Here is a 42,167-nt window from a genome sequence, read left to right on the forward strand (position 1 = left end):
GAAAAACTGAAGAAGAAATTGCTAGTATTACAACTCCTAAGACAACGTATTCTTTTGTAGCAGAAGGTGTTTTGATAAAAGAATAATGCAAGAAGAAATAGAGCGTAAAATTATTACCACTGCAGATGGTTCAAAAACCATTCACTTGCCAGAATTGAATGAACATTACCATTCTAAACATGGAGCAATTAATGAGGCTAAACATGTATTTATTAAAAGTGGATTCGATTATATTCTAAGCAAAAACAAGCTTAGTGCGTTGGATATTATGGAGATAGGTTTTGGGACCGGTCTAAATGCTTTTATAACATTTCTTGAAGCCGAAAAAATTAATTTACCAATTCACTATGTTGGAGTAGAAGCATATCCCGTTGCTTTATCAGAGGCCAAACTCATGAATTATCCAGAGGTACTTGCTGTAAAAGAAAAACAACAGGTTTTTGATACAATGCACCAATCTTTGTGGGAGTTACCAGTAGAAATCACTTCGAATTTTAAACTCTTTAAGCGTAAACAGTTTTTTGCCGATATACAGGATAAAAGCCGTTTTGATTTGATCTATTTTGATGCTTTTGGAGCAAGAGTACAGCCCGAACTTTGGACAATAGAAATTTTTAGGAAGATGTATGAGGCACTTCGGTTCAAAGGAGTTTTGGTTACTTATGCGGCCAAAGGAAGCGTAAGGCGTGCTATGCAAGAGGTAGGTTTTGTAGTAGAAAGACTTCCCGGCCCACCGGGAAAACGAGAAATGCTTAGAGCCACAAAAGTAGAATCATAAATACACTATTTGTTAGGAAGTTAGAAGAATACTAAACGTATGTTAAAGCTATAATAAAGAGATAGGTTTTATTATAAGGTGGTAGTATTTTGCAATAGATTATAGTGAAATGAAACAAACATTAAGAAGTTTTAAAAATATTTTCACAAAAGCAAATGTTTAAAAATTTTTAATGAGAGAACGTAGTGACTATACACGTTTTTGGTTTTTTAATTAATTTATAATCATATAATTACTAAAATTTAAACATGTGAAAGTTTTAATTACTGGTGCAACAGGTTTGGTAGGTCAGGAAATAGTTAACCTGTGCCATCAATCTGGAATTGAAGTAAACTACCTCACCACAAGTAAAGATAAACTTAGTTCTAAAGCGAACTATACAGGCTACTTTTGGGATCCCAAAAGAGGCGAAATCGATACCGATTGTTTTAATGATGTCGAAGTGATTGTTAATCTTGTTGGCGCTACGGTTGCAAAACGATGGACATCTTCCTACAGAAAAGAAATACTAGAAAGCAGAACACGTACTGCTTCTCTTATTTTAGAATCATTAAGAAATATCAAACATTCGGTTCGTCATATTGTTTCAGCAAGTGCTATTGGTATATATCCGGATTCTTTTCAGAATTATTATATGGAAGATGCTCCCGAGCGTGATACCGGATTTTTAGGAGAAGTAGTCACTCAATGGGAGAATGCTGTCTTACAGTTCAAAACATTAGATATCGAAGTCAGTTTACTTCGTATTGGATTAGTTTTATCCGAGAAAGGAGGAGCTTTTCCTAAAATGGTAAAACCTATTCGATTTGGTATGGGAGCTTTTTTCGGAAACGGGAAACAATGGCAAAGCTGGATACATGTTCAAGATCTGGCTCGCATATTTATGTTTGTAATAGAAGAAGAGTTAACAGGAGTTTTTAATGCAGTAGCACCTAATCCTGTTTCTAATAAAAAGCTAATGAATACAATAGCAGAGAAATTAAATAAAAAAATAGTTTTGCCTAATGTGCCAAGACTAACGATGAAGTTGTTTCTAGGAGAAATGCATAGCCTTTTATTTTCTAGCCAGCGTGTTTGTAGTAGTAGGATTTCTACCACAGGGTTTAATTTTAATTTTGACAATATTGCTTCGGCAGTAGATGTGCTTATTGATGAGGAATCTAGATAAAAAAACCGATACTTTCATAAGTACCGGTTTGTAATTACTTCAAAAGATAAAAAGCTATTCTAAGACTTATTTGCTTTTATACTTATCTTTATTTCAATTTCATCATTAATAAATTTATCTCCCAGATCTCCAAAAACTGATTTAGAAGCATAATTTACACTCCAATCGGTACGGTTAATGGTAAAAATTTCAGTGTTTAATGTCATTACATCACCTTCAACAGAGGTTGTGGCAGGAAATGAAATGTTTTTCTTGATATCTTTTAAGGTTAGGTTACCTTCGATATAAGTTTTTCCTTCTTTTTCACTAATTCCAGTAACTTCAAAAACTCCTTTCGGGAATTTAGCAACATTAAAAAAGTGATCTTCTGTTCCTTCTTTCTCTCCTTTAAGATGCCCTTCTAAGTCAGTTTTATCATCACCTTCAAGATCGGTGACATTAATAGAAGTCATATCGATAATAAAAGAGCCACTCATAACGGTTCCCTCTTTAGCCTCAAAAGTACCACTAGCCAAACTTAATGTCCCTGAGTGTTTTCCTGTTAGTTTTGATCCAGTCCAGTTTATGGAGCTTGATGCTACATCAACATTGTACATGATAGCTTCTACAGGAGCTTCTTTTACTTCTTCTGCAGAACTTGCTTCGGTTTCGTTCTGTTTTTCTCCTTTACAGGAATAGGCGGTTATTAAAAGCGCAGTAATAATTAATGTGCTGGCAAATCTAATTTTCATAAGTATTAGTTTTTAGTTAAAAATGATGTCAAAATTATTTTTTTATAGAAAGATAACTCTTAAATATATACTAAAAAATTCCTGTGACATTATGACATTAATTCAAAAATGGCAGTACTTTTGCTAGTTCAAAATGAAAACGTATAAAAGGTACGAGTTACATGAGTAAGAAAAATAAAAACACTGAAGATGTAAAAGATCAAGTAGAGGAAGTGCTTGATACTCCTGTTGGAGAAACAGAGACAGAAGAAGTAGTAGATGCAGAAGCAGTACTAAAAGAAGAGCTTGGAAAGGAAAAAGATAAGTTTTTAAGACTTTTTGCCGAGTTTGAAAATTATAAAAAAAGAACCTCTAAAGAGCGTTTAGAATTGTTTAAAACTGCAAGTCAGGATGTTATACAATCTATGTTGCCTGTATTAGATGATTTTGATCGAGCAATAAAAGAAATTGAGAAATCAGAAGATACTGGAGTTATTGAAGGTGTAGAGCTAATTCATAACAAATTGAAGGAAACTTTAAAAAGTAAAGGTTTGTCTGAAGTAGAAGTGTCTGCGGGAGATGTTTTTAATGCTGATGATCATGAAGCGATTACCCAAATACCTGCTCCAAATGATGATCTAAAAGGAAAGATTGTAGACGTAATAGAAAAAGGTTATAAGTTGGGAGATAAAGTGATTCGTTTTCCAAAAGTTGTGACTGGTCAATAAGAAATTATGAAGGAAGATTTTTACGACATATTAGGCATTAGCAAAAATGCTACAGGAGCCGAAATAAAAAAAGCGTATCGAAAAAAAGCTATAGAATATCACCCCGATAAAAACCCCGGTGATAAAACTGCTGAAGAAAAATTTAAAAAAGCAGCAGAGGCATATGAGATTTTGAGCGATCCTGATAAAAAGGCACGTTATGATCAGTATGGACATCAGGCTTTTGAAGGTGGCGGATTTGGCGGTGGCGGAATGAATATGGATGACATATTCAGTCAGTTTGGTGATATTTTTGGCGGTGGATTTGGAGGCTTTAGTGGTTTTGGCGGCGGAGGCGGAAGACAACGAAGAGCTAAAGGAAGCAATCTTCGTATTCGTGTTAAACTTACATTAGAGGAGATTGCCAATGGTGTTGAAAAGAAAATTAAGGTAAAACGAAAAATTCAAGCACCAGGAACCACTTATAAAACATGTAGTACATGTAACGGTGCAGGACAAGTAACAAGAATCACTAATACTATATTAGGAAGAATGCAAACATCTTCCCCTTGCCCTGCTTGTGGGGGAGCTGGTCAGACAATAGACCATAGGCCTAACGACGCAGATGCTCAGGGTTTAAAAGCTATAGAAGAAACAGTTAGTATAAAAATACCTGCTGGAGTAGAAGATGGGATGCAACTTAAAGTTACAGGAAAAGGTAATGAAGCTCCTGGTAATGGGGTTGCAGGAGATCTTTTGGTAGCTATAGAAGAACAGGAACATTTAGAATTGCAAAGAGAAGGAAATAATTTGCATTATGACTTATATATTAGTTTCTCTGAAGCCGTTTTAGGAGCATCCAGAGAAATTGATACTGTATCTGGCAAAGTGAGAATTAAGATAGAAGATGGAGTCCAAAGTGGTAAGATTTTGAGATTGAGAGGAAAAGGAATTCCAAGTCTTAATGGGTACGGGAAAGGCGATCTTTTGGTACATGTTAATGTGTGGACACCAAAAGCCTTGAGTAAAGAACAACGAGAATTTTTTGAAAAAATGGCTAAGGATGATCACTTTAAACCCAGCCCTGATAGTGGGGATAAGTCATTTTTTGAAAAAGTAAAAGATATGTTTTCGTAGTTAAATTAGATGATTTGAACGACTTCTAATCATTATAATTCTATTAACGTTTGATTAAGAAAAATTCGTATATTTGAGACATCACTAGCGCATTTAGTGATAATTTTTCTTTTTCATAGCAATTTTTTTCCCATCCTTAATACTTGTATTTAGGGTGGGTTTTGTTTTTATGATTAGACGACTTTTATAATCCGGGCTAAAAGAAGAGAAACCATTTTATATGCTATTTTATCACATTAATCATTAACATAATTAGCATAAGTTTTTAAGTTTTCGTATCATTCGGCTTTCATATTAAACTACAATTATATTTTACTATCTATGGCTAATCTTTTAGAGGTACAACAAGCCACAAAACAATTTGGAAACTTTACTGCATTGCAAGATGTATCAATTCAGGTACCTAAAGGAAGTATATTTGGATTACTTGGCCCTAACGGAGCTGGTAAAACCACACTAATTAGAATCATTAATCAAATTACCTTGCCTGATAAAGGAAGTGTATATCTGGATAATGAACTGCTAAAACCGCAACATATTAGAGATATTGGTTATCTGCCGGAAGAAAGAGGACTGTATAAATCTATGAAGGTAGGCGAACAAGCATTGTATCTGGCGCAACTTAAAGGCCTTAGTAAAACAGAAGCCAAAGAACGCTTAAAGTATTGGTTTGATAAATTTGACATCTCACATTGGTGGAACAAAAAAATACAAGAACTCTCTAAAGGAATGGCACAAAAAGTACAGTTTATTGTAACTGTACTTCATAAACCTAAACTTTTGATTTTTGATGAGCCATTTAGTGGTTTTGACCCCATAAATGCAAATGTCATTAAAGATGAAATTCTACAACTACGGGATGAAGGAGCAACGGTTATATTTTCTACTCACCGAATGGAAAGTGTAGAAGAATTATGTGATCATATTGCTCTAATTAATAAGTCTAAAAAAATACTCGAAGGTAAACTTACCGATATAAAGAGAGCTTATAAATCTAATACTTTTGAAGTAGGTCTTTTAACCGAAAATAATACTGATTTGTATACTACATTACAAGATAAATTTAATGTAGCCCCTGCAGATTTTAAAACAATTGATGATCAATTGAAAATGAAAATAACTTTGGATAATAATACATCCTCAAATGAGCTACTACAGTACTTATCAGATAAAGGGCAAGTAATGAGATTTAATGAAGTGATCCCAGGAGTTAACGAGATATTTATTAAAACCATTACAGAGAATGAGTAATCTAAAATTAATTATTAAAAGAGAATTTATAGCTCGAGTTCGTAATAGGACCTTTGTAGTGATGACTTTTTTAAGTCCTTTGATCATGGTAGGTATGATTTCTTTAATTGCCTGGCTCGCAACTTTGAACAATGATGAAATTCGTAAAGTAGCATTCTATGATGAAACGGGATTGTTTAGTACAGACTTTAAAGATTCTAGTGATATAGACTACATAGATTATAGTGATTTACCCTTAAACGATGCAAAAGACTCTGTGGTTATCAAAAAACTCGATGGGCTATTGTATGTACCAAAGAAAAGTAGCAACAGTGAACTTGCTAAATCAATACAATTTTATGCAGATGAAGCACCAAGTATTTCAATACTTAATAGAATTGAAGAAATTATAGCAAGTAAATTAACTAACCAAAACTTTAAAGAAAAAGGATTGGATCTGGATGTTATAGAGAACTCAAAAGCTAAAGTAAATATTTTGATAGAAAACTTTTCTGGAGAAAAAACATCAAAGATGTCTAGTTATATAAAGATGATTTTTGGTGGTGTAGCAGGATATTTCTTGATGATGTTTATTATCATTTATGGTAATATGGTAATGCGATCTGTTATCGAAGAAAAATCTAATCGAATTATAGAGATTATTATTTCTTCTGTAAAACCATTACAGCTTATGATGGGTAAAATTCTGGGAACTTCTTTTGCAGGGATTCTTCAGTTTCTTATCTGGGTGATTTTAGGAGGAGTGTTACTTGCCGTGGTATCTTCAGTTTTTGGTATAGATCCGCAACCAGCGGGTATAGATCAATCGCTGATTATGCAAGAAGATGGTCAGCAAGAAATACAATTAATACTTCAGGATATCATGAAGCTTCCGCTAGGAACTCTAGTATTGTCTTTTTTCATTTATTTTATAGGAGGATACTTTTTATACAGTTCAATTTATGCTGCTATAGGCGCTGCTGTGGATAGCGAAACCGATTCGCAACAATTTATGTTACCCATTATTTTGCCGTTAATGTTGGGGATTTATGTTGGATTCTTTTCAGTAATAGAAAATCCTCACGGCACGGTATCTACAGTGTTTTCTATGATTCCTTTAACTTCTCCAATAGTTATGCTAATGCGTATACCTTTTGGGGTGCCTTGGTGGGAAGTATTAATCTCTATGCTTCTATTGGTAGGAAGTATTATCTTTATCACATGGATGGCAGGAAAAATATACAGGGTAGGAATACTTATGTATGGTAAAAAACCAAGTTATAAAGAGCTATTTAAGTGGATGAAATATTAACATTATGATGCAGGAAGAAATTACAGAACAAGTAAAAGAAGTTATTCCTAAAAATATTTGGGATACCATGCAAGACTTTTTTAGTTATGAAATTTTTTATTTTGGAGAGGAACATCAGATTAAATTGACTGTTGGATTGTTGTTTTTTGTACTTCTTATTCTTGTTATTACTTCTGTTTTTCTTAAGTTTTTTAAGAGAATTGTTACCAGAAAATTAAATAGAGGAGACAAACAAAAATTCGAATCAGTATTCTCGTTTTCAAAATATTTTGTTTATCTCATAGTCATCTTTTTTACATTAGATAGTATTGGGTTTAATATCACAGCAATATTTGCTGCTTCTGCGGCACTATTAGTTGGGGTTGGTCTTGCGTTGCAAACTTTTTTTCAAGATATTTTATCAGGCATTTTTATTTTTATTGATCAAACAGTACATGTGGGTGATATTATAGAATTAGATGGTAAAGTAGGAAGAGTAGAAGAAATTAAATTAAGAACTACAAGAGCAGTAACTATAGATAATAAAGTATTGATTATTCCTAATCATAAATATTTAACATCCATACTATATAACTGGACTCAAAATGGAAAAGTTACGAGAGAATCTATAACAGTGGGTGTTGCGTATGGTAGCGATACAGAGTTGATTAAAGAATTGCTAACCAAAGCAGCACTATCTAATACATATGTCTTAAAAGAACCAGCTCCATTAGTTTTATTTACCGACTTTGCAGATAGTTCATTAAATTTTAAATTAATATTTAGTATTAACGATAGTTTTCAAGCGGTAGTACCACAGAGTGAGATACGATTTGAAATAGATCGTTTGTTTAGAGAACATAATATTAGTATTCCTTTCCCGCAACGTGTGGTTACCATGGTAAAAGAATGAAGAAAAACAGATAGGAAAGCATAACATACGCCCCCAAAAATGAGAAAGAGCCTGATTTTTATATGTATACTATTATATAGCTTAAACGGCGTACGTTGTCAGAGTACTGATTTAGCAAGAATCGAATATACATACATCCCACAAGCCGATAGTGATAATATTTATAGTCGTTTTAGAGTTTCGGCTAATTATCCTATTAAAATGGATGATAAAGGAACTTACTTGGTAATCGGTGCACAATATAGATTTAATAACATACAGATAGATGATGAGTTGGGATTTGATGATCAGGGAGACCTAAATAGTTTTCATACTGCAGCTATAGAGTTAGGGTATACATTTAAGATGAAAAATAATTGGAGATTTGGCACTAAATTCGGAGTTGGAATTTCATCTAATTTTGAAGGATCTGGTGTAGAAAGAGATGATTTTAGATATAGAGTGTCTTTGTATTTTGTAAAGACGTATAAAAATGTACAAGAACCAAAAACGGCTCGTTTAATTGTAGGAGTACAGTATACTAATCCCGCTAGTCTTAATTTTCCGCTTCCTATCATTAATTATTATAAAAGATTTCATCAAAGTTGGTCGTACGCTATTGGGACTCCTAAAACAAATATTAAATATTTTTTTAATGAAAAAAGTACACTCCAGGCTTTTGTGGGGTTAGATCGTTTTTATGGTAATTTGCAAAATAACAAAGCATATGTAAATGAGAACGGAGAGACAAAAGTAATAGAAAATGTATCAATGTTTAATGTTATGGGAGCATTGGGGTATGAATATTATTTTACGGAACACTTATTGTTCTACACATATGCGGGATATACATTAAGTAATGAAATTCGTTTGCGAGATGGTAATCAAGAAAATGTATTGGCAATCAATGATAAAAATACATTCTATTTTCGTAGCGGAATAAAATTTAAAATATAATGGCAAAAATATTAGTAATTGAGGACGAAGCAGCAATTCGTAGGGTTCTTGTAAAAATTTTATCTGAAGAAAATAGTAAATATGAAGTTTTCGAAGCCGAAGACGGACTTTCTGGTATAGAAAAAATCAAAGCAGATGATTATGATCTTGTACTCTGTGATATCAAAATGCCAAAAATGGATGGAGTAGAAGTGCTAGAAGCTATAAAAAAGATAAAACCCGAAATTCCTATTGTCATGATTTCTGGTCATGGGGATCTGGACACTGCTGTAAACACAATGAGGTTAGGTGCTTTTGATTATATTTCTAAACCACCAGATCTTAACCGTTTGCTCAATACAGTACGCAATGCTTTGGACCGTAAAGAACTGGTCGTGGAGAACAAAATGCTAAAGAAAAAGGTCTCCAAAAATTATGAGATGATTGGAGAGTCAAAGGCTATTTCTGATATCAAGAACATAATCGAAAAAGTTTCAGCAACAGATGCAAGAGTTTTAATTACGGGCCCCAATGGTACGGGTAAAGAATTAGTTGCACATTGGATTCATCAAAAAAGTGATCGTTCCAAAGGACCAATGATAGAGGTAAACTGTGCAGCAATACCTGGAGAGTTAATAGAAAGTGAACTTTTTGGGCATGTAAAAGGAGCTTTTACGTCAGCCAATAAAGACCGCGCCGGTAAGTTTGAAGCTGCTAATGGAGGAACGATATTTCTTGATGAAATTGGAGATATGAGCCTTTCTGCACAAGCCAAAGTACTTAGAGCACTACAAGAAAATAAAATACAAAGAGTTGGTAGTGATAGAGATATCAAAGTAGATGTTCGTGTAGTTGCTGCAACAAATAAAGACCTAAAAAAAGAAATAGCAGAAAATAAATTTAGAGAGGATCTATATCATAGATTGGCAGTGATTTTGGTAAAAGTCCCGGCACTAAATGATAGAAGAGATGATATTCCTTTATTGGTAGAGTATTTTACCAAAAAAATATCAGGAGAACAAGGATCACCTACTAAATCATTTTCAGCCAAAGCTATAAAACAATTACAGCAATATGATTGGACAGGTAATATCAGAGAGCTACGCAATGTAGTTGAGCGTCTAATTATTCTTGGTGGTAACGAAGTAAGTGAAGAAGATGTAAAACTTTTTGCAACTAAATAAGTATTAATATTTATTCCAGTTCATAGTCTATAGTGATTGATTGTGTTTTTTAGTAAAAAGATTATTGTAATTAATGCTTCTTGTATTACGACCAATTATTGCATATGCCCTAAATAATGAGAAGAGTTTTATTTTTGATTTTGTTGTTGTGTATACCATATATGTCTTCTGCTCAATATGATCCAGGAGCAACCAATTATGGATTTGCAGCTGCAAAAAGTTTCGGACTCGAAAATGAATTAGCATTAGGGGTCAGAATAGAATATGCTTTTAATTGTTACACTACTTTTTTGGGAGAATACAATCGTTCATTTGCTATAGGTGCCGATGAAGAGTATGAAGGATATAATGAATTGGCAATTGGAGTAAATTTGATTTTATTTAATTGGTATCCTACTACAATAACAGCTGGTATAGGGTATGTAGGTAATGATTCGGTTGAATTTGAGGCAATTGAAGATGATGCTTTTCTGGGGTTTAGAACAGGAAGCTTTAACCATGGAGCACAAATTAAAATAAGAGCATTACATCAAATTTCTATACCTGTACATATTTTTGCAGAACTTAATGTTAAGAGTCTAGGACGAAGGTATGATACTTTTATGATTGGATTTAGTTATGATTTCTATGCTAGATAAATCTTTTTACCTTTTTCAAATGTTCTGATTGGCCCTTTTTTTTGTTAAAAAATATATTAAAAAGAGTGTATTGGTAAACTATTTTCCTACAAACCCAAAACTTTAGTATCTTTCGGGTGATAACACAAATCATAGTATGAAGAAGATAAACCACGAAGATTTTATGGTGTCTAATACCATAGAATTATCCAAAATCCCAACCACTTTTGATCTTAATGAAAGCGAAAAAAAAATCGAGAAAGAACTCGAAGAAACACGTGAGAAATTAGGAGAGCTTCAGGATACTTTATATGCACATGGTAAATATGCTGTGCTGGTTTGTCTTCAGGGTATGGATACCTCTGGTAAGGATAGTTTGATCAGAGAAGTATTTAAAGATTTCAATACTCGTGGTATTATCGTTCATAGTTTTAAGGTCCCTACAGCATTAGAATTAGGTCATGATTATTTATGGAGACACTATATCGCTTTGCCACAACGAGGAAAGTTTGGAGTCTTCAATAGAACACATTATGAAAATGTTTTGGTAACACGAGTGCATCCAGAATATATAATGGGAGAACATATTCCTCATATCAATACAGTTGAGGATATTAACGATGCTTTTTGGGATAAACGTTTTGAACAAATTCGAAATTTTGAAAAACACATTGCCGAAAACGGTACTTTGATTTATAAATTCTATTTGCATTTATCAAAAGAAGAGCAAAAGAATAGATTACTTCGCAGGCTAGAGAAAAAAGAAAAAAACTGGAAGTTTTCTGCAGGAGATTTAAAAGAGCGCAAACTTTGGGACCAATATCAGAATTGTTATCAGGATGCCATAAATAGAACTTCTTTGCCTCATGCCCCATGGTATGTAATTCCTGCAGATAATAAGCCCGTAGCAAGATATATTGTAGCAAAAACTTTATATACTACATTAAAAGAATATGACGATATACAAGAGCCAGAATTAGACAACAAAACAAAAGCCAATCTGGATTTGTATAAACAAGAATTAGAGAACGAATAAAAAGGTTTAAGATAAAACTATGGTAAGAACTATAATCCCCATCATTTTTGCAATGTTATCAATTAGTAGTTTTGCGCAAAATGAAGCAAAAGAAGATGTTACTACATTAAAAAAAATATACGATACCTCACTCCTTAATGGAAAAAGTTATGCATGGCTCGATTATCTTTCCAACCAGATTGGAGGAAGGCTTTCGGGTTCTGTAAATGCACAACTAGCTGTAGAGTGGGGTGAAAAAGAGTTAAAAGAGTTAGGCTTGGATAAAGTATGGTTACAACCAGTAATGGTACCAAAATGGACTCGCGGTGTAACAGAATTTGCTTATATCGAAACAGAACCAGGCGTAACGACTAATGTGCCAATTTGTGCATTAGGAGGTTCTGTACCAACACCAATAGGTGGTATTAAAGCCCGTATTATAGAAGTTAAGGGGTTAGAAGAACTTAAAGAAATGGGTACTGCTCAGATTGAAGGAAAAATAGTGTTTTTTAACAGGCCTATGCAAGCAGATCTTATAGAAACATTTAGAGCATATGGTGGATGTGTAGATCAACGATATTCTGGAGCAGCAGAAGCTGCTAAATTTGGTGCTGTAGGAGTAATTGTACGTTCTATGAATCTTAGATTAGACGATTTCCCACATACAGGAGCAATGAGCTACGGCAAACTTGGAGATATGGATAAGATTCCTGCCGCCGCAATAAGTACTAATGGAGCAGACTTGTTAAGCTCTATGTTAACATTAAACCCAAAAATTAAATTTCATGTTAATATGAACTGCCGTACATGGAAAGATGTACAATCATATAATGTAATTGGCGAAATTACAGGAAGCGAATTTCCTAAAGAATATATGGTAGTCGGTGGACATTTAGATTCTTGGGATCTGGGAGACGGTTCTCATGATGATGGAGCAGGAATAGTACAATCTATGGAAGTACTTCGACTATTTAAAGAAATAGGATATAAACCTAAACGATCTATTCGAGTAGTATTATTTATGAATGAAGAGAATGGATTACGCGGAGGTAGAAAATATGCAGAGGTAGCTAAAAATAAAGGAGAAAACCATGTCTTTGCTCTGGAAAGCGATTCAGGAGGATTTACTCCCAGAGGTTTTTCATTTGACTGCAATGATGCTAATTTTGCCCAGGTACAAGGCTGGAAACCCCTTTTTGAGCCTTATCTTATACATTCTTTCACTCAAGGTGGAAGCGGTGCCGATATAGGTCCACTTAAAAAAGAAGGAATCGTACTCGCTGGATTACGACCAGATTCACAACGCTACTTTGATTATCACCACGCTAAGAACGATACTTTTGATGCCGTTAATAGGAGAGAACTCGAACTAGGCGCTGCCACAATGACTAGCTTAATGTATCTTTTTGATAAGTATGGCATAAAGTAGTTTTTACAATACATCAAAAGAACTTATGTTGTAGATAGTATATAGAGGTGATCAGTATGTTGCATGATTTAGGTTTTTAACAATTTCTCTTTGTGTTTTAAGAAAGAAGACTTGACATGATATTTCACTAAAAACAGCGCGCCCAGCCCATTGTGTATTGATTCACATTTGCATTCAAACAGAAAGAATAAAATGAAGGATATAGTATGTAGAGTAATGTTTTTAGTGTTCCTTGTTGGTGTATGTTGTACTTGTACTTCAGAAACTGAAAAACAAGTAGATAAGACAAATAAATTATTAGGCAATGGTAAACGTTTAGTTGTTGAAAAAACAAATAAAACAACCCATAAGACTGGATATTTTACAAAACACTATTATGGAGCAACTCACAGTTATGCTTATGAATTTGAAGTAGATGGAGGAGATGTTAATTGGGGTGGAGGCAGCGGAGAACCAAAACATATTCTTTTTTGTGAGAATGCAGTTTATGTTCATTATCTTAAAAATAAATATGTACCTATCCAACATAATGATACTACCACTTCTAAAATAGAGAATAGTGGTTATTATAGTGTACAAGATGTATTTGAGTTATATATAGATAATCGGTATTTCTTTAATCTCTTTGGAGATGATTATTGGGTAGAAATCACACCCGAATCATATGCAAATAAAAAGATAACCTGTGATGAATATAGCATACCAAATGATAATGAGTTGTCATTAATTAGGGAAGATTAATGTGCTCTCGTTTTAGAATAAAATTGATATAACAACTGTATTAAAAATACAAGAGATAAATCTATATGAGTTCTTATGTAATGCCATAAATTATCTTTATAAAGATAGTTATCTACCCAAAATTTAATAAGAAAATGACACAGGTGATAATAACGTAAATTCTAAATAACGTTAAATAAACAATAAGAATTGCTTAGTTCATTTCGGTTCTAATACCTTTGCGTCTTCAAAATTGTAAAATGCTACAACAGTACACCAAAGAATTTCGATATAATCTAAAGTTGGCCACACCCGTAATGCTGGGTATGCTGGGGCATACTTTTGTAGGATTAGTCGATAATATTATGGTGGGACAGCTGGGTACGGCAGAATTAGCAGCAGTATCTCTGGGAAATAGTTTTATGTTTATTGCCATGTCTTTGGGGATTGGGTTTTCTACAGCAATTACACCATTGGTAGCAGAAGCAGATGGAGAAAACAATTTTGAAAATGGTAAATCAGCGTTTAAACATGGATTATTTTTATGTACCACTTTAGGAATAGTACTGTTTTTAATGATATTGGCTGCAAAACCATTAATGTATCTAATGAAACAACCTCCCGAAGTGGTTGAACTGGCAATACCATATCTGGATCTGGTCGCTTTTTCTTTGATTCCATTAGTGAGTTTTCAGGCATTAAAGCAATTCTCAGATGGATTGTCTATGACCAAATACCCAATGTATGCAACTTTAGTTGCGAATCTGGTTAATATAGTTCTGAATTACGTATTGATTTTTGGAAAATTTGGTTTTCCGCAAATGGGAATAGTTGGCGCAGCTGTCGGGACACTAGCTTCAAGATTTGTGATGGTTATCTTTTTATGGATTTTTCTTAAGAATAAGCAAAAATCTAGACCTTATGTTACCCATATCAAATTTTTTACTTTAGAACGCAGAATGATAAATAAGATAGTGGCATTAGGGTTTCCTTCTTCATTACAAATGTTTTTTGAAGTAGCCATTTTTACCGCTGCTATATGGCTATCTGGGATTTTAGGTAAAAATCCACAAGCAGCAAATCAAATAGCATTGAATCTGGCTTCTATGACCTTTATGGTAGCTATGGGGTTAAGTGTCGCTGCTATGGTACGTGTTGGTAATCAAAAAGGGCTTCAGCATTTTAGAGATTTAAGAAGAATTGCGATTTCGATATTTTTACTAACATTTTTAATAGAAGCTGTTTTTGCCTTGTTTTTTATTCTCTTTAATGAGTTGTTACCACAAATATATCTGGATGTAAATGATGTTGAAAATATAGCAGATAATACCGAGGTGATTTCTATTGCAGCAAAACTATTGATTATCGCAGCATTATTTCAGATTTCTGATGGAATACAAGTTACAGTACTTGGCGCTTTAAGAGGCTTGCAGGATGTTAAGATCCCTACTTTAATTACATTTATTGCATATTGGGTAGTAGGATTTCCTGTTAGTTATTACTTAGGATTATATACCGAATATAAAAGCTCTGGAATATGGATTGGATTGCTAGCAGGTCTTTCTGTTTCTGCATTACTATTATATCTTAGATTTAATGCTTTGACCAAAGGTTTAATTCAGAAAAATTAAAATTATTCTCTCTTTTTTGTCTTGCAAATCAGGGGCTTAGAGCTGGTTTTTTAAATAAAAATAAAGATCAAATACCATTTTTATACTTATTACGTTTATTTGGTATTAACGAATAATTAACTATCTTTCCAAAAAAAGAGAATACAAAATATGAGAGTCCCAAATTCTAGATTTTGTCTACTGCTTGTAGTTCTTGCCATAATGGTTACCCAAAGTAGTATAAGTCAAAACTTTATCCATAGTAAAAATCAAAACCTTATTCCTAATCCTAGTTTCGAAGCTACAAATACAGCGATTGCACGATTAGATATGGAAATGCAAAATTTTGGAATTATTAAGGATTGGAAAGCTTCAATTAATTCTCCGGATGCTTATCACCCAAGATTAGAGGATATTAGATTTATCCATAAAGCACCTAACTTTTTAAAGCAGTTTGGAGCACAAGAACCCAGAACAGGAGAAGGCAAAGTAGGAATGTATATTGCTGGAGGTCCTTATAAGGAAGGAGTGACGGCCAAATTAAAACAACCATTATCCAAGGGTAAATATTACTATTTTCATATGTATGTTTCTTTAGGAGAAGGAATCTCGAATTCCTGTACTTCATCTATTGGATCATATTTTACTGCCAGGAGACCAAAAATAACCACCACCTCTAGATTTCCTCTAAATATAGAATCTTCAAAAATGGTATGTAATACCAAAGGATGGACTAAAGTTTGTGGTGTATATAGAGCAAAAGGAACAGAAAAATATATTTCGTTGGGATATTTCTCAGATAGCCCAAAAGGAAAATCTGTAAAAGGAGGAGGATTTGATACAGCTTACTATTTTGTAGACGATGTTTTACTAATGGAAATGAGAGATACCAAAAACCTTACATCAAGCCAGGTGTGTGATATGGCTCTTGATTTTTCGCCTGTAGAATTTTTGGTAGGTGAAAGTGAAGCATATAAAGAAATTCAAAAGGCATTGGATTCTTATATCCAATATGTTACTATTTTTAAAGTAAGCACAGTTAAAATTATTGGTCATGCAGATGATGCTGGTTCATCTTTTGAGAATGAAATCATGTCTGCAATGAGAGCAAGTAATGTGAAAAAATATTTTGTTGAACAAGGTATAGACGAATCTTTAATCGAAATAGTAGCGGCTGGAGATACTATGCCTGTTGTTACTGCAGGTTCTAATTTGGATCCAGAATCAAACAATAGAATAGAAATTAAAATTGAATAGTAGTTCCCTAATAATTTTCTGATTTCCTTAAAAAAGATAGTACCTTTGAAACTTTGTAATTTTAAGTATTCATTATGGACTTTCCAAAATTCTTATTAGGCGATAATACTGATTATCCAGATGCCATTTTTGTAATTCATACCGAGTTTCCCAGGTTTATTGTCAACCTGGAGAATGATGAAGTAGAATGGCTTGAAGAGTTTGATAAAGATGATGAAAAAGAATTGTTAGAGGAAGCAGAAAACCTTTTTGTAGCTGCTAACGATTTTTATGATCGTGAAATAGAACGTTACGACGAATAAAAAATAAATAAACAACCATAACAATGGAAGACCTCATACAATTAGATAAAGATCTTTTTTTATATCTCAATAATCTGGGCTCATCTGCATGGGATGGATTTTGGTTATTTATGACAGAGAAGTTATACCAAATTCCTTTGTATTTAGTATTACTGATTTTTTTCTATAAATATTTTGGAATTAGAGGTACCATCATCACTTTGATAGTAGTAGCGTTATTAATTACAGCTACTGATCAGTTATCTAACCTGTTTAAGAATGTGTTGTTTATGCGACCAAGGCCATGTAGAGCAGATGGAGTATCTGAGTTTACACGTTTTATTGCAGAACGCTGTGGGCGCCACGGGTATTTTTCAGGTCATGCAGCAAGTTCTATGGCATTAGCCTTTTTTACTGGATTAGCCCTGAGAAAACACCTAAAATATATTTTCCCATTTATGGTGGTATGGTCAATTGTTGTTAGTTATAGTAGAATTTATATAGGAGTGCATTATCCCGGTGATATCGTTACTGGTATGGCAATAGGTATTTTATTAGGAGTAGGTGCTTTTAAACTACATACATTTCTGGTAAAGAAATATGGAGAAGTTGTATAATAAGTAATGTAGAATTATATTAATCTAAAACTTCTTCTTTTTCTTCTTTTTACCAAAAAGACGCTTAAGGAAATTATCTCTTTTTTCGGGTCTACAATTCAAGTCTTTTAAAACTTCCTTGGAGCTTTCTTCGAATTTACTTTTTGTAATTGGGTCAAATGTACTATCCAGATTCATCTTTTGGTATAATTTGGCAAAAATTGGTAATGCCGTATTGGCTCCTTGCCCTAAAGCGGTAGTTTTAAAACCAATATTATAATTATCATTTCCTACCCAGGTGATCGTTACTAAATTCGGAGTGATCCCTACAAACCAACCATCCTTATTGTCTTGGGTGGTTCCTGTTTTTCCTGCAATATCGTTTTTGAGGTTATAGGTGGCTCTAAGCCTGGTTGCAGTACCTTGCTCTACAGTAGATTTCATCATTTCTAAAAGTACCTGCCTGGTGTAATCACTATAAGCAGGAGCCTTAGCTATTTCAGGCTCGAAAGAAGCAATTAAACGACCGTTTTTATCCTCAATTCTCGAAATATAAAATGGCTTAACACTTTTACCTTCATTTACATAACTTGCATAAGCACCTGCTAATTCTTTTAATTTAATACCATCTGTACCCAATGCCATTGCAGGCTCTTCAGAAAGTACAGCCGTGACTCCTAGTTTTTTTACCTGATCTACAACTTTTGGGATACCAACCTCATTAAGCACCTTTACGGCAATAGTATTAACAGAGTTGCTTAGTGCTTTTTCTAGCGTAAAATTAAGATAAGGATCATTTTGTTCTGATGCATTTTTAGGCGTCCAGTTATCCAAATTTGTATAGGTAATCTCTTTTGTCGAAAAATAAGAACAAGGCTTCATGCCATTTTCTATAGCAGTAGTATAAACAAAAGGTTTAAAAGTAGATCCAACCTGCCTTTCGCTTTGCGAAACATGGTCATATTTAAAATAACGATAATCAATACCTCCCAGATATGCTTGTACCGCACCCGTTGTTGGTTCGATAGCAATCATTCCTGTATTAAGAAACTTCAGGTAATGTTGTATACTATCCAGAGAAGATATTTTTTTAGTAATGTTACCATTCCATTCGAACAGTTCTATGTCTTTCTTTGCAGAAAGAGAATCTTCAATTTGTGCTTCTGTCAGTCCTTGTTCTTTGTAAATAGTATAAATTTTGTGGTTTTTGACAGCATTATTAACAAGGTCTTTATTGTTTTTCCAGGGGGCAGCACTGCCAAAAGATTTTTCATAATCGTTTTGTAAAACTTGCATATGTTCTTTCATGGCTTCTTCTGCCAAAACCTGCATTTTATAATCTAGCGTAGTATGTATAATCAAACCATCATTATAGATGTCATAAACAGTGCTATCTGGCTTTTTATGCTTTTCTAAGATGTTGATCAATTCTTTTTTTACTTCTTCTCTGAAATAAGGTGCCAATCCAAGATCGTGATTAAAATATTGATAATCCATGATGATAGGCTGACTCATTGTTTGATTTGATCGATGAGCACTTAGGTACTCATATTTAGCCATTTGTTGAAGTACAACATCCCTTCTTAACTGACTTCTTTCTGGAAAAAGTCTTGGGTTATAACTATGATTGGCTTTTAATGTTCCTATAAGTGTGGCTGCTTCTGATAGTGTTAATTGATGAGTGGATTTATTAAAGAATTTCTGGGCGGCACTTTCTATTCCGTAGGTATTGTCTGGAAACGGAACAGTATTGAAGTATAGTGTAAGAATCTCTTTTTTTGAATAAATATCTTCTATTCTTTTGGCAACAAAAGATTCTTTCAATTTATTGATTACTGTACTAAACAATTTGTGTTTTTTTCTTCCGAAGAGGTTTTTTGCCAATTGTAAAGTTATGGTACTTCCTCCTCCCGAAGATTTATCTCTAAGCAAAATGGTTTTAAAAAACACGCGTAATAAGCTTGTGTTATCTACACCATCATGTTCATAGAAGCGTACATCCTCTGTAGCTACTAGTGCATCAATAAGGTGCTGAGGTAAATCTTCGTAAGATATAGGTTGTCTGTCATAGATGTAATATTTACCAATCATATGACCATCTTTATCGAGTACTTGAGTGGCCTCGGCCTGTTTTAAAGAGCTTAACTCTTCTTTGTCAGGTAATTTACCCCAAAAGCCAAAATAGATACTAGCATAAAAGCAAATGCTGAAGAAAATGAACCCACCAATGGTATATAATAACCATTTCACCCATTTTTTTTTAAATGTCGTCTTTATCATAATCATAATACCGACATACATAACGTCGAAAATGCCATATTATTAGGAGATATGGGTTTCTTGTTTTTTTCTGAAACCTCTAATAAATCATACAATCATTATTGTCATAAACAATGAAAAAAGTAGCGAAGTAAAAATAAAGAGTTTTTGTATTGCAATTAAAACATTAATATCTACTAAAATATATAAGAGTAAAACATAAAGTAATCCCAGTTAGAAAAACCTACCAAATCGCCTGCAAATATATCGAGAATGACTCTATACTCTCATAGGGTTCCAAAGTGAAAGCATATAAAAAGATTAAAATTCTCAGAGAAATATATAGTACCCCATTTTTCTTAAAATCAAGTTTTATATAATACCTAGTGTCTTTTTTCCTTTTGGATTTGAGCTTTGATATAAAAAGTGACCCGTTGTAAATATAAATTTCCTAAAGAGTTTTGAAAATACATTACGGTCATAGAAAAAAATCAAATTTTTAACAAGTAAAAATTTGAAAAAAATAATTGATTTTTAAAGTTGATTTCTTAAAAGTTTCATTTTTTTTATTTAGACTTGTAGTAACAAATTACTCAGTGAAATAATATACGCTCAATTTAAAATTACTTGGAGTAACTTAATAAAAACTACTCCAAGATTTATAGTCGAGATAATAACATTTAGCAAAAAAAATGTTATTTGAAATATATAAAGTATAGAATTAATTCTTAAAACCTTGAGTCCTATGAAAAGAGTAATTGTTGACTACAAAAAGCTTAATAAAAATATTTTAAACCTACTTGTAGAAAAGTTTCCCGATGGCTATGCCGATAAAGATATTGTTCATTTTAGAAATCAGCATAATGAAGCAATAGAAGCTGTAGAGGTAAGAACAGAAGAGACTATCTATTTGGTTAAAATTAGCAAACGTCTTGCAGATACTATGCAAAGTTTTGAAGAGGAAGAAGAAACTGTAAGCACTACAAGTGATATTCCTGAAGAAGTGCGTGAAGATCAAGTAGCAGATATTGATGATAAATAATCATCATCTTTTTTCGAAATATGCATTTTCTTTGCTTTTGATATTTTTTTTATATGAATTTGGGGATTCTCCAGTTTTGTTTTTAAAAAGCCTGCTAAAATATGAAGGGCTTTCAAATCCCAATATAAAAGAAATTTCTTTCGAACTGATTTGGCTATAGAGTAATAATCGTTTTGCTTCAATAATGATACGATCAATAATAATTTTTTTGCTTGAAGATCCATTGACAAACATTGTGATCTCGGTTAATTTTCTGTTTGATAAACCGAGTTCATGAGCATAAAAATCACATTCGTGATAACTAGAAAAATTAAGTTCTAGCAATTCTAAAAACTTATAATACATCTTTTTTTCATAAGATTGATTTAAATTTTGCTCATCACTATTGATTTCATTACATTTTCGTTGCAATTTTACCAATAAAGTAAGTAATAGAAAAACGATTGTATTTCTTCTCCCATATGAATATAAAGGAGATAGGTATTCATAATGAAGCTGGTTTAAAATTGCTTCAAATTGTGATACATCTTCCTTACCTAAAATAATTGTATTTACCTTAGATATGTTATGAATTATGGATAAAAAAGAGATATTATCGATTGTTTTTTGAAAAGGAATAAGCTCACTATCAAAACGAATTAGAAAACCCTGCATGTTTTTTCCTTTAATGAAATCATGTACCTGCCCTCGCTCTATTAAATAAAAAGTATTCGGAGTTTTTAGGTTTATAATTTCATCGTCTATATTCTGAAGTGCTTCACCGGATTTAAAATAAATAATCTCATGATATGTATGACGATGGGGGTCCCTTTTTTTTCTATCTCTATTTTTTTCATGAAGTAAGGGACGCATAAAAAAGGGCAAATCTTTTTTATCCGAAAATTTATCTAATCGAATCAAATCTTTATCTTTCATACATCAAAAATAATCCATTATACATATAAATAGTAGCAGAATAACAAAAAGTGAAATAATTATAGCACTTTTATGAATCAACTTTGTTTTTAAATAAACGAGATTGCAACTAATAAATTATACTATGTTAACTTCATCACAAATAAAAGAAGAAGCAAATCGATTACATGATTCAGAAAAAAATAAAAAACAGGTTGTAGCCACAACAAATTATTTTCCAGAGATGGATATTAATGATGCCTATCAAATTCAGAAAGAGTGGGTTAATATCAAAAAGCAAGAAGGTAGAAAAGTAGTTGGATATAAAATTGGTCTTACTTCTAAGGTTATGCAGGTCGCTATGAATATTAATGAACCTGATTATGGAACACTACTAGACGATATGGTTTATGAAAATGGTTGTGAGATAAAAACTTCCGATTTTTTGGATCCAAGGATAGAGGTAGAATTAGCTTTTGTGTTGAAAAAACCACTTTTCGGAGATACTCTTACAATAGAAGATGTATTGGATGCAACAGATTATGTAGTGCCTGTACTAGAACTTATTGCAGCGCGTACTTTCCGGGTTGATCCCAATACAAATTATAGTAGAACTGTTAAAGACACGATTTCTGATAATGCAGCTAATGCAGGGATCATTTTGGGTAATACCAGAATTAATCCTCGAGATATAGATTTAAGATGGGTAGGTGCATTATTATACAAAAATGGAACTATCGAAGAGTCTGGTGTTGCAGCAGCTGTGCTTGATCACCCTGCCAAAGGTGTTATATGGTTAGCAAAAAAATATGCAAAACACAATATAACGTTAAACGCAGGACAAATCATTTTGGCAGGTTCTTTTACACGCCCGGTTATTGTAAAGGCCGGAGATACTATTACTGTTGATTATAATTCACTGGGGAAAATAACTTGTAATTTTATGTAATAACATGAATATTTCTAAAAACTCATTCAAAGAAGCAGTACATAATCGTGAAACCATTTATGGTATATGGAATGGTATTGTAGATACCATTACAGCAGAGATTTTGGCAGGTTCTGGATTTGATTGGATTGTAATTGATGGAGAACATGCTCCATTTGATTTACGAACTATTCAGACGCAATTGCAAGTAATGGCAGCATATGATGTGCAGGTTATTGTTCGCCCACCTGTTGGGGATTCTGTACTTATAAAACAGCTTATGGATATCGGTGTGCAAAGCTTGTTAGTTCCGATGGTCGAAAGTGCATCACAGGCAGAAGAACTTGTAAAGGCAATGCGTTATCCCCCAGAAGGCTTTAGAGGCATAGGTACAGCATTGGCAAGAGCATCAAAATGGAATAGAACTAATGATTACTTCCTGGATGCTAATAATGAAATGTGTTTGATCTGTCAGGTGGAATCTGTTGAAGGAATTAATCATTTAGAAGAAATCTTAGCAGTAAATGGGGTAGATGGTGTATTTATAGGACCAGCAGATTTAGCAGGATCAATGGGGTATTTAGGGCAACCCAATCATCCAAAAGTAAAAGAAGTAATAGTAAAAGCCATCCATCGTATTAAGGCGAAAGGAAAAACAGCAGGCTTCCTGTCTACATCAAAAGAAATTGTTAACTATTACAGTGAGCAAGGTGCTAATATGATTGGAGTCGGGATTGATACTCTTCTACTTTCAAAAACAGCAAAAGAATTAGCAGAACACTATAAACCAGAACAAAAAGATAATACGTCAAATACACGTTACTGATTTGTGAAAAGCAAAAAGATTATAGTAGTGAGAATTTGATTCGGCAATAAATATAAATGTATGAAACACGTAAGGTTTGCGTATAATGGAGGAATCCATCAAGGGATTTATGAAAATGATGTTATTCTAAAAGGTACACAAGAATTTAATCCTGATGATGTTATGTTTCTTCCACCCCTTGACCCGCAAGGAGTCGGTAAAGCAATTGGTGTAGCATTAGCGTATGCAGATCATGCTAAGGAATTAAAGTTAGAGATTCCAGAATATCCCATATTGTTTCACAAAATGCCCCACACGATGATTGGGCATAAATCCAATATTATTGTTCCGTCGGGAATAGATTATATGCACTACGAATGTGAACTTGTAGCTGTAATAGGTCGTTCGTGCAGAAAAGTTAAAGCAGCTGATGCATTAGATTATGTAGGATATTATATGGTAGGCAATGAAATTACAGTTCGTGATTTTGTGGTTAATTATTACAGACCACCACTTAAGGCAAAAGGATTTGATACCTGGGGTCCTTGTGGTCCGTGGATGGTAGATGCCAAAGATATAGACCCTAACAATGTTTCCCTTAAAACCTGGGTGAATGGAGAACTAAGACAAGAAGGTAATACCAAAAATATTAGACATAACATTGCAGAATTGATAGAGTATATGTCAGATTTTATGACACTTAATCCCGGCGATATGATTTGGTCAGGAACTCCAGAAGGAGTATCACACATTTATCCGGGAGATACAGTAGTATGTGAAGTATCGGGTATTGGAAAATTAGAAAATTACTTAATAGCAGAATAATGTTAGACGAGAATTTAGAATTATTACATCGGTTTTTACCTCAATTGAAAGAAAGAGGTATCAAGAATCTTATCAATGGAAAAACTGTTGAAGCGATTTCAGGAAAAACATTTGAGAATACAACACCTGTAGATGGAAGTTTTATAACTAATGTAGCAGAAAGTGATAAAGAAGATATTGATAATGCAGCTCGGGCTGCAATGAATGCTTTTACAGGGTGGAAAGCGATGTCTCATAAAAATAGGCGAGATATTTTATATGCCATAGCAGAAAAAATAGAAGAACATGCAGATGAAATTGCAGTACTAGAAAGCTATGATACAGGGCAACCTATCCGTTTTATGAAAAAAGCCGCGATTAGAGGTGCTGCAAACTTTAAGTATTTTGCAGATAAAGCCATTGATGCACAAAATGGGTTATCTACACCAGATACCTATCACGCAAATTATACCATGCGTCAACCCATCGGGCCAGTAGGTATCATTACCCCCTGGAATACTCCATTTATGCTAAGTACATGGAAGATAGCACCAGCTCTGGCAGCAGGTTGTACTGTCGTTCATAAACCTGCCGAATTTAGTCCCATAACAGCAGCAAGGCTCGCAGAACTAGCACATGAAGCAGGATTGCCAAAAGGAGTATGGAATGTGATACATGGTTTTGGAGAAACAGCAGGAAAATCATTGACAGAACATGAACACATAAAGGCAATTGCATTTATTGGAGAAACGACAACAGGTAGTCACATTATGAAACAAGGAGCACCAACGTTAAAAAGAGTGCATTTAGAATTAGGAGGACAAAACCCTATTATTGTTTTTAATGATGCTGATGTAGAGAGAGCTCTAGATGCTGCAATTTTTATGAAATACAGCCTTAATGGAGAGCGGTGTACATCAAGTAGTCGATTATTATTACAAAAAGATATCTATTCGGATTTTGTTGAAAAATTAAAAAAGAGAGTCGGTAATATAAAAGTGGGGCATCCATTAGATCCGGTAACAGAAATTGGCCCTATGATTCATCCTTCGCATCAGGAGAAAGTATTGAGCTATGGTGAAATAGGAAAAGGTGAAGGAGCGATTCTGGCAGTAGGTGGTGGTAAACCGGATGGATTAGAAAAAGGATGTTACGTAAACCCAACATTATTTATAGATGCATCAAAAGATATGCGTATTGCTCAGGAAGAAGTTTTTGGACCATTTCTAACCGTAATTCCATTTGAAACTGAAGATGAAGCCATCGAAATAGCTAATGCCGTAAAATATGGATTAACAGCTTATATCTGGACGAAAGATGTAGGTCGTGCACATCGCATAGCACATGAAGTAGAAGCAGGAATGGTATGGATAAATTCGCAAAATGTAAGACACTTACCCACACCTTTTGGAGGAGTTAAATATAGTGGTATAGGCAGAGATGGAGGAGAGTATAGTTTTGACTTTTATATGGAAACCAAAAATATTTCTGTAGCACTAGGAGATCATGAAATCCCAAAATTGGGGATTGAATAAAATTAACATTATGGGAAGAATAGTATTAGCAGCCAAAATAACACATGTTCCAACAATGTTGCTATCCGAGAGACCAGGGAAATTATATGGCTGTAGACAACAAGCTATTGATGGTCATAAAGAAATAGCTCGTCGAGGTCGTGCTAATAAAGCAGATACTATAATTGTTTTAGATACACATTGGCTCGTAAATGCAGGATACCATATCAATGCCGGTAGTTATTTTAAAGGCACATATACAAGTCATGAATTCCCTCAATTTATTCAAAATATGGATTATGAATATTGCGGAAATTCTGATTTAGGAAATGCTATAGCTAGAAAAGCCATGGAAAAAGGAGTGCATACAGAATCTCATAATATTGAATCTCTTACACTTGAGTATGGCACTCTGGTTCCTATGCACTATATGAATCCTGAAAGAGATTTGAAAGTAGTATCTATTGCAGCTATGTGTACGGTTCATAGTCATGAATCTTCTCGCAAGTTAGGAGAAGCTATTGCCGAAGCAGTTAAAGAAAGTGATAATAATGTAATGTTATTGGCATCAGGTTCTCTTTCTCATAAAATGTGGGCAAATGAAGATTATGAAGCAAATAATGGGACTTTTACAATATCAAGCGAGTTTAACCGACAGATGGATCTTCATGTACTTGACTTGTGGAAAAAAGGAGAACATAAAACATTCTTGAAGCTTTTACCAGAATATGCCGAGAGATGCTCTGGTGAAGGAAATATGCATGATACAGCGATGCTATATGGAGCAATCGGTTGGGATAAATATCAAAATAGATGTGAACAAATAGGAGAATATTTTCCGAGTTCGGGTACAGGACAGGTAAATGTGGTTTTTCCTGTTTCATGAAGTGTATTAATAGTAATACAAATAACCTAATATACTAAGGTAATGCCGCACATAACATTAGAATGTTCAGATAATATAGAAGCAGATTTTAAAGCTATTTTTCAAACTTTAACTAATGAATTTGTAGCTACTGGACATATTCCTCAATTGGGAGTAAAATGTAGAGTTGTACAATCTAGTGATTATTTCATAATTGATGGAAATCCTGATTATAAAATGATAAATCTATTGATTCGTTTACGCGAAGGTCGTTCTCTCGAAGTTCGAAAAGAATTGTCTGAGATAGGTATGAAAGTGTTACAAAAATATTTTGAGAGTGAAATCAATGCGAAAGAGATTATCCTTTCTACAGAGATAAAAGAATTGATAAAGGGACTAGACTTAACCAAAAATGCTGTTAGATAAATGAAATCAATAGAAGAACTTTCGTTACATCCAAAGACTACATCTTTTTTTAGTGATCTGTCTAAGAAAAATTTTATAAATAATGATTGGGTTTTAGCAAATGGTGATGAGGTTGGCCAGGTGATTAATCCTGCTAATGAAGAGGTGATAGCTACCATTCCTATTTCTTCACCAGAAGATGTAAACAAAGCAGTGAGTGCAGCTAAAAAAGCCTTTTATACCCATGAATGGCGAAAAATGCTCCCTGCAGACCGAGAGCGATTACTCTATAAATTAAGTGATTTAATTGAAGAAAATGCAGATCATATCGCAGAAGTAATCACTTTAGAAAATGGAAAACCCTTTGCCGAAGCCAGAAAATCTGAAGTATTAGGGGCAGCCAAAACGTTTAGATACTATGCTGGATGGTGTAGTAAAATTGAAGGAGAAACCTTTAATATTTCTATTCCGCAACCTCATAATAAACAAAATTTTGCTTTTACACGTAGAGAACCTATAGGAGTAGTAGCAGCAGTTATACCCTGGAATACCCCGTTCTCTATTGCAGCCTGGAAACTGGCACCTGCTCTGGCAGCAGGTTGTACAGTAGTATTAAAACCATCGGGAGAAACACCTCTAAATTCTTTGGTGTTAGCAGAACTTATAACAGAAGCCGGTTTTCCGGCAGGTGTAGTTAATATTATATTAGGTAATGGTAGCACTACGGGAAATGCTTTAGTATCACATCCAGATATTGATAAAGTAACTTTTACAGGATCTACGACTACCGGAAAATCTATAGGAAAAGCAGCTATCGATTCTATTACAGGAATATCATTAGAACTGGGAGGTAAATCTCCTGCAATTGTTTTTGAAGATGCAGATTTGGATTGGGCGTCCCAATGTGTATCGCAAGGTATTTTTAGAAATATGGGACAAATTTGTGTTTCAGGTTCCAGAGTGTATATTCAGGAAAAGGTTTATGATAAAGTCATGACTGATATTATGCACAGCGCTCAAAAAATGAAAATTGGACATGGGTTTGAGGATAATGTGACTTTAGGACCTTTGGTGTGTAAATCACATTTAGATACAGTTATCGATTATATAAAATTAGGTAACGAAGAGGGAGCTACCTTGATTTCGGGTGGAAAAAAAATAAAAGATAAAGGGTATTTTTTAGAGCCTGCTATTTTCTCAGCTACAGATAATAACCTTAGAGTACTACAGGAAGAGATTTTTGGTCCTGTACTAGTTGGTGTACCTTTTAAAACTGTTGACGAGGCTATTAAATTAGCTAATCAGACTAATTACGGACTTTCTTCTACTGTTTTCACTAAGGATATTTCTAAATCTATGCGAATGGTAGACGAGTTAGAAGCCGGCTGGGTATGGGTAAACTCTAATGCTCGATCAGATCCTCATTTCCCTTTAGGTGGATTTAAACAATCGGGGATAGGAAAAGAATTAGGAAAAGAGGGATTATATGCTTTTACAAAAACAAAAGCAGTAAATATAGTATACTAAACTATGACAAAATTAACGGGGGGACAGGTCGTTGTACGATCATTGATAAAACAAGGGGTTAAAATAGTCTTTGGTTTACCGGGAGTACAAAACGATTGGCTGTACAATGCATTTTATGATTACCAGGATGAAATAACGGTAATACATACACGCCATGAGCAAGGAGTAGGATACATGGCATTAGGGTATCACCTGGTATCTGGTAAAACGGCAGTCTATAATGTAGTTCCTGGACCAGGATTCCTTAATAGTTCGGCAGCTCTGTTAACGGCCTATGGGTTGAATGCAAAAGTACTGGCATTAGTTGGTCAAACTCCTTTAAAAACTCAAGGAAAAGGTTGGGGTGTATTACATGAGTCTAATGACCAATTGGGGATAATGAAACGCCTTACCAAATATTCGGATAAGGTGAATGATATTAAAGAAATACCACATAAAATACAGAAATCCTTTCAGGAAATGGAAACTGGAAGACCACAGCCAGTGGGATTAGAAATTTCTATGGACTTGTTAATGAGTTCTGATGAAATGGAATTTCCCGCTTTCGCGAAAGCAAAACAAAAAGAAGAAATAGATACATCTATAATTAGCAACATAGCAGAAGCTTTGATCCATGCAAAAAAACCATTAATTTTTGTAGGAAGTGGAGCTATGGATGCCAGTGAAGAAATTACAGCACTGGCTAATTATATGCAAATTCCGGTATTTGCATATCGAACAGGAAAAGGTGTCGTCTCTTCTAGAAATTATCTGAGCCATCCAGTACCGACTGCGTATGAATTATGGAAAGAAGCAGATGTGGTTGTGGGGATAGGAAGTCATGTACGTATGCCTATATTAAAATGGGGGACTGATGAGCATCTGTCATTTATTAGTATTAATATAGATACTAATGATCATGATAAAATTACAACACCAGATATTGCCTTAACAGCTAATGCGGGACAAGCATCAAAAGCAATCTTAGAGGTACTTAAAAACAAAATCCTTCAAAGAGCTAGTAGAGAAAAAGAAATGCAGGCATTAAAAGCTAGTTGGAAAGAAAAAACAGCGTATTTAGAACCTCAAGCTACATATTTGAGAATTATTAGAGAAGAATTACCAGACGATGGGATCTTTGTAGATGAGCTAACACAGGTTGGTTTTGCCAGCAGAATGCTATGGGAAGCCTATGCTCCCAGAACCTATTTATCTACAGGATATATGGGCACTTTAGGATGGGGGTTTCCTACTGCACTTGGAGCAAAAATAGCAAAACCAGAATTACCTGTAGTTACAGTTTGCGGTGACGGTGGGTTTATGTTTGCTGTACAAGAATTAGCTACAGCTGTACATCACAAGATAGGCGTAATCATTTGCTTGTTTAATAATAATGCTTTTGGTAATGTGCAGAATATGCAGATCAATAACTATGGAAATAAGGTGATAGCTAGTGATTTGACGAACCCAGACTTTATCTCAATGGCAAAATCATATGGTGCTAATGCAGAAAAAGTAACAGATTTTGATAGTTTTAGACAAGCAATACAAAAGGCAAAAGAACAAGAATTACCAACACTAATAGAAATAGGAGTAGGTATTGATATGCCTTCTACAGATCAATTTAAATCAATGCCTAAACTGAGAGGTGTAAAATAATCTATAAAGATGTATACAGATGAAAATAGCTATAATATCAGATATTCATGAAAATTTCCATAATCTTATTCTTGCATTAGAGGAAATTGAAAGACAGAATTGTAAGCATATACTTTGCTTGGGAGATTTAATGAATGCTGGTATAGCAAAAGTATTGTCGTGTTCTACGATTCCTGTATTTACGATTTGGGGAAATAATGATGGCGAAAAAGTAGAAATTACTAAAGTAGCCCATTATCAGAATAGCAATCTTAGTGTAAGCCTGAATACGTATGACTTTTTAGAAATAGACAATCGCAAAATTTTTATTTCTCATTATGACGATCTTGCTATTCCCATGGCTGCTTCCCAATTGTATGATGCAGTTTTTTTTGGGCATACACATGTATCCTCTCTTCAAAAAGAAAATGAAACATGGATTGTAAACCCAGGAGAGATTTCTGCTCATAAAACAGGAATAGCCTCTTTGGCTATTTATGATACAGATACTAATGACGTAAAAATCTTAGAGCTTGAGAATAGTAAAACATTAAAAACAGAATTAGTAACTGATTTCTTTAAGAAAAATAAAGAAGTATTGCAGCTTCGCTCTGAAAAAGCTTTCAATATGTGAAGTAAAACAAAAAGTACTATAATAATGACACTTTAATTCATTCTGTTTCAAAAACTAATTTTTACTTTTCTAGAGTCCATACCAAAATAATCAAATGATATACAAGAAACATATATTAGACACTAATCCATATAAAGTAGGTGCGACAAAAGCTGAACATGAAAACAAAAGTGAACGCCAAAAAATATACAAGCTTTCTTCGAATGAGAACTTTTTAGGGCCTTCGCCAAAAGCGTTAGAAGCTATACAAGAATCGTTAAATGAACTGTCTGAATATCACCATAGAGATGATTCTTTGTTGAAAAAGGCGTTAGCCGATCATTATGACAATGGTGTTAAAGCAGATCAGTACATAACTGCAAATAGTGGTGTAGAAATTATTGATATCATATGTAGAGGATTTTTGGATGCCGATAGTGAAGTAATCGTTTCTTCTCCAACATTTAAAGCTTATGGTAATTTTGCGAGTATAGAAAATGCTACAGTAATTGATATTCCTTTAAAAATACCGGATTTTAGCTTAGATGTAGAAGGAATTATTGATGCGGTTAATGAGAACACACGATTGATATTTTTGACTACTCCCAATAATCCTACGGGAACTATAATTCCTAAAAAAGATGTGGATTATTTATTAGATAATATCCCAGATACTGTTATTGTAATTTATGATGAAGTATATTTTCATTTTGTAGAAGACCCAGATTTTTGTAATGCTGCATATTATATCAAAAAAAATAAAAATGTAATTGCTATTCACAGTTTTTCAAAAGCATATGGATTAGCAGGGATGCGTATTGGTTATGCATTTTCAACCCCTAAAATTGCTTCGTATCTACAGAAAATAAGCAGACCTTTTATGATTAATGTGTTAAGCACTGCCGCTGCAGTTGCAGCTTTAACAGATGATGAACATATAGAAAACACTCAAAAATTAATTAGCGAACAAAAGAAGTGGATGTATACACAATTTGAGAAGATGGGGATTACATACTGGAAAAGTGAAGCTAATTTTATTTTATTTAGATCCCCAATAGACGAAGAAAAAATAACAAATTCTTTTCTGGAAGCAGGTATTATGGTAAGACCATGTAGAAAGTTTGGAGTTAAAGACCATATTAGAGTAACAGTGGCAACACCGATTATAAATACTATGTTTTTCGAAGTATTAAAAGCATTGCTATAAAATTAAACAAACTCTACTATGGATTACTCATCATATATTGTTTTACCCAAAAAAGGAGAATTATATTCGATACTGTATACAGTTGCTTCAAAAGCTAAAATTGTATGTTTTGCAGGATTACCTGGAGTTGGGAAAAGCTTATATGTACAGCAATTTGCCTATATGGCATTACAGAAGAATAGAAAGATCTCTATATTGCAATGGGATGATGCTCGCCAAGGTTTTGAAACAGAAGAGGTGTTGAAAATTTATCCTGAAATCAATGGAGTTACTCATGCAGGTATCCGGAAATCTTGTGGATTATGGTCTAGAAAAGCGGTTTATGATTGGTATCAATTACATAAAAATGATAATGAAATATTAATCCTTGAAGCTCCTTTGGTAGGGAATAGGTTAATAGAATTAGGGAAAAAGATAGAAGATGAACTAGAGCCTATATTATCAAGTGATAATACTCAATTTATACTACCTGTGCCTTCTGATGAACTTAGAAAATTAATAATAAGTAAGCGAGTAAGGACCACAGAGAATCCTAATCATGAAATGGAGAAAGCAGATGCTCAGCCTCATGTACTTATGGCATTATATCGCGAAATATGTGAGGTGGGTAAAAAGTTGGGAATGAAGAAACAATTAAACGAAGACCTTGAATATGATAAATCTTTTTATGAATCACTTTATAGAAGAGTACTTCAGGCAAGGCACGTAAAAACATTATTTGTAGATGAAGCTTTCGAGGTTAATTCGGTATATGATGTTCGTCAAAAATTTTCTAAACTAGCACCTTCAATAGCAGAAGTCTCTTATTTTACATCACAGGTGCAAGAAAAATATCCGACAGATAAACAATTAGAAGTAGAAGTAAATAGTTGGTACGTAGCAAGATAAAATTGAATTGAAAAACTCTTATCTTCTTTAAGTGATGATGGAAATTTGTTTAGATTCTTATAATGGGTTAACAAAACGAAAAACTGATCATAAAGCTCTATTTGGTATTAAATGTAATGATTATGTAGTTGTTCTGGCCAAATACAAACATATATAGATTTAATTATTATGTTTCCAGTATTTATATAGATTGTGTTCTTTTATTTTAAAAACCCTATTTTGCATCATGGGGATGAAGGGGGAAATCATTCCAAATACTTAAAAAAAGATGTAAATGAGGAAAACAGAATATTATCTGCTCCTATTTCTTATTGGAACACAATTAAAGGGGCAAACATTGGATAATGAAAACAAAAATTCATTTTTTATTTCGCCAGAAGTAATATTTGGAAAAACGACAGAACCTAATACTGGTTTTCCTAAAACTAAAATGCTTAAATCTATTTTTGTTAGTATAGGAAGTTACAACAAAAAGGTAGATGCACAATGGAGCTCTAGACTGGGATATCCAAAAACCGGACTTGCATTAGGAATTACCGATTTCGGAAATATTGAAAAAGTAGGTAAAGCCTATATTGTAATGCCTTTTGTTGAAATTGGATTGTTTCAAAAAAAAACAAATAGGTGGCATCTTAATATGGGGTTTGGCGCATCCTATATTGATGCAAAGTATGACCCAGAAACAAACCCTTTTAATAAGGCGGTAACAACAAGTCTTAATTGGTCATACAAAACTTTTTTGTATTATGATGTTTTAATAAGTAAATCAACGCAATGGCGTTTAGGACTTGGATATGGCCATTATTCTAACGGACACACAAGATTACCTAACCAGGGACTTAACTCTTTTTTGGTAAGTGCTTCTTCATCTTTTGGAGAACCTCAAACTATTCTTGAGGAAGATGTAACAGCGTTAAGAAAAGAACGAGTCAAATCCTCACAGAACTATTTTTCATTTCGCAGTGGCATAGGTCAAAATGTACTCTCTGAAGAATTTAACGATAAAAAAGAAGTGTATTCTGTTGCATTATCCATGGGTAAAGTTGTTAACAAGATTTTTAAGATTGGAGTTGGTTTTTATGGTAGGTTCTATGAACACTATTATGATTATATCAAAAATGATGAAATGCTAATACAGGAGCAAGTTCCTTTTTTTAAAGAAAAACCTGTTGCATACGCAAGTAATTATGGTTTTTTTTCTAGTACAGAAGTTTTTATAGGACATATTGGTGTAGAATTTGAACTTGGACTTAATATATATAAACCATTTTATAAAATTGAATGGCAGCTGAGTCAGGGAGAAACACGTGGGGATCAATATGTTTTGGGAGAGTTGGATTGGTATTATGAAATAAAACGAACGATTTCTAGTAGGTTAGGAGTGAAATACTATTTGTTTAATACACATACCTCACCCAAAAACAATATTTTTTTTGGAGCAAATATTAATGCAAATTTAGGCCAGGCTGATTTTTCTGAACTTAGTTTAGGATATGTATACCGTTTTGATTTGAAAGAAAGAAAAAAAGAGTATTCAAACTAGTACATTTTTTTGCTACTTATTTAAACCTAACAAATACCTAGCAGCAGCAAAGGGTGTCATTTTGTGTTGTTGCACGGCTTCAATTTTTGAATCTAAAGCAGCTTTAACTTTGGGATTGTTATAAAAAGAGTTTTTTAATTGTTCTTCAATAGTTTGTAGTAGCCAGAACTTATTTTGTTGGATTCTGTTTTTTTCAAAAAATCCATTTTCAGAAGTAATTTTCAGGTATTTTAGGATCATTTTCCAAATATCATCAATACCAGTACCTTCTATAGCACTACAGGTTAGTACTTCTGGAGACCAGCTGTTTTGTGTAAGAGGGTATAAGTGAAGTGCTTTTCTAAATTGATTTTTAGCTTTACGGGCACGTATCAGGTTATCACCATCGGCCTTATTAATTACAAGAGCATCTGCCATCTCTATAATACCACGTTTGATACCTTGTAATTCGTCTCCTGCACCTGCCAATTTTAGTAATAAAAAGAAATCTACCATACTATGCACAGCAGTTTCACTTTGTCCTACACCTACAGTTTCAATAATGATAACATCATACCCTGCAGCTTCACAAAGAATAATAGACTCTCGTGTTTTTTGAGCTACTCCTCCCAGTGAGTTTCCAGATGGAGAAGGACGTATGAAAGCCATAGAGGATCTTACCAAAGATTCCATTCTGGTTTTATCACCTAGTATACTGCCATGTGAAATTGTACTACTAGGGTCTACTGCTAAAACTGCAACTTTTTTCCCTTTTTGTAATAACAAATTACCCAAAGCTTCAATAAAGGTGCTTTTACCTACTCCAGGGACTCCTGTTATACCAATTCTTATAGAATTATTGGCATAAGGAAGACACATCTCGATAAGATCTTGTGCTTTTTCAATATGGTTTTGCTGGGTGCTTTCAATTAATGTAATTCCTTTACTTAAAGCAGCGGTGTCTTGAGCAATGATTGCCTTAAAAATAGGGTCAATTACAACTTCTTTTTGCTGTAATTTTTTAAATCGATCAATTGCTTGACTACTCGTGCTAGAAGGGGCTTTAGTATGTTTGGTAGAATCTTTAGACACAGAATGACTTTATGGCAAAGTTATAAATTCCTTTTGGAAACTTATAATTAATAAATAGACCTTCTGTAATTTTAAGTTTATACTGTATTATGAATCTTATATTGGTACAAACTTATCAAAACAGAATGCATTTATATTTTAATAGGAACCGCAATCGCAGTTCTATCCCATGCAAGATATAATATGGTAAAATCATTTGCATTTTCAAAATAAATAGAAAACTGTTCTACTACATTTAATAAGGGTTGCACAGGCACTTCTACAGTGAGCACGTCGTATGAAACATCTCGTTTTGCAGTACCATCCATATGTACTCCCCAATCATATTCTTTACTATTAAAAATTACTTTCCAAGATTTGGGATTTGGTATGGTCCATAGTGTATAGGTTCCTGCTTTAAGTACAGTGCCATCAACGAGAAGATCTTTATCTGTTGTAAATGTAGTGGCTTCATTGGCTCCTGTTCTCCATACTTCATTATATGGAACCAGATTACCAAAAATTTCTCTATCCTTTTTGTATGGTCTGTTGTAAAAAACAGTGAAAGTAGCATCTTTTGCTGTATGAGTAACGATTTCTTCAGGACTATGTTTTTTGGTACTTTGCTTCATGAAATACATTCCTGCAAATCCAATCAATACTAATCCTAATAAAATAAGTATTGCTCGTTTTAAAAGTTTTGGCATAACGTTTTTTTTAATCCTAAATATACCTCTTTTACAACTTATGTCTATGTTTAAATATTCATAAAAAATAGAAAGTTATAGTAGTTAATTAGATAGAAGAGTACTATTTATACCATTTATACTACAAATACGAATGGGATACAGAAATCATGAGTATATATTATTTTTATTAATTGTTTGATATACAGTATATTGTTGGGGGGATATGATTTTTATGCATAATTTTGCAACATAGAATATATGTTTTCGTCTATATAGATGAGTACGATTTAAAACAGTTTTAAATAATAATCACTAACCATATAAAGTTAAGAAAGTTTGTTACAAAGCGAGCTAATAGAACAATGTAGGATTAACGATCGTAGAGCGCAGATGAAACTCTATAATAAATACTGTGATGGTATGTATTATGTAGCGTTGCGTTTTCTTAAAGATCCATTTGAGGCGGAGGAAGCTATGCAGGAATCTTTCATCAAAGCTTTTACGCGACTTCATCAATTTACAGGAGATGTTACTTTTGGTGCTTGGCTTAAACGAATTGTTATAAATAAGAGCATAGATATGCTAAAAGCTAAGAAAATGAATATGGTTGCGATTAATGAACAGGTTATGACTAGTGTAGAAGAACAGAACGATTGGTCAGTGTCAGATTCTGTTACTGTAGATGAGGTGAAAAAAGCAATCGAAAAATTACCAGAAAAATATAAATATGCCGTCATGCTATTTTTGATAGAAGGGTATGATCATAATGAAATTAGTGAAGTACTGGATATTACACCGGTTTCTTCAAGAACATTAGTACATAGGGGGAAAAAGCAGCTACAGGAAGAATTAAAACATTTGAGACATGGCACAGGATATTAGAGAACTATTAAAGCAGGATAAACAGATTCCTGTTGAGCAAATAAGAAAAGGGCATCAACAAAGGTTTATGTCTAGGATGGAGAATGAACTGCCTAAAAAGATCAGAAGGTTTGATTATAAATGGCTTAATATTGCTGCTAGTATTGTTGTTATCTTTTCGGTTTCTTTACTTACGTATAATCAACTTGGGAGTAGTGGTGCCGAAGGACCTGATATAGTAGATTTAAATACTGCTCCTGTTAAAAATTCCTCTGTAATATTAGCAAAACAATCTTCCCCTTTGGCAGAAATATCTCCCGAGTATCAAGAAGTAGAAAATAGTATACTTACCAGTATAAAATTTCAATTATCACAGATTACAATCGATGATACTAATAGAGAATTGGTAGAAAGTTTTATGTCCAGATTGGATAATCTTGATAAAGAATACCAAAAACTTAATAAAGAATTAATAGAGGTTGGACCCAATGTTCAAAGTGTAGAGGCTATGATGGAGAATTTGACAATAAGATTATCTCTTTTAAATAGACTAAAAGACAAACTAAAAGAATTAGAGCGAATTGAAAACGAAAATTACAATGAAGTACAGGCTTAATGTAGCGACTCTTGGTTTATTGTGCTGTGCAGGCTTATTTGCACAAGATAGACAAGATAAATTAAATGAAAAGCTCGCAGTAAATAAAGATGTTACTGTCGTTCTTAATACGAGTCATACTAATATTGTTTTTGAAACCTGGAATAAAAACACAATCGAGGTAGAAGCTTACTTAGAGGGTAATCTTTCTGATGAAAACAGTAAGCACATCCTTGATAGTTGGCAGGTGGATGTATTAGGAGATAGCCAGAAAGTAACTATTAATTCTACTGCTGGAAATTTATGGAGTAGAAAGGTCACTGCTTCCAGTATTACAATGGATAGAAAGAACTTACAGGAATTAAGGATGTTAAGCCCTATGATTACTGATATGTTAGGGCCTCTTATGGAAAACATAGCTAAAAACCCTATGCCAAGTACTCTTTCTCAAAATCAAGCTAACGTTAATTTTAAGAACGGAACAGCCAATAAAGAAAATGATGAAAAATATATTAAGCAATGGGAGAGCCAAATACGTGAAAAATTTATTGATGAACAAAAACAAAAATGGGCTAAACAATTTGAAGCTGACCCTAAAAACAAGATAAAATTAGAAACCTGGGGAGCACAATATGAAAAACAAATGGATGCATGGGCATCTCAATTAATACAAGATATTGGTAAACAGCAAACCGGAACGGCTAATGTTACAGTCTACAGGTATAGCACTAGTAGAATTAATACTAATAGCACAAGTAAAATTATTAAGGTACGTATTCCTAAAGATGCCAAATTAAGACTTAATATTCGTCATGGAGATGTGCAATTAGCAGAAAAAGCTAATAATATTAAAGCTTCTCTATCTCATACTAAGCTCTCTGCTAATGTTATAGATGGTAAACAAACGTTTATTAAAGCTTCTTATTCTCCTGTTTTTGTTCGACAATGGAACGATGGTAGATTAATGATTAATTATGTAAAGAATTGTAGAATACAAAATGCTAAAAACCTTCTTGTTAATGCTGATTCTAGTAATGTTTTTATTCAACAGCTTGACGAAAATGGAGCAATCTCAGGAAGTTTTGGAGTAATTACTATAGCTAATCTCGGAGAATCTTTTTCTACTCTGGATCTGGCAGTTCAAAACAGTGATTTTAAATTAAATTTACCCGAAACAGCATTTAACTTATCGTACAGTGGAGCTCAAAGTATAATTTCTTTGCCTAAAACTTTGGAAATAAATACAAGAAAGAATTTTGGTAATGTGTTTGTTAATGGATTCCAAAATACACGTAGTACAGACAAAATGATTACAATTAATGCTAAGTATAGCAAAGTTGTATTAAATAATAAATAAAGTTTTTTCATAGTAATGTAGTGTTAATTATAGAAAAGCTCTATCGGTTTAGACTGGTAGGGCTTTTTTAGTTGTATAACCCTAGATTTTAATTCAAACACATTCAGGTCTTTGCTCTAAAATAGAAATGAATTTTAAAATAGTACTACTAAGTAATTGGTTAGATTTTTAAGTTCATATTAGATCAACTTTAACTTAACATACCATATTTTCTTTCTATTTGATTAGGGGAAAAGCGTAAGTATATTACAGAATAAGTCTTTTAATCTGTTGATTTTTGCTCTTTATCTGATTTTTTAACAATACTCGAAAAATAAAATATTGATAATCAATTAGTTAACGTTAATTAAAGCTTAATTTAACATTTTTTGTGTCATTTATCGAATATCGAAAACATTTGATCTAAAAGTCTGGTTTTTAATTTGTTTAACTATAATTAAGTAATATCATTGTATGGTAAAACCGTAATAAAATAATAACAACCCCCACTGTAAAGTTTATAAAGATGAAATCAATAGCGTGTTTTTTTAGCTTATTTTTATTCTTGAGTAGTTATGCAAATGACTTGGACCAAATTCTAGAAGTAGAAATGGAAGGCCTTGTTGTGGTAGTTGTAGATTTTCAGGAAGGGGATAAGATTAAATTATTCGAAGTAGAAAGTGGAGATCATGTTTTATCAAAAACTCATGGAGAGATTGACCTTAGTCAATTACCTATGGGGGCTTACCTATTAGAAAATAGTGAAGGAGAGTCTGTTGTTATAGAACGTTTAGAAGAAGCTATTAATATTACAGGAGCAATAGAGAATGTAGAGACAGATTTTGTTTTAGAAAATGATAGCAAAAGAGCATATGTACCTGCAGAGATTGATGTAGAGCAAGAATTTATTCACTACTATGAAAATGCAGAGACAAATCTTTTAGAAATAACTAGAGATGGAGATTTTGTAACTGTGGTTGGTTTTGAAGAAGGAGATAAAATCAAATTATTTGAAGTAAAAAATACAGTACATATTTTATCAAAAACAACAAATTTTGTAGACCTTAGTCAATTACCAGTTGGGGTTTATGTTTTGGAGAACAACAAAGGAGAATCTGTTGTTGTTGAAAAATTTATAGATAATGACGATCTTGTAGCAGATATGTAATAAAATTTTTTAATATTATATAAAAGCCTTCCAAACTTGGAAGGCTTTTTTTATGCAGTTTATTTAATGGATGTAAAATTTTGGAATTGCTATGGAGAGATTTAAGAAGTTCTTATAGTGTTTTGTTAAATTGATGATCATATACCTTTGATGTCAATAGATAACGTACTTAAATTTGATTATAGCCTCTTTGAATTATGAATAAGATTCTTTTATCAAACCTTTTATTATCTATAGAGTGAATAAAAACAGTACAAAAAAATATCCTGATGGATCAACATCAGGATATTTTTTTGTTAAGTAATGCTTTTGTTTATTTGTCCAGATTCTTCGTCATAGTAAAGCCAGTAAATAAACCAACTCCGGCCATTAAGAAGATTGTACCTGGATACGCAATATCTTCATCTACACCTATAGATAAATGTAGGATACCAGCTATGAAAATTCCGATTCCAATACCCATTAGTAATAAAGATAAATTTAGAATAAGTACTTTCCATACAGGAGTGACTCTTTTTTCTTTACTGCTATAAAATATAGAAGCATCTGCTCCTTTTTCTATAAGGGCCATACGTTCTTTGTTTCTAGCCGAAATAAATAAATAAATAATTCCAAAAAATACTCCTAAGATTGCGGGCATTATAATTACTTCTGATCCCATCATGTTTTTAGTTTAAAAGATTAATACTGTTCGTTTTCTAATTAAGACGAAGAGTAATTCGAAGTGGTTACAAAAAAGGTAAAAAAAATATTTTGTACTTTTTAATAGAAATTATGTAACCGATGATTATGAAGTGTCGTCCTATGAGAAAATGAACCATCAATCAGATCAATATTATATTAATCAAGTGCTAGAAGGGCAGGTAAATGCTTTTTCGGTTCTGGTAGCGCGTTACCAGGGTTTAGTGTATACAGTAGTGTATCGTATGATTAAGAATAAGGAACAGGCAGAAGAAGTTGCTCAGGATTCTTTTATAAAAGCATATAAATCCTTAAGTAACTATAGGGGTGATGCTAAGTTTTCTACCTGGTTATACACTATTGCGTATAGAAAAAGTTTAGATGCAATAAAAGCAAGTAAAAGAATGATAACTTCTGAGCTTATAGAAGAGATAAGCGAAGGAGAAATGGAGCTGGTTGGCGATGCATTGAACTATTTGCAGGTAAAAGAAAGAAAAAAAATTATATCAGATAGTATAATGAGACTTCCTGAAGACGAAGCCGCGATTATTACACTATACTATTTTGAGGAAAAAAGTGTAAAAGAAATTGTAGAAATTGTAAATTTAACAGCAGATAATGTGAAAATAAAATTATATCGTAGTAGAAAAAAACTATATTCGATATTAAAGCATCACATTTCTCCAGAAATTAGTAGTAAAAATGGAAGAGCAATATAAAGACATTAAACATTTAGTCAAAGAAGCTGGATTAGAGACTCCTTCAGTAGATTTTTTAAAGAATGTTATGGAGCAGGTTGAGCTTTCAACTGTTGAGATGTCGTCGGCATACAAACCTTTAATTTCTAAGAAAGTTTGGTTTGTTATTGCAGTAGTTACTGCTGTATTGCTATGTGCCACACCGTTTTTATCAGATAGTAAAGAATCGATTTTAAGTTCTATTGATTTTTCTTTTTTTAATAAGATAAGTATCAAAAATCCATTTTCCGACTTTACATTTCATAAAACTACGATATACGGTATTTTATTTCTTGCCCTTCTGTTTCTTATACAAATAACTATTTTAAAACGAAGGATTGATAGACGATTTTCTTTATAATTGTTTAGTAAGTTTTGACTCTCGAAAAATAAAATTTAAAAGACACAAAAAAACTACCTAAACAATGAATTAAAGTAGGGGATACTCTATATACATTTTTTAGGTAGTCTATAAAACCAACTAAGTTTATTGGGTTATTTTTTTACAATTGTGTGTATCTCTGAAATTCCTTTTGATGTTATTTTTACAAAATAATTTCCTTTTTCGGTTATTGCTCCTC

The 42,167-nt window shown here is 33.1% G+C and carries 43 protein-coding genes (1 of these 43 only partly in view); 37 read left to right on the plus strand and 6 right to left on the minus strand.

The genetic code is table 11. The annotated features are described in order from the left end of the window. The 3 genes from Z054_RS0121775 to Z054_RS0121785 all read left to right on the plus strand — a co-directional run. Positions 1 to 86, plus strand: partial view of a DUF4920 domain-containing protein gene (locus Z054_RS0121775; protein ID WP_024772148.1) — the end only. Its footprint begins 421 nt before the window's first position; 86 of the gene's 507 nt are visible here — the last part of the coding sequence; the start codon falls outside the window, past its left edge; it ends in the stop codon at positions 84 to 86. A gap of 11 nt (positions 87 to 97) precedes the next feature. Continuing rightward, positions 98 to 778 (plus strand): tRNA (5-methylaminomethyl-2-thiouridine)(34)-methyltransferase MnmD, encoded by a 681-nt coding sequence (gene mnmD / locus Z054_RS0121780; RefSeq protein ID WP_024772149.1) that lies wholly within the window; start codon positions 98 to 100, stop codon positions 776 to 778. Positions 779 to 1,028: 250 nt separating this feature from the next. Further along, entirely contained in the window at positions 1,029 to 1,946 is a 918-nt protein-coding gene (locus Z054_RS0121785; protein ID WP_024772150.1) for a TIGR01777 family oxidoreductase, read from the plus strand. Between the two features lie 59 nt (positions 1,947 to 2,005). On the opposite strand, the gene Z054_RS0121790 is transcribed toward Z054_RS0121785, so the two are convergent. Further along, positions 2,006 to 2,677 (minus strand): YceI family protein, encoded by a 672-nt coding sequence (locus tag Z054_RS0121790; RefSeq protein ID WP_024772151.1) that lies wholly within the window; start codon positions 2,675 to 2,677, stop codon positions 2,006 to 2,008. A 161-nt stretch (positions 2,678 to 2,838) separates the two neighbouring features. On the opposite strand from Z054_RS0121790, the gene Z054_RS0121795 reads away from it, so the two are divergent. From Z054_RS0121795 to Z054_RS0121865, 15 genes are all read left to right on the plus strand, one after another. Next, on the plus strand, positions 2,839 to 3,384 hold the full coding sequence (locus Z054_RS0121795; RefSeq protein WP_024772152.1) for a nucleotide exchange factor GrpE: 546 nt from the start codon (positions 2,839 to 2,841) through the stop codon (positions 3,382 to 3,384). Positions 3,385 to 3,390: 6 nt separating this feature from the next. Next, positions 3,391 to 4,500, plus strand: a complete 1,110-nt coding sequence (gene dnaJ, locus Z054_RS0121800; protein WP_024772153.1) for a molecular chaperone DnaJ — start codon at positions 3,391 to 3,393, stop codon at positions 4,498 to 4,500. Positions 4,501 to 4,821: 321 nt separating this feature from the next. Continuing rightward, positions 4,822 to 5,751, plus strand: coding sequence for an ABC transporter ATP-binding protein (locus Z054_RS0121805; RefSeq protein ID WP_024772154.1), 930 nt, complete (start codon positions 4,822 to 4,824; stop codon positions 5,749 to 5,751). Next, positions 5,744 to 7,042 carry an ABC transporter permease gene (locus Z054_RS0121810; RefSeq protein ID WP_024772155.1) on the plus strand — a complete coding sequence of 433 codons (1,299 nt, stop codon included), beginning with the start codon at positions 5,744 to 5,746 and terminating at the stop codon, positions 7,040 to 7,042. The genes Z054_RS0121805 and Z054_RS0121810 overlap by 8 nt, the downstream gene beginning before the upstream one ends. 4 nt (positions 7,043 to 7,046) lie before the next feature. After that, positions 7,047 to 7,934, plus strand: coding sequence for a mechanosensitive ion channel family protein (locus Z054_RS0121815; RefSeq protein ID WP_316929942.1), 888 nt, complete (start codon positions 7,047 to 7,049; stop codon positions 7,932 to 7,934). Between the two features lie 39 nt (positions 7,935 to 7,973). Continuing rightward, positions 7,974 to 8,870, plus strand: a complete 897-nt coding sequence (locus Z054_RS0121820; RefSeq protein WP_024772157.1) for a hypothetical protein — start codon at positions 7,974 to 7,976, stop codon at positions 8,868 to 8,870. Beyond that, positions 8,870 to 10,033, plus strand: coding sequence for a sigma-54-dependent transcriptional regulator (locus tag Z054_RS0121825; RefSeq protein ID WP_024772158.1), 1,164 nt, complete (start codon positions 8,870 to 8,872; stop codon positions 10,031 to 10,033). The genes Z054_RS0121820 and Z054_RS0121825 overlap by 1 nt, the downstream gene beginning before the upstream one ends. 116 nt (positions 10,034 to 10,149) lie before the next feature. Then, a complete protein-coding gene (locus Z054_RS0121830; RefSeq protein ID WP_152538642.1) occupies positions 10,150 to 10,671 on the plus strand; it encodes a hypothetical protein in 522 nt (173 codons plus the stop codon). A 136-nt stretch (positions 10,672 to 10,807) separates the two neighbouring features. Then, positions 10,808 to 11,686, plus strand: coding sequence for a PPK2 family polyphosphate kinase (locus Z054_RS0121835; protein WP_024772160.1), 879 nt, complete (start codon positions 10,808 to 10,810; stop codon positions 11,684 to 11,686). Positions 11,687 to 11,738: 52 nt separating this feature from the next. Then, positions 11,739 to 13,094, plus strand: coding sequence for a M20/M25/M40 family metallo-hydrolase (locus tag Z054_RS0121840; RefSeq protein WP_241461444.1), 1,356 nt, complete (start codon positions 11,739 to 11,741; stop codon positions 13,092 to 13,094). Between the two features lie 192 nt (positions 13,095 to 13,286). Further along, positions 13,287 to 13,835: a hypothetical protein gene (locus Z054_RS0121845; protein WP_024772162.1), complete on the plus strand. Its 549-nt coding sequence runs from the start codon at positions 13,287 to 13,289 to the stop codon at positions 13,833 to 13,835. A 239-nt stretch (positions 13,836 to 14,074) separates the two neighbouring features. After that, positions 14,075 to 15,445, plus strand: coding sequence for an MATE family efflux transporter (locus Z054_RS0121850; protein ID WP_024772163.1), 1,371 nt, complete (start codon positions 14,075 to 14,077; stop codon positions 15,443 to 15,445). Positions 15,446 to 15,595: 150 nt separating this feature from the next. Beyond that, the gene (locus tag Z054_RS0121855; protein ID WP_084050528.1) at positions 15,596 to 16,681 is read left to right on the plus strand and encodes an OmpA family protein; all 1,086 of its coding nucleotides are present in this window, start codon (positions 15,596 to 15,598) and stop codon (positions 16,679 to 16,681) included. A gap of 74 nt (positions 16,682 to 16,755) precedes the next feature. Then, positions 16,756 to 16,983, plus strand: coding sequence for a hypothetical protein (locus Z054_RS0121860; protein ID WP_024772165.1), 228 nt, complete (start codon positions 16,756 to 16,758; stop codon positions 16,981 to 16,983). 23 nt (positions 16,984 to 17,006) lie between these two features. Next, positions 17,007 to 17,579: a phosphatase PAP2 family protein gene (locus Z054_RS0121865; protein WP_024772166.1), complete on the plus strand. Its 573-nt coding sequence runs from the start codon at positions 17,007 to 17,009 to the stop codon at positions 17,577 to 17,579. A 24-nt stretch (positions 17,580 to 17,603) separates the two neighbouring features. Here Z054_RS0121865 and Z054_RS0121870 read toward each other — a convergent pair whose 3' ends face one another. Then, on the minus strand, positions 17,604 to 19,808 hold the full coding sequence (locus Z054_RS0121870; protein WP_241461443.1) for a transglycosylase domain-containing protein: 2,205 nt from the start codon (positions 19,806 to 19,808) through the stop codon (positions 17,604 to 17,606). Positions 19,809 to 20,562: 754 nt separating this feature from the next. On the opposite strand from Z054_RS0121870, the gene Z054_RS0121875 reads away from it, so the two are divergent. Further along, positions 20,563 to 20,859 (plus strand): hypothetical protein, encoded by a 297-nt coding sequence (locus Z054_RS0121875; RefSeq protein ID WP_024772168.1) that lies wholly within the window; start codon positions 20,563 to 20,565, stop codon positions 20,857 to 20,859. A 3-nt stretch (positions 20,860 to 20,862) separates the two neighbouring features. Here Z054_RS0121875 and Z054_RS0121880 read toward each other — a convergent pair whose 3' ends face one another. Beyond that, entirely contained in the window at positions 20,863 to 21,774 is a 912-nt protein-coding gene (locus Z054_RS0121880; protein WP_024772169.1) for an AraC family transcriptional regulator, read from the minus strand. Positions 21,775 to 21,898: 124 nt separating this feature from the next. On the opposite strand from Z054_RS0121880, the gene hpaH reads away from it, so the two are divergent. From hpaH to Z054_RS0121950, 12 genes are all read left to right on the plus strand, one after another. After that, positions 21,899 to 22,702 carry a 2-oxo-hept-4-ene-1,7-dioate hydratase gene (hpaH, locus tag Z054_RS0121885; RefSeq protein ID WP_024772170.1) on the plus strand — a complete coding sequence of 268 codons (804 nt, stop codon included), beginning with the start codon at positions 21,899 to 21,901 and terminating at the stop codon, positions 22,700 to 22,702. A 4-nt stretch (positions 22,703 to 22,706) separates the two neighbouring features. Then, complete coding sequence (locus Z054_RS0121890) at positions 22,707 to 23,507, plus strand: aldolase/citrate lyase family protein (RefSeq protein ID WP_024772171.1); 801 nt, start codon at positions 22,707 to 22,709, stop codon at positions 23,505 to 23,507. Positions 23,508 to 23,567: 60 nt separating this feature from the next. Beyond that, the gene (locus tag Z054_RS0121895; protein WP_024772172.1) at positions 23,568 to 24,311 is read left to right on the plus strand and encodes a fumarylacetoacetate hydrolase family protein; all 744 of its coding nucleotides are present in this window, start codon (positions 23,568 to 23,570) and stop codon (positions 24,309 to 24,311) included. Continuing rightward, positions 24,311 to 25,825 carry a 5-carboxymethyl-2-hydroxymuconate semialdehyde dehydrogenase gene (gene hpaE, locus Z054_RS0121900; protein WP_024772173.1) on the plus strand — a complete coding sequence of 505 codons (1,515 nt, stop codon included), beginning with the start codon at positions 24,311 to 24,313 and terminating at the stop codon, positions 25,823 to 25,825. The genes Z054_RS0121895 and hpaE overlap by 1 nt, the downstream gene beginning before the upstream one ends. Positions 25,826 to 25,835: 10 nt before the next feature. Then, entirely contained in the window at positions 25,836 to 26,690 is an 855-nt protein-coding gene (gene hpaD, locus Z054_RS0121905) for a 3,4-dihydroxyphenylacetate 2,3-dioxygenase (RefSeq protein WP_024772174.1), read from the plus strand. A 42-nt stretch (positions 26,691 to 26,732) separates the two neighbouring features. After that, positions 26,733 to 27,095 (plus strand): 5-carboxymethyl-2-hydroxymuconate Delta-isomerase, encoded by a 363-nt coding sequence (locus tag Z054_RS0121910; protein WP_024772175.1) that lies wholly within the window; start codon positions 26,733 to 26,735, stop codon positions 27,093 to 27,095. Beyond that, positions 27,096 to 28,601 (plus strand): aldehyde dehydrogenase family protein, encoded by a 1,506-nt coding sequence (locus Z054_RS0121915; RefSeq protein WP_024772176.1) that lies wholly within the window; start codon positions 27,096 to 27,098, stop codon positions 28,599 to 28,601. It abuts the gene before it with no gap. Positions 28,602 to 28,604: 3 nt separating this feature from the next. Beyond that, on the plus strand, positions 28,605 to 30,239 hold the full coding sequence (locus tag Z054_RS0121920; protein ID WP_024772177.1) for a thiamine pyrophosphate-dependent enzyme: 1,635 nt from the start codon (positions 28,605 to 28,607) through the stop codon (positions 30,237 to 30,239). A gap of 19 nt (positions 30,240 to 30,258) precedes the next feature. Further along, complete coding sequence (locus Z054_RS0121925; protein ID WP_084050530.1) at positions 30,259 to 30,852, plus strand: metallophosphoesterase; 594 nt, start codon at positions 30,259 to 30,261, stop codon at positions 30,850 to 30,852. A 94-nt stretch (positions 30,853 to 30,946) separates the two neighbouring features. Further along, positions 30,947 to 32,038: a histidinol-phosphate transaminase gene (gene hisC / locus Z054_RS0121930; RefSeq protein WP_024772179.1), complete on the plus strand. Its 1,092-nt coding sequence runs from the start codon at positions 30,947 to 30,949 to the stop codon at positions 32,036 to 32,038. 18 nt (positions 32,039 to 32,056) lie between these two features. Further along, a complete protein-coding gene (locus Z054_RS0121935) occupies positions 32,057 to 32,926 on the plus strand; it encodes a hypothetical protein (protein WP_024772180.1) in 870 nt (289 codons plus the stop codon). Between the two features lie 274 nt (positions 32,927 to 33,200). Beyond that, positions 33,201 to 34,469 carry an acyloxyacyl hydrolase gene (locus Z054_RS0121950; protein WP_084050532.1) on the plus strand — a complete coding sequence of 423 codons (1,269 nt, stop codon included), beginning with the start codon at positions 33,201 to 33,203 and terminating at the stop codon, positions 34,467 to 34,469. Between the two features lie 12 nt (positions 34,470 to 34,481). Here the strand turns inward: Z054_RS0121950 and meaB are convergent, their stop codons facing one another. Together meaB and Z054_RS0121960 are read right to left on the minus strand one after the other, a co-directional pair. Next, positions 34,482 to 35,540, minus strand: a complete 1,059-nt coding sequence (gene meaB, locus Z054_RS0121955) for a methylmalonyl Co-A mutase-associated GTPase MeaB (RefSeq protein WP_024772182.1) — start codon at positions 35,538 to 35,540, stop codon at positions 34,482 to 34,484. A 131-nt stretch (positions 35,541 to 35,671) separates the two neighbouring features. Then, positions 35,672 to 36,226, minus strand: coding sequence for a DUF2911 domain-containing protein (locus Z054_RS0121960; RefSeq protein WP_024772183.1), 555 nt, complete (start codon positions 36,224 to 36,226; stop codon positions 35,672 to 35,674). A 372-nt stretch (positions 36,227 to 36,598) separates the two neighbouring features. On the opposite strand from Z054_RS0121960, the gene Z054_RS0121965 reads away from it, so the two are divergent. The 4 genes from Z054_RS0121965 (at position 36,599) to Z054_RS0121980 (ending at position 40,168) form a co-directional block, all read left to right on the plus strand. Then, positions 36,599 to 37,090 (plus strand): RNA polymerase sigma factor, encoded by a 492-nt coding sequence (locus tag Z054_RS0121965; RefSeq protein ID WP_051473846.1) that lies wholly within the window; start codon positions 36,599 to 36,601, stop codon positions 37,088 to 37,090. Beyond that, positions 37,074 to 37,685 (plus strand): hypothetical protein, encoded by a 612-nt coding sequence (locus Z054_RS0121970; RefSeq protein ID WP_024772185.1) that lies wholly within the window; start codon positions 37,074 to 37,076, stop codon positions 37,683 to 37,685. The genes Z054_RS0121965 and Z054_RS0121970 overlap by 17 nt, the downstream gene beginning before the upstream one ends. Further along, entirely contained in the window at positions 37,669 to 39,021 is a 1,353-nt protein-coding gene (locus Z054_RS0121975; RefSeq protein WP_024772186.1) for a hypothetical protein, read from the plus strand. Before Z054_RS0121970 ends, Z054_RS0121975 begins: the two co-directional genes overlap by 17 nt. Positions 39,022 to 39,526: 505 nt before the next feature. After that, positions 39,527 to 40,168 (plus strand): hypothetical protein, encoded by a 642-nt coding sequence (locus Z054_RS0121980; RefSeq protein WP_152538643.1) that lies wholly within the window; start codon positions 39,527 to 39,529, stop codon positions 40,166 to 40,168. Positions 40,169 to 40,481: 313 nt separating this feature from the next. Here the strand turns inward: Z054_RS0121980 and Z054_RS0121985 are convergent, their stop codons facing one another. Continuing rightward, the gene (locus Z054_RS0121985; protein ID WP_024772188.1) at positions 40,482 to 40,829 is read right to left on the minus strand and encodes a DUF6249 domain-containing protein; all 348 of its coding nucleotides are present in this window, start codon (positions 40,827 to 40,829) and stop codon (positions 40,482 to 40,484) included. Between the two features lie 151 nt (positions 40,830 to 40,980). On the opposite strand from Z054_RS0121985, the gene Z054_RS0121990 reads away from it, so the two are divergent. Both Z054_RS0121990 and Z054_RS0121995 read left to right on the plus strand, forming a co-directional pair. Further along, on the plus strand, positions 40,981 to 41,568 hold the full coding sequence (locus Z054_RS0121990) for an RNA polymerase sigma factor (RefSeq protein ID WP_024772189.1): 588 nt from the start codon (positions 40,981 to 40,983) through the stop codon (positions 41,566 to 41,568). Next, positions 41,552 to 41,947 (plus strand): hypothetical protein, encoded by a 396-nt coding sequence (locus tag Z054_RS0121995; protein ID WP_024772190.1) that lies wholly within the window; start codon positions 41,552 to 41,554, stop codon positions 41,945 to 41,947. The genes Z054_RS0121990 and Z054_RS0121995 overlap by 17 nt, the downstream gene beginning before the upstream one ends. Positions 41,948 to 42,167: the final 220 nt, after the last annotated feature.

It is taken from the genome of Aquimarina macrocephali JAMB N27, assembly GCF_000520995.1.
Taxonomy (GTDB): domain Bacteria; phylum Bacteroidota; class Bacteroidia; order Flavobacteriales; family Flavobacteriaceae; genus Aquimarina; species Aquimarina macrocephali.

What these genes read in the sequence shown, in the direction of transcription:
- Z054_RS0121790 (WP_024772151.1), bottom strand. Translation starts at nt 2,677, where the DNA reads ATGAAAATTAGATTTGCCAGCACATTAATTATTACTGCGCTTTTAATA.
- Z054_RS0121795 (WP_024772152.1), top strand. Translation starts at nt 2,839, where the DNA reads ATGAGTAAGAAAAATAAAAACACTGAAGATGTAAAAGATCAAGTAGAG.
- dnaJ (WP_024772153.1), top strand. Translation starts at nt 3,391, where the DNA reads ATGAAGGAAGATTTTTACGACATATTAGGCATTAGCAAAAATGCTACA.
- Z054_RS0121805 (WP_024772154.1), top strand. Translation starts at nt 4,822, where the DNA reads ATGGCTAATCTTTTAGAGGTACAACAAGCCACAAAACAATTTGGAAAC.
- Z054_RS0121810 (WP_024772155.1), top strand. Translation starts at nt 5,744, where the DNA reads ATGAGTAATCTAAAATTAATTATTAAAAGAGAATTTATAGCTCGAGTT.
- Z054_RS0121815 (WP_316929942.1), top strand. Translation starts at nt 7,047, where the DNA reads ATGATGCAGGAAGAAATTACAGAACAAGTAAAAGAAGTTATTCCTAAA.
- Z054_RS0121820 (WP_024772157.1), top strand. Translation starts at nt 7,974, where the DNA reads ATGAGAAAGAGCCTGATTTTTATATGTATACTATTATATAGCTTAAAC.
- Z054_RS0121825 (WP_024772158.1), top strand. Translation starts at nt 8,870, where the DNA reads ATGGCAAAAATATTAGTAATTGAGGACGAAGCAGCAATTCGTAGGGTT.
- Z054_RS0121830 (WP_152538642.1), top strand. Translation starts at nt 10,150, where the DNA reads ATGAGAAGAGTTTTATTTTTGATTTTGTTGTTGTGTATACCATATATG.
- Z054_RS0121835 (WP_024772160.1), top strand. Translation starts at nt 10,808, where the DNA reads ATGAAGAAGATAAACCACGAAGATTTTATGGTGTCTAATACCATAGAA.
- Z054_RS0121840 (WP_241461444.1), top strand. Translation starts at nt 11,739, where the DNA reads ATGTTATCAATTAGTAGTTTTGCGCAAAATGAAGCAAAAGAAGATGTT.
- Z054_RS0121845 (WP_024772162.1), top strand. Translation starts at nt 13,287, where the DNA reads ATGAAGGATATAGTATGTAGAGTAATGTTTTTAGTGTTCCTTGTTGGT.
- Z054_RS0121850 (WP_024772163.1), top strand. Translation starts at nt 14,075, where the DNA reads ATGCTACAACAGTACACCAAAGAATTTCGATATAATCTAAAGTTGGCC.
- Z054_RS0121855 (WP_084050528.1), top strand. Translation starts at nt 15,596, where the DNA reads ATGAGAGTCCCAAATTCTAGATTTTGTCTACTGCTTGTAGTTCTTGCC.
- Z054_RS0121860 (WP_024772165.1), top strand. Translation starts at nt 16,756, where the DNA reads ATGGACTTTCCAAAATTCTTATTAGGCGATAATACTGATTATCCAGAT.
- Z054_RS0121865 (WP_024772166.1), top strand. Translation starts at nt 17,007, where the DNA reads ATGGAAGACCTCATACAATTAGATAAAGATCTTTTTTTATATCTCAAT.
- Z054_RS0121875 (WP_024772168.1), top strand. Translation starts at nt 20,563, where the DNA reads ATGAAAAGAGTAATTGTTGACTACAAAAAGCTTAATAAAAATATTTTA.
- Z054_RS0121880 (WP_024772169.1), bottom strand. Translation starts at nt 21,774, where the DNA reads ATGAAAGATAAAGATTTGATTCGATTAGATAAATTTTCGGATAAAAAA.
- hpaH (WP_024772170.1), top strand. Translation starts at nt 21,899, where the DNA reads ATGTTAACTTCATCACAAATAAAAGAAGAAGCAAATCGATTACATGAT.
- Z054_RS0121890 (WP_024772171.1), top strand. Translation starts at nt 22,707, where the DNA reads ATGAATATTTCTAAAAACTCATTCAAAGAAGCAGTACATAATCGTGAA.
- Z054_RS0121895 (WP_024772172.1), top strand. Translation starts at nt 23,568, where the DNA reads ATGAAACACGTAAGGTTTGCGTATAATGGAGGAATCCATCAAGGGATT.
- hpaE (WP_024772173.1), top strand. Translation starts at nt 24,311, where the DNA reads ATGTTAGACGAGAATTTAGAATTATTACATCGGTTTTTACCTCAATTG.
- hpaD (WP_024772174.1), top strand. Translation starts at nt 25,836, where the DNA reads ATGGGAAGAATAGTATTAGCAGCCAAAATAACACATGTTCCAACAATG.
- Z054_RS0121910 (WP_024772175.1), top strand. Translation starts at nt 26,733, where the DNA reads ATGCCGCACATAACATTAGAATGTTCAGATAATATAGAAGCAGATTTT.
- Z054_RS0121915 (WP_024772176.1), top strand. Translation starts at nt 27,096, where the DNA reads ATGAAATCAATAGAAGAACTTTCGTTACATCCAAAGACTACATCTTTT.
- Z054_RS0121920 (WP_024772177.1), top strand. Translation starts at nt 28,605, where the DNA reads ATGACAAAATTAACGGGGGGACAGGTCGTTGTACGATCATTGATAAAA.
- Z054_RS0121925 (WP_084050530.1), top strand. Translation starts at nt 30,259, where the DNA reads ATGAAAATAGCTATAATATCAGATATTCATGAAAATTTCCATAATCTT.
- hisC (WP_024772179.1), top strand. Translation starts at nt 30,947, where the DNA reads ATGATATACAAGAAACATATATTAGACACTAATCCATATAAAGTAGGT.
- Z054_RS0121935 (WP_024772180.1), top strand. Translation starts at nt 32,057, where the DNA reads ATGGATTACTCATCATATATTGTTTTACCCAAAAAAGGAGAATTATAT.
- Z054_RS0121950 (WP_084050532.1), top strand. Translation starts at nt 33,201, where the DNA reads ATGAGGAAAACAGAATATTATCTGCTCCTATTTCTTATTGGAACACAA.
- Z054_RS0121960 (WP_024772183.1), bottom strand. Translation starts at nt 36,226, where the DNA reads ATGCCAAAACTTTTAAAACGAGCAATACTTATTTTATTAGGATTAGTA.
- Z054_RS0121965 (WP_051473846.1), top strand. Translation starts at nt 36,599, where the DNA reads ATGAAACTCTATAATAAATACTGTGATGGTATGTATTATGTAGCGTTG.
- Z054_RS0121970 (WP_024772185.1), top strand. Translation starts at nt 37,074, where the DNA reads ATGGCACAGGATATTAGAGAACTATTAAAGCAGGATAAACAGATTCCT.
- Z054_RS0121975 (WP_024772186.1), top strand. Translation starts at nt 37,669, where the DNA reads ATGAAGTACAGGCTTAATGTAGCGACTCTTGGTTTATTGTGCTGTGCA.
- Z054_RS0121980 (WP_152538643.1), top strand. Translation starts at nt 39,527, where the DNA reads ATGAAATCAATAGCGTGTTTTTTTAGCTTATTTTTATTCTTGAGTAGT.
- Z054_RS0121985 (WP_024772188.1), bottom strand. Translation starts at nt 40,829, where the DNA reads ATGGGATCAGAAGTAATTATAATGCCCGCAATCTTAGGAGTATTTTTT.
- Z054_RS0121990 (WP_024772189.1), top strand. Translation starts at nt 40,981, where the DNA reads ATGAACCATCAATCAGATCAATATTATATTAATCAAGTGCTAGAAGGG.
- Z054_RS0121995 (WP_024772190.1), top strand. Translation starts at nt 41,552, where the DNA reads ATGGAAGAGCAATATAAAGACATTAAACATTTAGTCAAAGAAGCTGGA.